Origin of the sequence: Prevotella sp. P6B1 (assembly GCF_000702825.1) — a bacterium.
Taxonomy (GTDB): Bacteria; Bacteroidota; Bacteroidia; order Bacteroidales; family Bacteroidaceae; genus Prevotella.
This window is the reverse complement of sequence record NZ_JNKF01000016.1, coordinates 1-57,671: the sequence shown is the minus strand read 5'-3', so window position 1 is coordinate 57,671 and position 57,671 is coordinate 1. Positions and strand designations below refer to the sequence as shown.

Below are 57,671 nucleotides of genomic sequence, written 5' to 3'. Positions count from 1 at the left end.
GCACGGAGAGTGTTGTCTCATATTCGGTCACGGCGCCGTCGCTGTCGGGTGCACTCTTCACGGTCATGGCGTCGCTCAGTTCTTGGCGGCCCAGCATGGCTTTGATGGCATCCGTCATCAACTTGAAGTCCTCGCGGTCGAACTTCTGCGAGAACTCGTAGGGGGTAAGGACGGTCTCCGTGAGGTCTTTCTTCGAAATGACTTTGAATTTGTTTTTCTTGGCGTTGTAGGTCCAGGCTTGTGTTTTGTTGGCGTCCATGATGAGGAGCAGCTGCGAGTTCAGCCGTCGCATTTGCCTGATTGTTTTTCTTTCGCGATAGTAGATGATACGGTTATACACTATCATAGCGGTGACGGTCATCAGGAATGCCGCAGTCAGATAGATATAAGTATGTTCAAATTCTAAATACATTAAATTGTCTCTAAGTATGGTAGTAAACACCCGCAAAGATAGCGGTTTTTGTGTAAATAACAAAATTTTTAAACGAAAAAAACGCTTTTGTTTGGAAGTTTCGCGGAAAAACCTTACTTTTGTCATCAGAAAATGACTAAAAGTACATAAATATGGTTGACGTAAAAGAAATTTTAAGTAAGAGCGAAGAGCGCATGGAGATGGCGGCTATGTACCTTGAGGACGAGCTGAACCGTATTCGTGCCGGCCGTGCCAATGTGGCCATTCTCGACGGTGTTCGTGTAGAAGTTTATGGCAGCAAGGTGCCCCTGAATCAGGTGGCCAATGTGAGTGTGCCCGATCCTCGTACCATCGCTATCAAGCCTTGGGATCGCAAGGAGATACGTAACATTGAGAAGGCTATCATGGATAGCGATGTAGGTATCACCCCCGAGAACAACGGTGAGATTATCCGTTTGAACATTCCAGTTCCTACAGAGGAGCGCCGTCGCGACCTGACCAAGCAGTGCAACAAGATTGCTGAGAAGGCCAAGGTAGAGGTGCGTAACGTGCGTGGCGATGTCAAGGATAAGCTGAAGAAGGCCATCAAGGATGGTTTGTCGGAGGACTTGGAGAAGGATGCAGAGAACGAGCTCCAGAAGTTGCACGACAAGTTTATCAAGAAGATCGACGAGCTGATTACGGCTAAGAACAAGGAAATCATGACCGTTTAATTGATAACTGACAATTGGTATTGACAATTGAAAGGACTTGTTATAAAGAATACAGGCAGCTGGTACACCGTCTTAACCGACGATGGCCAGCTGATTGATTGTAAGATCAAGGGTAACTTCCGGTTGAAGGGTATCCGCAGCACTAATCCGGTGGCTGTGGGCGACCGTGTGCAGATAGTGCCCAACCAGGAGGGAACGGCTTTCATCACCGAGATTGAAGACCGTCGTAACTATATTATCCGTAAGAGCATCAACCTCTCGAAGCAGAGTCATATCCTGGCGGCGAATGTAGATCAGGCCATGCTGGTGGTAACAGTGGTCAACCCGCAGACCTCCACCACGTTCATCGACCGTTTCCTTGCTTCGGCCGAGGCTTACCGTGTGCCGGTGGTACTGGTGTTCAACAAGACCGACCTGCTCGATGAGGACATGCGCCGCTATCAGGAGGCGATGGTGAATCTGTATCAGACCATCGGTTACGAGTGCCGCCAGATATCGGCTGGCACAGGCGATGGGGTAGAGGAGTTGTTGCCCATGCTGAAGGATAGGATTACGTTGCTGAGCGGTAACAGCGGTGTTGGAAAATCAACGCTCATCAACCGCCTGGTGCCGGGGGCCAGTCAGCGTACGGCCGAGATCAGCGATGCCCACAACACGGGGCAGCACACCACCACCTTCTCGGAGATGATACCGCTGCCGCTCGATGGCGGTGGGGCGGCTGATGGGTGCGAACTGGCGGCTGTCAAGTCGTGGCTTATCGATACTCCGGGTATCAAGGGCTTCGGTACGTTCGACATGGAGCCCGAGGAGCTGACCAGCTATTTCAAGGAGATATTCCATTTCTCGCAGGACTGCCGGTTCTCCAACTGTACCCATACCCACGAGCCCGGTTGTGCGGTGCTCAAGGCGCTCGATGAGCATTACATTGCCGAGAGCCGTTACCAGTCGTACCTCTCTATGCTGAACGATAAGGACGAGAGTAAGTATCGCGAGGCGTATTGAACTTTGAACTTTAAACTTTAATTATGAAGAAAGTATTATTCGTACTGTTCGCGGCTAATTGTGCGCTGTCGTCGATGGCGCAGGTTAAGACCGCTGTCTCTGAATTTAATGTGGCTGGTCCCTACGCCATTGCCACGCCGTTTGCCATCGATACGGTTGATGTGCAGGGTAAGAAATTCGACCCCAACTCGCAGCTGGGTGCCATTGCGCTCACCTCGCAGCCTACGGGTAAGTTTGCGGGTGGCGTGCTGCCCTCGCTGCCCGACAGCAAGAGCGTGGGTGTGCTCTCGTTCTATGTGAACAATGCCGACTTTATCAAGGGTAAGGTCGAAGTGAAGGGCCCCAAGCATGCCAAGTTGTATATCGATGGCGTGGAGGCTGGTGGCGACCTGAAACTGGCGCCCGAGCACCATACCTTTACTGTGCAGTATCTGGCCGAGCCCAAGGATACCGACTCTATCCAGGTGGTGATTGATGCCAACAAGGCTGTGGCCTATACGCTGGAGAAGCAGCACCCCTACATGGTGCACGACCTGACCGACGGTAAGCGTGTGCGCGGCATCAACGTGTCGGCCGATGGTCAGCTGGTATGTGTGTCGTATCAGACTACCGACCGCGGCGGCAATAGCCGTTGGAACTACGAACTGCGCGATGCCAAGACGGGCAAGCTGATTTCGCAGCCCTCGCGCAATCCCCGCTGGATGCCCAAGAGCTGTGCGTGGCTGGAGGAGGAGAAGGAGGGCGACAAGCGTGTGCTGTATCGTGTGGAGCCCCGCACCGGTGTGCGTAGCCGTTATGCCTACGATGTGCCCGAGGGTAGCTACAGTGTAGCGCCCACCGAGGACTATCTGATTATCACCAAGGAGGCCGAGGGGCCGAAGGAGGATGAGGATGTGTTCGAAGTGCTCGAGATGGACGACCGTCAGCCTGGCTGGCGCAAGCGTAGCTATCTGGTGAAGTACGACGTGAAGACCGGCATCAGCCAGCGCATCACCTTCGGCAACAAGGGCGAATACCTCTCTGATATCTCGCAGGACGGCAGCAAGCTGCTGGTTATCAGCAACCGCTCGCGCCTGACCAAGCGCCCCACCACGGTTTCCGACGTGTATGTGATGGACGCCCGCACGCTGCAGGTGGACACCCTGCTGAGCGGTGCCGAGTTCCTGGGCAGCGGCTCGTTCTCGCCCGATGGCAAGCAGATACTGTTCACTGGCAATCCCGAGGCGTTCAACCGCATCGGCTGCGTGCTGCCCGCCAGCCTGACGCCCAGCATGACCGAGAACGAACTCTTCCTCTTCGATATCGCCTCGAAGCAGGTGACACCCCTCACCAAGGACTTCAACCCCAGTGTGGAGAGCGTCGACTGGTCGTGGGCCGACGGACAGGTCTACTTCTCGGCCGAGGATAAGGATTATGTCAATATCTTTACGCTGAATCCCAAAACCGGAAAGATTACCCAGCTGCCCATCCAGGGCGACTATGCCTACCGTTTCGATATGGCTTCGCAGGCACCCGTGCTCGCCTACCTGTCGTACAAGACCATGGAGCCCGCTTCGGCCTATGTAGCAACCGTTAACTCAAAGAAATCAACGTTCAATGGTCAGCGCACAATGTTCGATGGCAAAGAGGCTCTGGGCGATGCCGAGATAGGTACCTGTCAGGACTGGAACTTCATCAATTCAAGGGGCGATAAGGTGTACGGACGTCTGTATCTGCCGAAGGATTTCGATGCCAGCAAGAAGTACCCGATGATAGTGTACTACTATGGCGGCTGCTCGCCAGTGTCACGCTATTTCGAGTCGCCTTACGCACCTCAGTACTGGAACTCGTTGGGCTATGTGGCCTATATCCTGCAGCCCAGCGGCGCTACCGGATTCGGTCAGGAGTGGGCATCGCGCCACGTGAACACCGCTGGTCGCGGTCCTGCCGAGGATATCATCGAGGGTACGAAGAAGATTTGTGAGGCGCATCCCTTTATTAATAAGGAGAAGATTGGTTGCATGGGTGCCTCGTACGGCGGTTTCATGACCCAGTACCTGCAGACCCAGACCAATATCTTTGCCGCTGCCGTGAGCCATGCCGGTATTGCCAACCACACCAGTTACTGGGGTGAGGGCTACTGGGGCTACAACTACAGCGAGGTGTCGATGGCCAACAGCTATCCCTGGAGCCACCGCCAGTTGTATGTCGATCAGAGTCCGCTGTTCAATGCCGACAAGATCCACACGCCGCTGCTGCTGCTCCATGGCAATGCCGACACCAATGTGCCGCTGATTGAGAGTCTGCAGATGTTCACTGCGCTGAAGCTGCTGGGCCGCGAGGTGGCGCTGGTAGAGGTGACGGGTGAGAACCACCACATCCTGGACTACGCGAAGAAGGAGAAGTGGCTGGCCACGCAGATGGCCTGGTTCCAGAAGTGGCTGAAGGACGACCCCACCTGGTGGGATGCCCTGTATCCTAAGAAGCATCTGTAAGCATTTTGACGCACTGGTGCACTGATGCACTGTACAATACGAAAAAAATAATCCCCCGCTCCACCAGAGCGAGGGATTTATTGTTTTCAGATGGTGATTTCGCCGGAACCTAAGCAGCGGTGATGGTTCTTGTCGTAGACCACGCAGAACTGCCCTGGCGCCACGCCGTGGATCTTGTGCTGTGAGTGGACGATGAATTCGCCCGCAGCGGTCCATTCGAGTGTGGCAGGATGGTATTCGGGTGTGTGGCGGATCTTGAATGTCACCTCGGTGGGCTGCAGCTCGCGGGTGAGGAAGTGGAATCCGTGTACGGGGAAATCCTGCTTGTAGGCCGTCTCGGGGTCGTAGCCGTGCGATACATATAATATATTATTAGCCACGTCCTTCTTCACTACGAACCACGGACCACCGCCGAAGCCCATGCCTTTGCGCTGGCCGATGGTATGGAACCACAGTCCCTTGTGCTCGCCGATGCGGCGGCCTGTCTCCAGTTCAATCACGTCGCCCGGCTGCTCGCCTAAGTAGCGGCGTATGTAGTCGTTGTAGTTGATCTTGCCGAGGAAACAGATGCCCTGCGAGTCCTTGCGCTTGGCGTTCACCAAGTGCTCGCGCTCGGCGATGACGCGCACCTCGTCCTTCACGTAGTGACCGATGGGGAAGAGAGCTTTCTTCAGTTGCCAGTCGGCTATCTGAGCCAGGAAGTCGGTCTGGTCCTTCACCGGGTCGGGACTGGTGCAGAGCCATTTGTAGCCATTCTCGTCGGTCTCGGTCATGGCGTAGTGGCCGGTGGCAATGAGGTCGTAGTCGTGGCCGCGCTTCTCATCGAATGCGCCGAACTTGATCAGTCGGTTGCACATCACGTCGGGGTTGGGTGTCAGTCCGGCGCGCACCTTGTCCATGGTGTACTTCGTCACCTGATCCCAGTACTCCTTGTGGCAGTCGATCACCTCCAGCTTGCAGCCGTACTTGTGCGATACGGCGGTGGCCATCTCCAGGTCCTCCTCTGATGAGCAGTCCCACTCCTCCTGTTCCTCGGGCCCGATCTTGATGTAAAAACAGTCGGGATGCAGGCCCAGCTGGGCAAACTCGTGCACCACTACGCTACTGTCCACGCCGCCAGAAAGCAGCACGGCAATGCGCTTGTTCTCTATTTCCTTGATATTCATGGGTGCAAAGATAATCATTTTTTTTTTCACTACAATGTTAAATCTTGCTAATTATTTCAACGAATCCATTGTTGGTTCGGTTAAAGTTCATATCTTTGCGATATCAAAATGATATCAATTTGCATTGAACATTGATTATAAAACATTAAACATTAAGATTATGGAGACAAAAGAGTTTGAGTTCAGAGGATCGGTCATGAATGGATTCCTGATGTTATTTGTAAACTTTGCTGTATTGGTTCTAACGGTTGTAGGTATCGTTGAGAGCATCATTATGCTCGACGCTACCGGTGGCAATGAGGGCGGATGGCTGCTGGGCCTCTGCGGTGTGATGATCATCGTGAATATCATCATGTGGTGCGGCCACATGCAGTTGGAGCCCAACGAGGCGCGCGTTGCCACCTGGTTCGGTAAGTATGCCGGTACCTTCGCACAGACTGGTTTCTTCTGGATCAACCCCTTTTATGGTACCAAGAAGGTTAGTCTGCGTGCGCGTAACCTGGACGCTGAGCCCATCAAGGTGAACGATAAGACTGGTAATCCAGTGATGATTGGTCTGGTGCTGGTTTGGAAACTGAAGGATACCTACAAGGCACTGTTTGAGGTGGACACCCAGACCATGGCTTCGAACCCCAACGCCGTTGGTAGCGACACCAAGGGACTGATGAACGCCCTGGAGAACTTTGTGCGCGTGCAGAGCGATGCAGCCCTGCGACAGGTGGCTGGTCAGTATGCTTACGACGATGAGGACAGCAAGAGCGGCGAGCCCACCCTGCGCTCGAGTGCCGACGAGATAAACGAGCAGCTGGAACAGAAGCTGGACGAGCGTCTGGCACTGGCTGGCATCGAGGTGGTTGAGGCGCGTATCAACTATCTGGCCTATGCGCCCGAGATTGCAGCTGTCATGCTGCGTCGCCAGCAGGCCAGTGCCATCATCACCGCCCGCGAGAAGATAGTAGAGGGTGCAGTGTCAATGGTAAAAATGGCGCTCGATAAACTCTCAAGCGAGGAGATTGTAGAGCTCGACGACGACAAGAAGGCTGCCATGGTGAGCAATCTGCTGGTGGTGCTCTGTGGCGACGATAATGCTCAGCCCGTTGTAAATACCGGCACTTTAAATCATTGATCATTGAACATTTATGGCTGATAAGAAATCCACTAAGAGTTTTATCCTGCGTGTTGATGCCGAAACGATGGACGCGATAGAGGCCTGGGCTGCGGACGAGTTCCGCAGCACCAATGGCCAGCTGCAGTGGATCATCACAGAGGCCCTGCGCAAAGCCAAGCGTCTACCAAAGAAAAAGAAAGAAAACAATGAAACCAGAGAAGATTAAAGTAAATCGTACACTCGAGGGGACCATCTTTGAGCTGGTGTTCCTGGTACTGCTGATAGCTGTGTGGGTGTTTGTCATCATTGCCTTGCAGAAAGCGCCCGATGTGGTGCCGACCCACTTCGACGACCTGGGCCGTGCCGCCAGCTACGACTCGAAGTACAGCATTCTGTTTGCCGCTATCTTCACGTCGGTTGCTGGTGTCATCCTGTTGGGTTCCGCCTACTTTCCCCACACCATCAACATCCCCGTCAAGATTCAGACACCGCGCCAATACGCACTGGCCATCCGTATGATACGTGTGCTCAGTCTGGTCATGCTGGCCCTCACTGCCGTCATTGCCTACACCTCGCTGGTGGCTGTCAGTCCCTCGGCTGTGCCCATCCTCGCCGTGGTGGGGCTGATGTTCGCCGTAATCATCGTGTTCTGTGTACTTATTTTTAAAGCGAGGTAATTTATGAGAAAATATTTACCTTATTCAAAGAGCAAGATGATACTTAGAAAGTTTGTTGCATATCTGTATTACGTAGGCTGTGTAATATTAGGCATAGGCATTGTTGGCAAGATGCTAATACACTTTCCATTTTTAGATTTCTTGCACAAAAATGTGTTTATCTATATGTCGGCCATTGGCATATTTATGATGGTACCATCGTGGGTATATAAGTTATACCATTTCAATATGTTTAAAAATGAAAACAAGAAAAGACTGCTTACCTTCGCTTTGGTTACTGTTGGCATTTTGATAATGATTTATATTGTGAGAGGCGTATGAAGAAGTTGTTATTCACTATTGCTTTAGCTTGCATGAGCCTAACCGTCCAAGCTCAAAACATCAATGGCACTTGGAGTGGCGAGCTGAATGCTGGTTTTCAGAAGATTAAGGTAGTGCTGAATTTGAGCGACGATGGCAAATGCACACTCGATAGTCCAGACCAAGGTGCTTATGGCATAGCAGCCACAACCCACTTTGTTTCTGCTGATTCTGTCAACGTAAGCATTGCTTCGCTTAATGCATCTTATGCTGCCAAATTGCAGAATGGTGAGTTGAAAGGAACCTTCACTCAGAGGGGCTTTATGCTGCCATTGAGCCTTAAGCCAAGCGAGAAAGTCGAATTGAAGCGCCCACAAACCCCACAACCACCATATCCCTACGAGACAGAGGAAGTGACGTTCCAGAACGCCAAGGCTGGTGCCACACTCGCTGGTACGCTAACCATACCCGCTGGTGGTTCAAAGTATGTGCTGCTGATGGTGACAGGCAGCGGCCCTGAGAATCGCGATGAAGAGATATTTGCCCACAAACCCTTTGCAGTGATAGCCGACCGCTTGGCGCGCGCTGGCATTGCCACGCTGCGCTACGATGATCGTGGTGTAGGCCAGTCGGTAGGTGGCGATATGAAGAACGCTACATCGGCCGATCTGGCTGAGGATGCCGCTGCAGGTATCGCGTGGCTGCGTGCTCAGAAGCGATTCAAGAAAGTGGGACTGCTGGGCCACAGCGAGGGCGGACTGATAGCTTTTATGTTGGCTGCGCAGAAGAAGTTGGACTTCATCGTGTCGCTGGCAGGTCCTGCCGTCAAGGGCGATAGCATCATGCTGTATCAGACCCAGAACAGCGGCAGTCCCTTAGCCAAGGGCATCACCATGGAGCAGCTGCGCAGCATGGTGAAGACAAACGCGTGGCTGACTTACTTTATGGACTACGACCCCACAGAGAATATCACCAACACCAAGTGCCCTGTGCTGGCGATGAATGGCACAAAGGACTGTCAGGTGCCTGCCGAAATGAACCTGCCCGTGCTGCGCCGCCTGTTGCCCAGGAACAAGCGTACGCAGATTGTGGCGCTCGAAGGGCATAACCACCTGTTCCAGCGCTGCACCACCGGTCGCCCCGACGAGTACTACCAGATAGAGGAGACCATCTCCGAGGAGGCCCTCGCCACCATCATAGTCTGGCTCCAGAAACTATAATCCCACCACGCTTCTCGTCGCAAGACCAGCGGACCAGGGTGGGACGTTTCTTTTTAAAAATGCCGCTGGATTAAACCGCTTCATCTTGTCTGTGAAGCAGTGTTGACCGACAGTGCGGATGTCAAGCAGTATCAAATAAACAGATTAAAAAACCTCAAAAACACCGAATGAAATACCTCAAAAAACAAGATTTCCTTGCGTATGCTTTGATAGAGTGCAAACTGGCTGCGCAACCGCAATACCATTGAGTTCCTTGGAATATGGGAGCGGTTGATGAATCCGAATTTTAATTGTGCCGAATTCGACATAATTAAATCTCAGGCAGGGTTGAACCGTTTCCGTTTCAGTGCTCTTTCTCTATAGGCTGTCAATGATATACGGATAAACACAGGAATTTACTGGTGAGCGTTTTTTTCTTGTCACGATATATAAAAAGGTGACCCGCCAGCAGATCTACGGGATGCCGACGGGTTCTGTTATCGTTTAATTTCGGACGACTTATCCGAGAATCTTCTTCATTTCGGGTGCAAATATAATGCTTTTTTCTGAATATGCAAGATTTCGATAAGTTTTTTAGGGAAATTTGTTTTGTTACACGTTATTTGTTGCCGTGGAGTTACACGTCTTTTTGTGGCGTGTGATTACACGTCTTTTGTTGCTGTGCGATTACACGTTATTTTGTGCAAAGTTACATAATTCCAATGAAAAAAAAGCAGAAATAATAAATTAAAGAATTAGCCCTCTAATATACAGATAGTTACATTAAAACAGTATCTTTTTGAAGTCTTGTTTTATAAAATCTTGCCCAATTCAAATTTTGTTGCTTTAATCCATCCTTCACATTCTGGCTAACTGCGCAAGCGGGAAAAGCTTGCGAGTGTGCACCAGTGCGGCAGTGCACCGTTGAGTGTGTTGGATGATGATGGTGAATCATAATATGCTATTTTAATTTTATATATATTATAATATATATAAAAAATATATATAGGTTAGGCAGCAGTGTGATTGTTCATGTTGCACTGGTGCACTGGTGCACTTCGTACTGACGGGGCGGTGTGCCCCGACGGGGATTACGGCTACGGGCTCCATGTATTACGGACACCACGGTGGTGTATTACGGCAACGAAAAAAAGGCCATAATAATTGCAAAAACACTTGTGCGCCTCGGCGATTTTTCGTATCTTTGCATTGTCAATAACACACACAGTTAATCAAGTTTATCAATACTACGAGAACAGAGTAAAGAAAGTATGGCAAAGATTTTGTACGAAGTAAAGCAGAACAAGGCCGAGACCTCGGCTGCTTTCGGTAAGTGGTTCGGCTATGTGAAGAGCCTGGAGACCCTGAACACCCGTAAGCTGGCTAAGCACATCAGCGAGCATGGCAGTGTGTACACTCAGGATGTGGTGTTTGGCGTGCTGGAGAAGTTCCGCTCATGTCTCATCGAGATGCTACTCGACTCGAAAAAGGTGAAGATCGATGGTCTGGGCACCTTCTACTGCACCATCGAGAATCAGAAGGGTGGCGCAGTGAGCAAGGACAAGTTCAACGTATCTACCCACCTGAAGGCGCTGCACATCCGCTTCATGCCCGAGCAGGAGCAGGAGATGAACATCTCAAGTCGCGAATTCCTGAAGCAGGCCGAGTTTATCAACGTGGAGACGCTGACCAAGAGCGACGACGAGCCTACCCAGAGCGGCGGCAATTCGGGCGGCAACACTGGTGGTGACAGTGGCAGCACCGGCGGCAATTCGGGCGGTAGTACCGGCGGTAACGGCGGAGGCAGTGAGCCCAACCCCGACGGCAGCACCGAAGATTAGCGCTTGGGGCAAAAGCCCCAACTACTTTGAACTTTGAACTTTGAACATTGAACTTTAAATCACTAAAACTATGAACAAGAAAGAAAGCATTAAGTTTATCGTGCAGCTGATTGCATCAATCGCAACTGCCATCCTGACTGCACTGGGAGCCACCTCCTGCATGGGGTTTTAAGGCGGTTAGTAGCAAAATTGGTGTAAAAATATGTGAAATATGCACCAGAGGATTTAAAAGTTGTTAAGAAATGAGGGGGTGTCCTGACTTATGGGACAGCCCCTCTTTTATTTTGCAGGCGTAGCAATACAAATTCACTCACTATTAAGTAAAAATTAAAATGGAAAAGAACAAGAAGAACTTCGGAGAAATGGAGATCGCTCCCGACATGGTGAACCTGATTCACCGAGTATTTAATCTTTGGGCTCGCAAGCGCGAGGAGGAATGCCTGGCGATATTGCGGCAATTGCTGGAAGAGCAGCAACACTATTCGCCATTGCAGCAACTGATGCAGGCAGCAACTGATGCATCGCCGCTGTTCTGGGCGTCGACGTCGTGGGCGGTAGTCTATGCGGTAGCGCGCGACATGGCAGACTATCAGGGTAGCGTAAGCGATTTTGAACGCATGATAGCCCCTATGGCCAAGCCACCCGTGTTCAACTATCCTTGTCCGCAAGGCACCATCCACCGTGCTTTCAACCATCATCCCTACATGCATAAGCCTATCCACCGCTGGGAGGAAAACGGTGCCTCGCGCCGTGAACTGGCACTACTGCATTATCTTTGCGCGCGCATGGATTAACCTTAAGCCGCCAAAACACTCTAAAGCCTCCATCCGGGGGCTTTTTTGTTTAGTATTCTGGAGTCTGACTGAAATGTTTGATGTTAATTATGGGAGAAAATGAACGATTCTGGGAGAAGATTTGGGAGAACGTTCTTTCAAAGATTGGCGGGTGGGGAAAAGGTGCGTACTTTTGCAGCGTCGATCGTTGATTGGCACGCGCTCTTTGACATGATGAAAACCGACCACACACCGCACGGGAAGGCCCGGGCGACCACCAACCAGTGAGACTACACAAGAAAAAACAGTATTAATCATTTAAACATTATTATTTATATGGAACAAACATCAATCATGATCAGTATGATCAACAATAACGGCCGCCGTTGCCAGGGCAACGAGCAGTGCCACAATCCCCAACACATGATGACTTCGCTGGAAATAGCTGAAGTAACCGGTAAGTTGCACACGCACGTGATGCGTAGCATCCGAAACATGGAGCCCGCCTGGGTGAAAGTGAACGGAACCAAATTTGGATTGGTTGAGTATCGCGACAGGAAGGGCGAGCTTCGCCCTTGCTACCAGCTCACCAAGATAGAGACACTCTATATTGCCACCAAGTTCAACGACGAGGCACGTGCCCGACTGGTGCTGCGCTGGGAACAGCTGGAGCACGAACGACTGGATGCCGCCGCACAGAACTACCCCGCCGTACAGGACACGAACCTGCCCGCATTGCCGCCGAAGAAGATCATAGCAATGGCGGATGAGATTGTAGGCCACGGACTACGATTGCTCAACGAGGAGGCCGAGGACACGCTCACTGCCACGCAGGTGGCGAAGACCTTCAACATGACCACAATCGACTTCAACGCTGTGCTCGGCGACATGGGCATCCAGTACCGTGCCCACGGGCGATGGAATCTGGCCGAGAGCCTGGAGGGCCGCGGCTACACCGCCATGCGCACCCACGTGAGCTACAGTCTGAAGGGCCAGAAGAAGATTCGCCACTATATGACGTGGACCATTGCCGGCCTGCACTTCCTCAATGCCAAGCTGGGTTATCCAAACTTCTGATCCCGCCACATGAAAGCAGTTATCAACCGCATCTGCGCCTCATGCCGCCACAGGGAGATCCTGATCGATGGCACGCGCCAGTGCCGCCTCTCGCATCAGCAGGTGGAGCAGCGTTTTGTCTGCCCTCACTACGAGATGGCCGACACCTTTAATATTTTGAAACGAGTGAAATTCAGAAACGAGAAGAAAAACTATGGAATCGAGTGAAATTTTAATCAGTCAGTTGAAAACGTTTGAGGGCTTGCGGCTGCAGGCCTACCGCGACAGCGCGGGTGTACTCACCATCGGCTACGGTCATACGGGCCCCGATATCAGCGAGGGCGACCGCATCAGTGAATATTGGGCCACCGAGCTGCTCAGTAAGGACCTCGGCGCCGTTGAGGCTCAGGTGCGCCGCCTGCGTGTGGCGCGCACTCAGGGGCAGTTCGATGCGCTTGTATCGTTTGTCTTCAACCTGGGCATCGGTCGTTTGCAGAGCTCCACGCTGCTCAAGCTGATCCGCCAGGGCAGGAGCCGCGCGCAGATCCGTCGTGAGTTCAAGCGCTGGGTGTATGCCGGCGGCAGAAAGCTGGCGGGGCTGGAGCGCCGCCGCGAATGGGAAGCCAACAGATTTTTCGAGTAGTTTAACCGTATGTTTTGTTATCAGAGTAATTTTAGTAATCCTACATTGCCCGTTGACGAAGCGCAGTTCTATGCGCTCGTCAGGGCGCAGCAGTGGCACGACATCATCGATCGCTTCCGCCAGTCGGGCGACGCCTCGCTCAAGCGTAAGTTGCCGGCGTTTATCTTCCAGGCCACCTTCAGCCCAACCACCTCGAAGGCGGGCAGGGCAGGGGCATGGCGCAAGCAGGCTGCCACCCAACTCACGGGCCTGGTGGTGATGGACGTGGATCACGTCGACCACCCGCTCACCTTGTATCAGGGCTGGATTGATAAGGGTCTCGACCTGAAGGCATTAGGCATTGTGCTTATCTACATCACGCCCAGTGGTAAGGGCGTGAAGATTGTGTTTAAGGCCCGTACCGATTGGGGCAACCTTATCGACAACCAGCACCAGATGGCACAGCTACTGGGCGTGGAGGTGGATGAGAGTTGCAAGGACGCTTCGCGCATGAGCTTCATCTGCAAGGAGAGCGACATCCTCTACATCGACAAAGAACTGTTTACTTATGAGAACCAGGCATTTGCTGAGCGATATACGGCTCTATATCGCGACGGTCATAGCCAGGCTACGAGAGATCATTCAGCAACGGAAATCAGGACTGATTCTGCTACTGAAAAAGTCCTTAAGTCCTGTAGTCCGCTGCAAGAAGAATTCAACGGCATGCCTGTGAGCGAGATTATCGACAAGTGGATGCAAGGCGTAAACCTGGCAAACAACCGTCACAACACCTTGGTCGACCTGGCCAGTCATCTCCGCTATGTGATTGGTAAGAATCCCACCAAGATCACCGAGGTGGTGATGACGCTGCCATGGGTGCAGGACCTGGCGAAAGAAGGCGAAGATGTGGCTGGTACGGTGCGCTCGGTGATGGACTTCAAGTATCATGAGTACATGCCCAAGAAACTCCGCGAGGCAGTGGCTGCTACCTCGCAACTGGAGGACGACAACATGGCCCGGCAACTCTGGGCGTGGGGCGAGGAGATTGAGGCGCTGAGCGTATACTATCCAGCCCTGAAGGATGTGTGCAAGGGACTGAAGCGCAACCAGTATCCCGCCGCCCTGTTTGTGGCCGGTGGACTGATGATGACGCTGATGACCCGCTGTACCTACCGTTTCTACCACCGACCTGAAGAGCTGCGCCGATTGAACAATTCTACATTTATCATTGGCGACCCTGCCAGCGGAAAATCCTTCGCAACCCGCCTCTACAAGCTGCTGGCAGCACCCATCATCGCTGCCGACCAGACGGGTAAGGACGCCATCAACGCCTATCGTGAACAGATGCGCACCAAGGGTGCCAACAAGGAGAAACCCAAGAAACCCAAGGTTGTTGTGCGCATCCACCCCGCACGCACCTCGAACGCCCAGTTTATCCAAGACATGGTCAACTCGGTGGAGGAGGTCGACGGCCGTCCCATGCAGCTCCATATGCTCACTTTCGACACCGAGCTCGACAACACCGTCAGTGTGCAGCGCGGCGGCTCGTGGATCGACAAGATGTCGCTCGAACTCAAGGCTTTCCACAACGAGGAAGACGGTCAGGCGTACTCTAACAACGACTCCGTACTGCAGGATTTCTTCGTCACCTGGAACTTCATCTACACTGGCACACCCATCGCCCTGAAGAAGAAGGTGAATGAACAGAACTTCGGCTCCGGTCTTGCCACCCGACTCACCTGCATCCCCCTGCCAGCCACCAATTTCCAGATGCTGACACGCGAATCGACCATCGACTACGACAGTGACGAGCGACTGAAGGAGTGGGCGAAGAAACTGGACCGCACCAAGGGCGAACTCTCTGTGCAGCGGCTGGTGGACGAGCTATACGACTGGACGGCCCGCCGCATGGCCGACGCTGCCGACAACCAGTCGCGCGCCGACGAGATGCTACTGAAGCGCTGCGCTTACCACGGCTTGAATTTCGCCGCCCCATTCATCGTGATGCGTCACTGGGGCGAGCTCCATCAAGAAGGCGAATTCTGGTGCGGCACCTTCAATACCGACGACATCGACTGGCGGTTGGCCGAGCTTATTGTCAACATCCAGTACGCTTGTCAGCGCCACTATTTCGGACGCATGGCCGAGAGCTATTTCGATAACAAACAGCGCGATGCCAGTGTCAATATCCAGCGCCGTGGGCGTACCATCGAGTCCTTCAACCGCCTGCCCGACGAGTTTACCGCCGACGATGTGATGCGTTGCTTTGAGCTACAGAATGAGAATGCCGCCCGTAGTCGCATGAGCCGCCTGCAGAGCGACCACCTTATCGAGAAGGTGAGCGACGGGCGTAGTAACAGTCAGGGTCGCGCCGTGTATCGCAAAACCGGTACGGTGATGCTCTGAAAACAATGATCCCCCGCCGTGATGGCGAGGGATCGTTGTTTCTCGTTGTGCGTCAGTGCACCAGTGCGTCATTTCGCTTGTTTGGTAAATCCGCTGAAGTAGTTCATGCACACGCGTTGCCACTCCTTGGCGTTCTCCAGTTGGTGCTGCAGACGGAGGTCAACCTCCTGCCAGCGCTGCTGGTCGATGCAGCCCTTCTGCGCCTGCCATACACGGATAAAGTCCTCTACCTCGCTCACGCCGCGCGCATAGCGGTAGTCCATCTCCTCAATCACCGTGCGACCGCTCTTCAGGCGGAAGCTCCATGGCACGCGGTGGAACCACAGCAGGTAGCGCTCGGGGCAGGTGTTCACGTCGTCGTACAGCTGGCAGTAAGGCTCGCGATACTGTGCCGTGGCGTTCGAGCCCGTATGGGTGCGGTCGAAACCTATCGAGTCGGTATTGGCCTTGTGATAGTACACGGGGCACCACTCGATGGGCGCATTGGGCTGGAATTCCGACGGACCTGGGCCGTAGTGGTGATCGAATGTGAAGATATGGTGCAAACCGATGGGCATCATATAATCCACGCACGCCTCGCGCGAGCGCAGCATCACCGACTCGAGTGCCTGGTTGTCGGCAGCATCGAAGGTCAGTCCTAACCACTCGCGGGCTATCTGCTCGCTCGTCAGGTTGGGGTTCCAAGCCAGTCGGCCGAAGGCATACCAGTTGGCCTGCGAGAAGTGGTGACCGCACCAGTTACGATCCAAACCTATGTTAGCCACACCTGCGATACCCACCAGCTTCTCGGGAGCCACGAAGCCGAAGAACTCGCGCCACATGGGGGCGAGATACACCAGATGGCGGCTCTGACCCAGGTATTCCTGTGTGATCTGCAGCTCGGCCATCTGCTTGGTATGATGGATGTTGTCGAAGATGGGGGCGTAGGGCTCGCGGGGCTGGAAGTCGAGCGGACCGTTCTTCGACTGCAGGATGACGTTGTCGGCAAACTTGCCGTCGAGGTTCTTGAATTCGCTCACTGCCTGCTTCACACGGTCCTCGCCGCTATGGGCAGCGCCATACACGAACGAGCGCCACATGATGATACCACCAAAAGGCTTTACAGCGGCAGCCAGCATATTGGCACCGTCGGCATGGGTGCGCTTGTAGTCGAACGGACCGGGCTGTCCCTCCGAATTGGCCTTCACTAAGAAGCCGCCGAAGTCGGGAATCAGCTGGTATATCTCCTTGGCCTTGGCCTTCCACCACGCCTTCACCTGTGGGTTCAGCGGGTCGGCAGTCTTCAGTACCTTGCCCTTGTTCACGCCCTTCACGGCTACGTTCATGGGCGAGGCGAAGTTCACCGACAGATAGACCTTGATGCCGTAGGGGCGCAGAATGTCGGCTATCTCCTTTACCTTATTAATATAGGTGGTTGTGAGCATCTTGGGCGAGGCATTCACATTGTTGAGCACAGTGCCGTTGATGCCGATCGAGGCATTGGCACGGGCATATTCCTTCACCAGTTCGCGGTCGATGGGCTGCGCAGGATTCTTCCAGAAGATGCTCAGTCCGGCATAGCCGCGCTCGATGCTGCCATCCAGATTGTCCCAGTGGTTCAGAATGCGCAGACGGTAGAATGGTTTCTCGGTGACGCCTTCACGAACGGCAGCGCCGCCACCCTGCTGCTGCAGCACGGCATAGGCACCGTAGAGCAGTCCTGTGGTATTCTTCGCCGTGATGGTATGCCCGCTGATGCAATAGGCATCCTCGTCCATCTTCGGGTCGAGGCACAGTTCCATGTCGTGATTGGCATACCGGGTCAGCTCCTCGGCAGCCTGGCACTTCGGACCCTTCACCACGGCCTTGCCTACCACTTTGTTTCTCAGCCACAGCTGGTGGCCATCTTCAGCCTTTGCCATCCCGGCAACGACGATTGCTAATAAAAGTAATGCGAATTTTTTCATGTGATATTGATAATTTTCCGCAAAATTATGAAATAATTGCGGAATTCACATCATTCGTGCCCGAAATTTTGTAACTTTGCGCCAAATAACAAAGTAAAAGATACAAAATGAAAAAAGTGAGACTACTAATTACAGCATTGTTACTGACGATTCCGATGTTGATGCATGCCGGCGACTTCACCGTTGGCAACAAGACATTCCTGCTGAACGGCGAGCCATTCGTGGTCAAGGCGGCTGAGGTGCACTATCCCCGCATCCCGCGTCCGTACTGGGAGCATCGCATCAAGATGTGCAAGGCGCTCGGCATGAACACCCTGTGCATCTACGTGTTCTGGAACATCCACGAGCAGCGTGAGGGACAGTTCGACTTCAGCGGCAACAACGATGTGGCAGAGTTCTGTCGTCTGGCGCAGAAGAACGGTATGTACGTCATTGTGCGTCCCGGACCCTACGTATGTGCCGAGTGGGAGATGGGTGGACTGCCCTGGTGGTTGTTGAAAAAGAAGGACATCCGCCTGCGCGAGCGCGATCCTTATTTTATGGAGCGTGTGAAGCTGTTCGAGCAGAAGGTGGGCGAGCAGCTGGCACCACTGACCATCCAGAAGGGTGGTCCTATCATCATGGTGCAGGTGGAGAACGAGTACGGCTCGTATGGCGAGGATAAGCCTTACATCAGCGAGATACGCGACTGCCTGCGTGGTATTTATGGCAAGGAACTGACCCTGTTCCAGTGCGACTGGAGCTCGAACTTCGAGAAGAACGGACTCGACGACCTGGTGTGGACGATGAACTTCGGTACCGGTGCCAATATCGACCAGCAGTTCAAACGCCTGAAGGAGCTGCGCCCCAACGCGCCGCTGATGTGCTCGGAGTTCTGGAGCGGCTGGTTCGACAAGTGGGGTGCCAACCACGAGACGCGTCCTGCCAAGGATATGGTCGACGGTATGGATGAGATGCTGTCGAAAGGTATCTCGTTCTCGCTCTACATGACCCACGGCGGCACCTCGTTCGGTCACTGGGCTGGTGCCAACTCGCCCGGTTTCGCACCCGATGTGACCTCGTACGACTACGATGCCCCCATCAACGAGTATGGCGGCACTACCGACAAATACTTCAAGCTGCGCCAGATGATGAAGAAGTACAGCACCACCAAGCTGCCCGCCATCCCCAAGATGCCGGCGCAGTTCATATCGATACCAGCATTCGAGCTTACGGAGCACGCAGATCTGCTTATGGGAGTTGACAGCGTGGTGATGGACAGTGAGCTGCGTACCATGGAGGAACTGGAACAGGGCTGGGGTAGCATCGTCTATACCACTGTTCTGCCCGAGATAACCAAGCCCAGCGTACTGACGCTCGACGAGGGGCACGACTTTGCACAGGTGTTCATTGACAATAAGTACGTGGGCAAGATAGACCGTGTGCGCAATGAGAACAGCCTGCAGTTGCCTGCTGTCAAGAAAGGACAGGTACTGGATATATACATCGAGGCCATGGGGCGCATCAACTTCGGACGCGCCATCAAGGACTACAAGGGCATCACCAACAGCGTCACCCTCTCAAGCGAGGTTGATGGCCATGAGCTCATCTGGAACCTGAAGCGCTGGACCATCATGACCATCCCCGATGATTATCAGACGGCTAAGAATGCATTTGAGACCCATTCGCCAAACATTGTTCCTCATCACACAAAGATGGGCTACTATCGCGGCTACTTCAACCTGAAGAAGGTGGGCGATACCTTCCTCGATATGGAGCAGTTCGGCAAGGGACAGGTGTATGTGAACGGCCATGCCATCGGCCGCTTCTGGAGCATCGGTCCGCAGCAGACGCTCTACGTGCCTGGCTGCTGGTTGAAGAAGGGAAAGAACGAGGTGATTGTGCTCGACGTGGTCGGACCTACGAATCCGATTATCGCCGGACTGACCAAACCCGAGCTCGACAAACTGAATATGGAGAAATCGCGCACGCATAACAATCCCGGCGACAAGCCCGACCTGAACTCGGCAACACCTGTGGCAAAGGGCAGCTTCTTTGCTGGCAACGGCTGGCAGAAGGTACGTTTCGATGCGCCTGCCAAGGGACGTTACATCGCTCTGCAAGCCCTCTCGACACAGGCTGGCAAGGCCGACGTGGCAGTGGCTGAAATCTACGCCATCAACACCACCGGTGGTCGTATCAGTCGTGAACAGTGGACTGTGAAATATGCCGACAGCGAGGATATCATTCGCGGTAACTTCACTGCCGACAAGGCTTTCGACCTGCAGGAATCTACCTACTGGCGTACGGGCAAGGGTGCTGAGTTGCCTCACCTGATGGTGATCGACCTGGGCAGCCAGCAGACCGTGACTGGTATCGACTATCTGCCACGCGCCGAGCAGGGTGCTCCGGGCAGTATCAAGGACTATCAGATTTTTGTTTACTAAAATAAGAATCCCCGTAGAAAACAAGAATCCCCGCCAACTTGGCGGGGATTTCTTATTGCTTAGTAGATAACCAATCCACCATTGGATTGGATGGTTACCTTCACTTTTCCTTTCTTGTCTTTCTTGAGCACCGTCTGGGTGGGCTGCAGCTGCTTGTCGTCGATGAGCAGCTTCGAGAGTCCGTTGCCATACGCATTGAGGTCGAGGGTCAGCGTGAGCGGTGTCTTCTGCGCATTCAGTCCGGCAATGTACCATTGACCGTTGGTAGCCTGGCGTGCCATCACCACATATTTGCCTGGATAGCCGGCTATGTAGCGGGTCTGCTGCCAGGTAGTGGGCAACTGGCGCAGGTAGTCCATCTCAAACTGCGGCAGTTCCTGCAGGTTGTTGGGCTGCATGGCCACACACTGCACCGAGGTCTGCATGGTGATACCGGTGGCAAGCTCGAAGATATCGGTGGTCTTACGGGTGTGACGGCTCTTGTTGTCGGTCGACATCCATTTGTTCATGATGATGCCGCCCCAGTCCATCGAGGCCGTTGCGTTGCGGCAGAAGGGGTGCAGGGTCAGGTCGAAACCCTCGCTGATGGTGGCACCCTCGCCGAAGAAGAGATTCTCCGAAGCCAGCACAGCCTCCGAAGCCACGAAGTTAGGATACATGCGCTCCCAGCCGCGGGGCATGGTGCAGCCGTGGAACACTACCTGCAGACCGTGACGGTTGGCATCGCTCAGGATATCCTCGTAGAGCTGCATGGTCTGCTGCTTGTCGCCGCCGAAGAAATCCACCTTGATTCCCTTCACGCCGATGCTCTCGAGCCAGCTCATCTCGCGTTCGCGGGCAATGGCGGTGTTCATGCAGTTGCGTGGGGTCTGGGGGGCGTCGTTCCAGAAGCCGTTGCTGTTATACCACATCAGCAGGTGGACGCCCTTGGACTGCGCGTATTTCGACAGCTCGGCGATACGCTCGCGACCGATGTTCTGGTCCCACCAGTTGTCTACTAAGCAGTACTCGAAGCCCATGGTCGAGGCCAGGTCGATAAAGCGCACCTGGTCGTCGTAGTTGATTGAGTTGTCCTGACCGATGAGCCAGCTCCAGGTGTAGCGACCGGGCTGATAAGTGGTCGACGCCTTGTACTGGGGCTCCACCACATCATAGCTGATGGTGGTTTCCATGATGGGCTTCAGGTCGGCACCCATGGTGATGGTGCGCCAAGGTGTTTCGCCAGGCAGGGGAATGGCGGCAAAATCATTGCCGAACCCATTGTTTTCGCCTTGGTCGGGATAGGCCACCGTGTAGCCCTTACCTACCTGATAGTCAGACAGATGACTGCCGCAGTAACCACCGCTCACCCCCGTCTCGGCTACCAGCACCCAGCCTGTAGGCAGATGGAACAGCGCAGGGAAGATGTAGCCATGACCGTATTGCGAAGCCTTATCCATGGGCGCATCGTTGGAGTAGCCCTCCTCGTACGAGGGTTTGGTCTGCTCCCAACCGCTTTCAGGACCAATCTGTGGCGAGATAAACGTGGTGGTGCCTTCGGGGAAATTAAAGCTGCTCGCCTCCGACAGGATGCGCACGCGCTTGTACTCGCGACGGTTGATGGTCTGTCGGGGCAGGGTGTAGCGGAACGCCACATCGTTGTTGCTCACCTGGAAACGGATGCCGAACTTCACACCGTCCTTGTTCACTACGTCCAGGGTCAGCGTGTTGGCTTCGTACTTGTTGCCCGCAGCCTTGGTGCCGCGCATCTGGTATTCCTCGGCGGTGAAACCCTGTTTCGTGTCCTGGATCTTCAGGTCGCGTGTCAGGTCGCCGATACTGGTCTTCAAGCCCAAAGCCGAAGATGTTAACATGTTCACTCCATCGAGGCTGGCACTGTAACTCAATCGGCCGCCAGCATCACTGACCGTCACCACCAAACTCCCGTTAGGCGATGAAACACAAACGTCATCAGCCCAGCAAAGAACTGATGACGCCATGCATATTGAAATAAATACTTTTCTCACAAAGTTCAATGTTCAATGTTCAAAGTTCAATGTTACAAAAGCTGATAGCTTTCGATATCCTTGAAGTACTTGTAGGTAGAAACCTTGAGCTCGTCGGCTGCCTCCTCATCGCTCACGATGATGCCGTGCTCGTGCATCTGCAGCGCAGAGATAGTCCACATGTGGTTAACAGCTCCTTCGATGGCTGCCTGCATGGCGCGGGCTTTACCATGACCGTTCACCAAAATCATTACCTCACGGGCAGCCATCACGGTACCAACACCTACGGTCAGCGCATGGGCGGGTACGTTCTCGGGCTTACCACCGAAGAAACGGCTGTTGGCAATACGGGTGTCGGTAGTCAGGGTTTTCATGCGGGTGCGACTGCTCAGTGAAGAACCAGGCTCGTTGAAAGCAATATGACCATCAGGACCGATGCCACCGATAAACAGGTCGATGCCACCTGCCTCCTTGATCATCTCCTCGTAGTGCTTGCACTCGGCCTGCAGGTCGGCAGCATTACCATTCAGAATGTGGATATTCTCCTTGGGGCAATCAATGTGGTCGAACAGGTTGCGTGCCATGAAAGCGTGATAACTCTCAGGGTGAGTCTCAGGCAGACCTACATACTCGTCCATGTTGAAGGTGATCACATTCTGGAAAGAAACCTTACCTGCACGGTTGGCTTCAACCAGCTCGTTGTACATGCCTACAGGCGATGAACCGGTGGGAAGACCCAGCACAAATTTGTGGTCGGGGGTTGGATTGAACTCGTTGATACGCTCGATGACGTGGTTTGCTGCCCACTGTGACATTTTCTGATAGTCACTCTGAATAATTACTCTCATAATACTATTTGTTTTAAGTTTGGTTCCTAATTTGCCTGCAAAAATACAACGAATAATTCTTTTTAAGGGCGTATTAACACGGATTAACATCATTTTTTTCCGCTCACGGAGATATTTGTTTAATTTTGTACCCAATATGAAGGAATTTGTAATATCAGAAGCCAAGGCCGAGACTGCCGTGCTCGTAGGTCTGATTACCAAGGAGCAGGACGAGGCCAAAACCAAAGAATATCTCGACGAACTCGAGTTCCTGGCCGATACGGCTGGAGCAGTGACCGTGAAGCGATTCACCCAGAAGGTGGGTGGACCCAGTCAGACTACCTATGTGGGTAGCGGTAAACTGTTGGAAATCAAGGACTATATTAAACAATGTCAGGATGCGTACGACGATTGGCTCGACGCGCAGGATGCCTCGCTCTTTGCCGAGGGATTGCTTGATGAGTCGAACGCCCCGCAGCCCGTGGGTATGGTGATCTTCGACGATGAACTCTCTGCCAAGCAGATGCGTAACATCGAGAAGGAACTGCAGGTGAAGATCCTGGACCGTACCTCGCTCATTCTCGATATCTTTGCTATGCGCGCGCAGACTGCCGAGGCCAAGGCTCAGGTGGAGCTGGCGCAGCACCGATACATGCTACCTCGATTGCAGCGACTCTGGACGCACCTGGAGCGCCAGGGTGGTGGCTCGGGTTCGGGCGGAGGTAAGGGTTCGGTAGGACTGCGTGGTCCTGGTGAAACCCAGTTGGAGATGGACCGCCGAATCATCCTGCAACGTATCACCCTGCTGAAACAGCGCCTGGCAGAAATCGACAAGCAGAAAACAACCCAGCGCAAGAACCGTGGCCGACTGATCCGCGTTGCCCTCGTGGGCTATACTAATGTGGGAAAATCGACCATGATGAACCTGCTGGCCAAGAGCGAGGTGTTTGCCGAGAACAAACTCTTCGCCACCCTCGACACCACCGTGCGCAAGATGACCATCGACAATCTGCCATTCCTCTTGGCTGATACCGTTGGTTTTATCCGTAAGTTACCATCCGACCTGGTAGAATCGTTCAAGAGCACCCTCGACGAGGTGCGCGAGGCTGATCTGCTGGTTCACGTGGTGGATATCTCACACCCCGACTTTGAGGAACAGATACGTGTGGTGGAGGAAACACTGAAGGAACTGGGATGTGCCGACAAACCCGCCATGCTGGTTTTCAATAAAATCGACGCCTATACCTGGGTGGAGAAGGAGGAAGACGACCTGACACCTGCCACCAAGGAGAATCTGACCCTCGACGACCTCGAGCAGACATGGATGGCACGTACCGGCGAGAACCAGCACTACTTGGAGTGCCTATTCATCTCGGCCAAGAAGAAAGAAAACATCGACGAGTTGCGCGATACGTTATACAAACGTGTACGCGAACTCCATGTACAGAAATATCCGTATAACGATTTTTTATATCAAGATTATGAGTAATTACAGAAAACTAACCCAAAACGAGATCGATGTTTTGGAGAACAATGTCTGCTGGGCTGAGGACTGGCAGCGCGTATTAGTCGACGAGAACTTTAAACCGTACAACTTCCATCGTGTGATGTTCTACGGCGATATCCGCCTGGGCTCGTTCGACAAGATGGTTGAGGTCAGCAAGGGGTTCATGAAGCATTCGGGTATCAACGATGCCACCCTGCGTAACGTGACTGTTGGTAACGACTGCCTGATCGAGAAGATCGGTAACTACATTAACAACTACACCATCGGTAACGACTGCTACATCTCGAACATCTGCACCCTTGAGACCACCGACGATGCGACCTACGGTGAGGGTTCGGTCATTTCAGTGCTTAATGAGATGGGCGATGGCAATGTGACTATCTTCCGTGAGTTGAATTCCCAGCTCGCATCGTTCATGGTGAAGCACAATGCTGACAAGAACCTGAAGCAGACCCTCCAGCAGATGATTGAGGACGAACTCCGTGTGTCGCGTCCAGATCGTGGCTACATCGGTAACAACGTGAAAATTATCAATGCCAAGGATATCACCAACACCATCATCAAGGGCGACTGTGAAATCAGCGGTGCCGCCCGCTTGTCTGAGTGTACCGTGATGTCGTCGATGGATGCTCCTGTATTCATCGGTACTGGCGTAATTTGCGAGAATTCGATTATCTGCGATGGTTGCTCAATCAACAACTCGGTGAAGATGCAGGATTGTTTCGTGGGCGAGGCCTGCCAGATTACCAACGGATTTACGGCCGAGGCCAGTCTGTTCTTTGCCAACTCGTTCATGGCCAACGGTGAGGCCTGCGCCGCCTTCTGTGGCCCGTTCTCGGCCTCTCACCATAAGAGCTCGCTGCTCATCGGCGGTGAGTTCTCTTTCTATAATGCTGGTTCGAACACCAACTTCTCAAACCATGCTTACAAGATGGGACCCATGCACTACGGTACGCTGGAACGAGGCTCTAAGACTGCTTCGGGCGCCTATGTGCTGATGCCTGCTACCATCGGTGCATTCTCTGTCTGCTTCGGTAAACTGATGCACCATCCTGATACCCGTAATCTGCCGTTCTCCTATCTGTTGGCATACGGCGATGACTGCTACCTGGTGCCTGGACGTAACATCACTACCGTAGGTCTCTACCGTGATATCAAGAAGTGGCCCAAGCGCGACAAGCGTTCCAAGCAGTCCAGAAAGTCGATCATTAACTTCGACTGGCTGTCGCCATTCACCGTGGGTGAGATCATGGAGGGTATCCAGATTCTGAAGGACCTGCGCCATGCTTCGGGCGACAATGTGACCAGATATAACTTTCATGAGTACGTGATCAATGCCACCTCGCTACGCAAGGGCTTGAAATACTATGATATCGCGCTGCGTATCTACATGGGTGCCGTGCTGAAGCGCCAGCAGAAAATATCCCCTTCATCGCTGCTCACACCTCCGGAATCAACCGTTGGTACAGGCAAATGGATCGATATGAGCGGACTGCTGCTGCCTGAATCGGAGGAACAGCGACTGGTAGATGATATCAAGAATGGTGTCATCGACAACATCCAGCAGGTGCTCGACCGTTTCTCGGAAATCAATAACAATTATACCGACTATCGTTGGGCATGGAGCTACCAGATGATTCTGGACTACTATCAGATCGACCAACTTGACGAGGCCGCCTGCGAACGTATTCGCGAGGACTACGTCAGAGCACGTCGTGCTTGGATTGCTGAGATTCGCAAGGATGCCGAGAAGGAATTCCAGATGGGCGACGTAGAGCAGGATGTCTATGAGGATTTCCTTTCGAAACTCGACCACGAGACTGATTACGAGAATTAACCTCATAAACGACTAAAAGCCTATGAAGATTTCGTTGATTTGGAGAAACCTGATACCAGCAATTATCATACTGGGGGTTCTGATCTTTTCAGTGGTCCGCACACGTCGTGCGATACCTGAAAATCCACTAGTCGCCACGGTCATCAAGAATGCCGACCTGACGCTTTATTGGAATCGGCATTATAAAGCTGGTGACGCCACGATTCTGAAATTGAAGACTGGCGATAGTCTGCAGGTATTGGGCATTGGCAAACCAACGAATCATGAGGCTTATTATTGGGTGGAGACAGCCGACGGTCAGCGTGGGTTTGTCTCGCCTTTGGCTATTGATGAGCGCGCTGTCATCGTCAAAGGTTCAAAAGATGATATCAAGGAATATATCGGCGACACAGTCCGTGTTATTGGTTTGAAAAAAGATTCCAAGGTAACGTATGATGTGAAAACATCCGACGGTACGGATCTGCAAACGACAAGATCTGAAATCAAATTCCTCACTGAGATGGAGTTGGATAACTATCAGCTCACTTCGCCTATAGGACCGCGATATATCTCGAAAGAGAAGTTTGAGGCTCTCTGCCAAACGATGACTCCAGCCGAGATAGAGGATTATTTTGATAAAAGTATGACCGTGCAGCGTGTCGACTCTGGCGTGAGAATGTTTCTCAATGTGTCAGTGCTCGATCCCCAAACGGGTGTGCAGATGCGACCTGATATCTCGTTCCCAAAGGCTGATGTGGCAGGTGTGGGGCATATCCTGTATAAAGACAGTACAGATAGGAATGCCTTCTTCCTGGAAACCATTCCCCTCACGGGTGCCATCGTGGATGTCTGTCATTCATTCATCGACGAGAGTTACTATTGGTATAATCTGAACCTGAAGGAGTTGGATGGCTGGAAATATTACCTTGCCATGGCGCTTGTCTTCGTCTTCGGATTCTGCTGGTTGTATGCCACCTGTTTCCTGTTGGCGCATATCATCATGGCGCTGATACCTCTGCGCCATCCTTTTATATGGTTGAGCAATTATGCTGTCAGGTGGGTTATCACCGCTCTGATCATCATATCCATCTACATCTGGACTGTACTCATGTTGACATGGGGGGTATGGTGGTGGTTCTTCTTGCCTGTCATCGCCTATATGGCTATCAGTTTTGAGGACCGTTTCATGAGGAAAATCATGGAACAGCGTTGTCCTCAGTGTAAGTCGATGGACTCATACACCCGTGTTAATACAGCATTTGTGGATGAGGCGCTTCAATGGTGTACTGAGAGTGAGTACGACAAGCTTGTGTCGAGCAATACTGCAAGATGGAAGACATGGACAGAAACCGTATGGAAAATGGGTGATGGTAGTACGAGGACAGATAAGTCCAATGTCCAAAACCATTCGCGTACAACGAGGGTGCATCAGTACAAGGATTTCAAGGTTCTTTATCTGGTTAAGCACTATCTGGATACCTATGAGTGTGTTACTTGTGGCGCTCAGTATGATAGAGACCGGTACGAGCCGATAGAGCAGAGTCGTGAATTCGTTGGTACCCATCAGGAAACCAATGTTACAGAGAATTGAAAAGCGGATTTATTTATAAATCCACTTATTTCCGGTTAAAACGTTCCAAATTGGATAAAAACCCGATAATTATTTTGCAAATGTCGCTAAAAGTGTCTACCTTTGCGGCTGATTATATAACATTTATTTTTTTATTACTAATGAAAACTAGATTTTTATTGGCTGTTGGAGCCATGCTGGCATTCGGAATGAATGCTCAAGCCAAAGACTACAAGTATGTCACCGTTCCCGGCGACATGATGCAGACCCGTATGTACACATTGGATAATGGACTGAAGGTATTCTTGAGCGTGAATACCGAGAAACCACGTATTCAGACTTACATCGCCGTGCGTACAGGTTCGAAGAATGACCCTGCAGAAACAACTGGACTGGCTCACTACTTGGAGCACCTGATGTTTAAAGGCACCAAGAAGTTCGGAACGAACAATCCCGAAGCAGAGGCCCCTCTTCTGGTGGAGATCGAGCAGCGCTACGAGGCTTATCGTAAGCTCACCGACCCCGAGGCCCGCAAAAAGGCTTATCATGAGATCGACTCGGTAAGTCAGGTGGCTGCACAGTATTTTATCCCCAATGAGTACGACAAGCTGATGGCTGCCATCGGTGCCGAGGGTACCAACGCCTACACCTCGAATGATGTGACTTGTTATACAGAGAACATTCCATCAAACGAGATTGACAACTGGGCCAAGATTCAGGCCGACCGTTTCCAGAACATGGTGATTCGTGGTTTCCACACGGAGCTGGAGGCTGTGTATGAGGAGTATAACATCGGACTGACATCCGATAGTCGTAAGCTTTTTGCTACCATGTGCAAGATGCTGTGGCCTAACCATCCTTATGGCACACAGACCACCATCGGTACCCAGGAGCACCTTAAGAACCCATCTATCACGAATATCAAGAACTACTTCAATAAGTGGTATCGCCCCAACAATGTGGCTATCTGTATGGCAGGTGACTTTGACCCTGACAAGACCATTGCCATCATCGATAAGTACTTCAGCAGTTGGAAACCAGGTGCAGATGTAAAACAGCCAACGTTTGCTCCACTGCCTGCATTGACACAGCCTAAGGATACTACAATTATCGGACAGGAGGCAGAGCAGGTATGGGTGGCTTGGCGTGCTAAGCAGGCCAACAGTCTGCAGGCAGATACCTTGAACTTGCTGTCGAGTGTACTGAGCAACGGACGTGCCGGACTCTTCGACCTCGATCTGAATCAGACCATGAAGGTACAGCGTTCTGGCGCTGGTGCAGAGATGTTGCGCGATCATGGTGGTTTCTTGTTATTGGGCTATCCCAAGCAGGGCCAGAGTTTGGAGGAGGTTCGCAGTCTGATGCTCTCAGAAATCGAAAAGCTGAAGAAGGGCGACTTCCCTAACAACCTGTTGCCGAGTATCATCAACAACTACAAGCGCAATCGCTATCAGGTGCTGGAGAGCAACGAGGGACGTGCAGATATGTTCGTTGATGCCTTTATTAATGAGGTGGACTGGAAACAGGAGGTTGAGAGCATCGACCGTATTTCGAAGATTACCAAGCAGGAACTGGTGGCTTTTGCTAACAAGTTCTTTACCGAGGGTTATGTAACCGTATTCAAGAAGCAGGGCGTGGACGAGACTCAGAAGAAAATCGATAAGCCTGCCATCACAGCTATCCCTACCAATCGCGACATGATGAGCCAGTTTGTGAAGGATGTGCAGAATACCAAGGTAGAACCAATTCTGCCCAAGTTTGTTGACTTCAAGAAGGATCTCACCATGGCAAAGACCAAGAAGGGACTTCCTATGAAGTATGTCAAGAATACAGAGAACGGACTGTTCCAGCTGAACCTGCGCTATGAGTTCGGTCGCAAAGCCGACAATCGCTATGATGTAGCAACCGACTATATCGACTATCTGGGTACTGACAAGTACACTGCTGCAGAATTGAAGCAGAAGTTCTATGAGTTGGGATGCGACTTCTATGTGGGCGAGGGTAGCGATGCTATCAACGTGCGTCTGATGGGACTGAGCGAGAATATGCAGGCAGCCCTGGCTCTGGGCGAGGAACTGCTGCAGAACGCAAAGGTGGACAAAGCAGCTTACGACGAGATGGTGGGCCAGATTCTGAAGAGCCGTAATGACGCTAAGAAGGACCAGCGTGCCTACTTCAACTGGCTGTATAACTATGGTGTGTTTGGCAAGCGCAACTACAGCCGCGATATCATGAGCGAGGAGCAGCTGAAGAATACCAACCCACAGGTGTTTGTTGACCTGCTGAAGAATCTGAGTAGCTATGAGCACAGCGTGGAGTACTATGGACCTATGAGCGTCAAGGAGGTTTCTGACATCGTGACCAAGACTCATAAGATGCCAAAGAAGCTGATGCCTGTACCACAGAACAAGGAGTACGAGCGCCAACAGACACCTACCAACGAGGTTTGGATTGCTCCATTCGACGCTAAGAATATCTACATGCGTATGTATCACGACGAGCATCGCGACTGGAATATCGATGAGGCTGCTGTACAGTCTGTATTCAATGAGTACTTCGGTGGCGGCATGAACGGTATCGTGTTCCAGGAGATGCGTGAGGCTCGTGGACTGGCTTATAATGCATCAGCTTATTATGGACGTCCTTACAAGAAGGGTGGAAAGGAGAGCTATATGACCCACATCATCACTCAGAACGACAAGATGATGGACTGCATCAACCACTTCCACAAGATTCTGAACGAGATGCCTGCCAGCGAGAATGCCTTCAAGATTGCTAAGGACGCACTGACCAAGCAGTTGGCCAGCCTGCGTACCACCAAGATGAGCATCATCAACAAGTGGAACGATATGCAGGATATGGGCCTGGATTTCGACTTGAACCAGAAGATTTATGAGAATCTGGACAAAGTGACATTGCAGGACATGGTGAACTTCGAGAAGAAGACTATGGCCAACAAGACTTATCGCTACATCATCCTTGGCGATGAGAAGGAGCTCGACATGAAAGCACTTGAGAAGATCGGTCCTGTGAAGAGACTGACAACCGAAGAAGTATTTGGATATTAAAATATTGTACATATAAATAAATGTGATTATGGCTAAGACAGTTGAATTTAAGTATGCGCCCATGTTCCAGGTGGGCGAGGACAAGACGGAGTACCGCTTGTTGACAAAGGAAGGCGTAAGCACCGCCGAGTTTGAAGGAAAGCAGATCGTTAAGGTTACCAAGGAAGCACTCACACTGTTGGCCCAGCAGGCATTCCACGATGTGGAGTTTATGCTGCGTCGCGAACATAACGAACAGGTGGCTAAGATCCTGACCGATCCCGAGGCCTCTGAGAATGATAAGTATGTAGCCCTGCAGTTCCTGCGTAATGCAGAGGTGGCTTGCAAGGGTATCCTGCCTTTCTGTCAGGACACTGGTACCGCCATCATCCATGGCGAGAAGGGTCAGCAGATTTGGACTGGTTTCGAGGATGAAGAGGCTCTGAGCCTGGGTGTGTTCAATACCTTTACTCAGGACAACCTGCGCTACTCGCAGAACGCTCCTCTGAATATGTACGACGAGGTGAACACCCGTTGCAACCTGCCTGCACAGATCGACATCGAGGCAACTGAGGGTGCTGAGTATAAGTTTGTGATGGTGGCTAAGGGTGGTGGCTCTGCCAACAAGACCTACTTCTACCCAATGACCAAGGCTACTATCCAGAATGAGGGAACACTCATCCCATTCCTGGTAGAGAAGATGAAGAGTCTGGGTACAGCAGCATGTCCTCCATACCACATTGCATTTGTTATCGGTGGTACATCAGCCGAGAAGAACCTGCTGACAGTGAAGCTGGCTTCAATCAAGTTCTACGATGGTCTGCCAACAACAGGTGATGAGACTGGTCGTGCATTCCGTGATATCGACCTGGAGCAGAAGCTGATTAAGGAGGCTCAGAAGATCGGTCTGGGTGCACAGTTCGGTGGTAAGTATCTGGCACACGATATCCGCGTGATCCGTCTGCCTCGTCATGGTGCCAGCTGTCCTATCGGTATGGGCGTTAGCTGCTCTGCCGACCGTAACATCAAGGCAAAGATCAATGCTGATGGTATCTGGTTGGAGAAGATGGACAGCAACCCAACAGAGCTGATTCCTGAGGAGCTGCGCAAGCCAGGTGAGGGTGGCAAGGGTATCGAGATCGACCTGAACGAGGGTATCGATGCTGTACGTGCTGAGCTCTCTAAGTATCCTGTAAGCACACGTGTGAACCTGAAGGGTACCATCATCGTGGCCCGTGATATCGCTCACGCTAAACTGAAGGCTCGTCTGGATGCTGGTGAGGGTATGCCTGACTATTTCAAGAAGTACCCAGTGCTGTATGCTGGACCTGCTAAGACGCCAGAGGGATATCCTTGTGGATCTATGGGCCCAACCACAGCTAACCGTATGGACCCATACGTTGATGAGTTCCAGGCTAACGGTGCATCGCTCGTGATGATTGCCAAGGGTAACCGTTCAGATGTTGTTACCGAGGCATGTAAGAAGCATGGCGGTTTCTATCTGGGAACTATCGGTGGTGTAGCTGCTGTTCTCTCTAAGAGCTCTATCAAGAGCATTGAGTGCGTTGAGTATCCAGAGCTGGGTATGGAGGCTGTATGGAAGATTGAGGTTGAGGACTTCCCCGCATTCATCCTGGTTGATGACAAGGGTAATGACTTCTTCAAGACCCTGAAGCCATGGACTCCTTGCGCAAAATAACATCATTCACTTTTGTGCTGCTGGTGGCAATTGCTACCAGCGCACAAGAGTTGATGATACAGCGCTATCCTTGCATACAAGATGCGCAAGTATCATCAGGCACGAAGACACGTGCCTTACCACCACTGAAACAAAACTGGGACCCCAATCGTGTTTATCGTCAGGCTGTCATACTTCTTCAGTATGCTGATGCCGCTTTTAGTATGGACGATCCCAAAACATATTACCATGAGTTGTTGAATGTCACAGGCAGTAATACGTGTGGTACGATGCCTTGTGCTGCTGATTATTTCCGCGATCAGTCGCTTGGTATGTTCAACGTGCAGTTCGATGTTTTTGGTCCTGTCTTTGTCAGTAAGAATGCCAAAGGTCAGTCCTCCCCTAATTATGCTAAACCAGCGATGAAGGAAGCTGTTGAGAAGGCAGTCGACTCCTTGCATATCGATTTTTCGCCTTACGATTGGGATCAGGATGGTGAGGTGGATCAGATTATCTTCATTCACTCGAGCTATGGTGGAAATGGTGGTAATAGTCAGTACTCGAAGTATTTCTGGCCGAATACCGGTAAACTGTCCGTGAGTGTTCAGGTGGGCGAGAATCTGTCTGCCAGGGATTATAGTGCCAGTGCTGAGAAATTTTATACAGGTAATCTATGCGGCATCGGTACCATCTGTCATGAGTATAGTCATTGTTTGGGGCTGCCTGATCTTTATCCTACTTATGATGTAAGTGTCGCACCGGTTTCGGTAGTCGATGAGTGGGACTTGATGGATGGTGGTAATTATACGGCTTGGGGTTGGAGTCCGCCCAATTTCTCGGCCTTTGAGCGCTATCTGTTAGGTTGGCTTCCACTCGAAGAAATCACCGTTCCCTGTACCATTACAGATCTGAAACCTGTAGCCGATGGCGGCAAAGCGTATAAGATGGTGATTGGGGATAATAAGTTCTATATATTGGAAAATCGCCAGCAGACGGGGTGGGACAAGGGCGCACCAGGAAAAGGACTTCTGATAGCCTATGTAGACTACGATGCTAATGAATGGTATCTTAATAGGGTAAATGGTTCGTCGAATCGCTATGAGCTGTTGCATGCCGATGGTATGGACTTTGATCAATGGTTTGATTATCTCAATGATAAAGGTCTTTCGCAGTACGTTGATAAATCCAATCACATGAATAGTCGTTTCCTCAGTTCTTCACCTTATCCCATGTTGACTGATACTTTAGAGGTTCACGACTGTTCGGAACTGCCTATGCCACTTTCCAATATCCAGATGGCTGCTGATGGTACCATCTCGTTCGATGCTATGACAACAGGAGTTGCACCCATCGTTGAGACTGTTAAGGACAGCAATGATTCTTGGTATGATTTACAAGGTCGGCGATTGGCAGGCAGACCACATCGAAGGGGATTGTATATTCACAAACGAAAAAAGGTTGCTCTTTAGTTTGAGCAACCTTTTCTTTTAATTTCTGAACACGAGTCCGTCGCCAAAATCATCGATGATGATAGGCTTGGTGCGATCCACTTCATCAGCCAAGAGCTTCTTGGAGAGATCGTTGAGAACGAACTGCTGGATGGCGCGTTTCACAGGACGTGCACCATAGTCGGGATCGTAGCCCTGTTCTGCCAGATAGTTGATGGCCTGAGGTGTACACTCCAGACTGATGCCCTGAGGTGCCAGCATATCCGTTACCTTCTTGAGCTGCAACTTCACTACATCTGCAATCTGTTCCTTGGTAAGTGGTGTAAAGGTGATAATCTCATCAATACGGTTCAGGAACTCTGGGCGCATAGTGGCGCGAAGTTGTTCGTGCGTAGCGTTCGAGGTCATGATGATGATGGTGTTCTTGAAGTTGGCAGTACGTCCCTTGTTATCTGTCAAACGTCCATCATCCAGTACCTGCAACAGAATGTTGAATACATCTGGATGTGCCTTCTCAATCTCATCGAACAGCACTACAGAGTATGGCTTGCGGCGCACAGCCTCAGTCAGCTGTCCACCCTCGTCGTAACCTACGTATCCTGGAGGTGCACCAATCAGTCGACTCACGCTGTATTTCTCCTGATACTCGCTCATATCTATACGCGTCATCATCGTCTCGTCGTTAAACAGATAGTCGGCCAGGGTCTTGGCGAGCTCTGTTTTACCTACACCAGTAGTGCCTAAGAAGATGAAGCTGGCGATAGGGCGCTTAGGATCCTGCAGGCCTGCACGACTGCGACGAACAGCATCAGATACAGCGATGATGGCCTCGTCCTGACCAATCACACGTTTGTGCAACTCGTCCTCTAAGTGCAACAGTTTTTCGCGCTCGCTCTGCATCATGCGGGTTACAGGGATGCCTGTCCAGCGAGATACTACCTCTGCGATATCATCGGCAGTAACCTCTTCGCGCACCAGAGAGTTGTCGCCCTGTGCATTGGCCAGCTGACTCTGGATGTGTGCGATGTCGTCCTCAAGAGCCTTTAATTTTGAGTAGCGTATCTCGGCCACCTTACCATAGTCGCCTTCGCGCTCAGCACGCTCTGCCTCCAGCTTCAGGTTCTCAATCTCCTGCTTGTCCTGTTGGATTTTATTAATGAGCTGGCGTTCGCCTTCCCACTTGGCACGGAACTGGGTTTCCTGTTCCTTCAGTTCGGCAATATCCTTATCCAGTTGCGCAATCTTCTGCGTATCGCCCTCGCGCTTAATCGCCTCGCGCTCGATTTCGAGCTGAGCCAAACGACGGGTGATCTCATCGAGTTCCTCTGGCACAGAGTCGCGCTCCATACGCAGTTTGGCTGCGGCCTCGTCCATCAGATCGATGGCCTTGTCAGGCAGGAATCGCTCGCTGATATATCGCTCCGAGAGTTGTACGGCGGCGATACAGGCATCGTCCTGGATACGTACTTTATGGTGGTTCTCATAGCGCTCTTTCAGTCCTCGTAGGATAGAGATAGCGCTGAGCTCATCAGGCTCATCTACCATCACAGTCTGGAATCGGCGCTCCAGGGCCTTATCCTTCTCGAAGTATTTCTGATACTCGTTCAGTGTGGTGGCACCTATCGCTCTCAGTTCGCCACGAGCCAAAGCTGGCTTCAGAATGTTAGCAGCATCCATGGCGCCCTCGCCACCACCGGCACCTACTAGAGTGTGGATCTCGTCGATAAACAGGATGATGCGGCCCTCGGCCTTGGTCACCTCGTTGATTACGCTCTTCAGACGCTCCTCAAACTCACCTTTGTATTTCGCACCAGCTACCAGTGCACCCATATCAAGGGAGTAGAGCTGCTTGTCCTTCAGGTTCTCAGGCACATCGCCACGCACAATACGTCCAGCCAGGCCCTCAACGATGGCTGTCTTACCAGTACCAGGTTCACCTATTAATATAGGGTTGTTCTTGGTGCGGCGACTCAGAATCTGCAGTACACGACGAATCTCATCGTCGCGACCAATCACGGGGTCCAGCTTACCTTGGCGCGCCATCTCAACCAGGTTCTTGGCATATTTCTCCAGACTCTGGTAGTTATCATCGGCACTTTGCGATTGTACCTTCTGTCCTTGACGAAGCTCCTGAATAGCAGCCTGCATCTCCTTCTCTGTACAGCCAGCATCCTTCATGATGCGTGAGGCGGTAGAGTTAACCTTGAGCAGGGCGAGTAGGACAGGCTCTACTGATACGAATTCGTCGCCCCCCTTCTGAGCCACCTCTTGCGCGCGCATGAGTACATTATTACTATCACTGGAGAGATAAGGCTGACCAGCGCCCTGCACTTTGGGCAGATGCTGTATCTCCTGATCTACCAGTAATTCTATCTGCTGGGCGTTTACACCCAACTTCTGGAAGATGAAGGTGGTAACGTCCTTCGCCTTCTCTATCACACCTTTCAGTATGTGTACAGGTTCTATTACCTGCTGACCATTCATCTGGGCCGTGTTCACCGCCTGCTGAATGGCCTCTTGCGCTTTAATTGTAAACTTGTCGAATGTCATATCTAACTCCTTTCTTATTTAATGTTTCATGTTTCACGTTTAATGTTCAATGTTCAATGTTCGTGCCGAGTGAATAAATGCTGACAAAATGGCATTGATGTATGTCTGTTTGTCGTAGTGTTTCTAAAAATCCATATAAATGTGGATTGCATATGTTGCAAAAATTGCGTACCTTTGCAGCGCAATTAAGATTATAAGTTGTAGAATTAATGAATAAGAAGATTGTTTTCGTGCTTTTGGCACTGGGTGGTCAGCTTACTGCATTGGCCACCCCTTCGTGTCGTGTTGACACAGAGGAGTTGAGCGATTCGAGTAAGGTCATTGATCTTGATGAGGTTGTGGTGGTTTCGCAACCCAAGGAGCAGGTGCGCCTGCGCCTTCAGCCAGTAAGTAGTAACGTGTTTGGTAGTGAGCAGTTGCAGCAGTTGCATGTTCACGATTTGAGTCAGCTTTCGCAGTATGTACCTTCGTTTGTAATGCCATCGTATGGTTCGCGCCTCACATCGTCGATGTATGTACGTGGTATTGGTTCGCGTATCAACAACCCTGCAGTAGGTGTGTATTACGATAACATCCCCCTGATGTCGAAGTCGGCTTTCAACAACCATTTTTATATGTTGGACCGTGTCGATGTGCTGCGTGGTCCCCAGGGTTCGCTCTATGGCATGAATACCGAGGGCGGCTTGGTACGTATCTACTCTAAGAATCCCATGAACTATCAGGGTACAGATATCCGTTTGGGTATTGGCACTGGCTTATATAGTCATGTAGAGGTGGCTCACTACCATCGTCCATCAGAGAAGTTGGCATTCAGCGTGGCTGGTTTCTATAGCGGACTGAAGGGCTTTATCAATAATCAGAACTTCGACCAGAAGAACGATCTGACCAACGAGGCTGGTGGTAAGCTCCGCCTGATTTGGCAGCCTAACAAGCAACTGAAGTTCGACTGGACTGCTGATTACCAGTATGTAAACCAGAATGGTTTTGGTTATGGCGAGTTCCATCCGTTCGCTTATCTGCCAACACTATATAGCTCAACATTTATGCCTGCAGATGAAACAGTTCAGGATCCTGCAACCACCATCATGAATGGTTACAAGCGTAACATGTTTACCACAGGTTTGAACATTGGTTACGAGATAGATGCCTTGCTCTTTACCTCAACCACCAGCTATCAGTATCTGAACGACCTGATGCTGATGGACCAGGACTATATGACTGGCGATTATCTGCAGCTTAATCAGGCTCAGAAGATGAATGCCGTCACTCAGGAGTTTGTGCTGCGTAACCACGGAACTTCTCGTTGGCAGCATGCTACTGGTTTGTTCGCTTCGTACCAGTGGCTTAACACCAATGCGCCTGTACTCTTTGGCGATGGTATCACAGGTCCTATCGGCAATGCGATTGCCAACGCCATGAAGAACGCGATGCTTCAGGGGATGGTAGGGCGCTTTATTGCGCAGGGTATGAGCGCTCAGGCTGCCCAGGCTGCTGCACAGGCTGCTGTAGAAAAGATGGGAGTAAACATGAGTGCTGAGATGGCTGTACCTGGTGTGTACAAGACTCCAAGCTGGAACTTCGCTGCCTTCCACGAGAGTAACATCCTGATGGGCGACAACTGGAAGCTGACACTGGGCTTGCGCTTTAATATAGATAAGGTGAAGATTGACTACGATGCCCTGGCCTATATGAACATGACGGGTGGTACGGCTAATGCGACTGCTACCTATCACCTCACATCGCACGTGCAGGATTCTCGCTCAAAGAGCTACACCCAGCTGTTGCCAAAGGTGGCGCTGACCTATAGCTTCGACGAGAATATTGGTAATATCTACGCATTGGTATCAAAGGGCTATCGCGCTGGTGGATACAATTTCCAGATGTTCAGCGATATTTTGCAGTCTGATTTGAACGCCAACCAGCAGTATGCGATGGATAAAAACAAGCATAATATCGAAGATGGCTATGCAGTACCTCACACTGCAGCCGATTATGATGCTATTGAAGAGACGACCCAGTATAAGCCCGAAGAGAGTTGGAACTATGAGATTGGTACCCACCTCAACCTGTTTGGTGGTAGCACTCACTTCGACTTGGCTCTCTACTACATGCAGATTCGCAATCAACAGCTGTCGATCATGGAGCCTAACAGCAACTATGGTCGCATAATGGTCAATGCAGGTAAGAGTCACTCTTGTGGCATTGAGGCTACTCTGCGTGGAAAGGCTATCGACAATGCTCTCGACTGGGCTGTAACCTATGCATTCACAAATGCTAAGTTTGATGAGTACCAGCATACCGTAGGTGGTTCAACATCTCCAAATACGGATATATTCGCTGGTGATTACAATGGCAACTATGTGCCCTTCGTTCCTCAGCACACAGTAAGCGCTATGATTGACTGGCACATCGGCAAGTTTACCATTGGTGCCAATATGAATGGCCAGGGTAAGATTTGGTGGGACGAGGCTAACACCTATGCACAGAAGTTCTATGCTGTGGCTGGCGCACACGCTGATTATGACTTTGGACCAGTGCTGGTATCACTCTGGGGACGTAACCTCACCAATACGCACTACAACACGTTTGCTGTTGCATCGAGTGCGGTAGGTGGAACTCACTACTTTGCTCAGCGAGCAACACCTATCCAACTGGGATTAGATGTAAACATCCACTTCTAAGCATAAAAAAAACCTCGCCAATTGGCGAGGCTTTTTTTGCTATATAAACCTTATACTTTATTAGCCTTGACCTACGGTCGAGCCTGCTTGCGTTCGGTAATCGATGCAAGCATCATTACGCTCACTGTTTCGCAGCCTTTTTACGCTGGTCGTGATCCAGAATCGTTTTGCGCATACGCATCGACTTTGGTGTTACCTCAACCAGCTCGTCGCTTTTGATGTACTCCAGGCACTCCTCAAGACTCATCACGGTCTTTGGAATGATGCGAGCCTTATCATCGGTACCCGATGCACGCACGTTGGTAAGCTGCTTAGCCTTACATACGTTTACTACCAGATCGTTATCGTGAACATGCTCACCAACTACCTGACCCATGTAAACATCCTCACCTGGATCGATGAAGAACTTACCACGGTCCTGCAGCTTGTCGATGGCATAAGCAAAGGCGTTACCAGTATCCATCGAGATCATCGAACCATTTACACGGCGCTCAATCTCGCCCTTGTATGGCTGATACTCCTTAAAGCGGTGGGCCATGATGGCCTCGCCCTGACTGGCTGTGAGCACATTGGTACGCAGTCCGATGATACCACGCGATGGGATATCGAACTCGATGTTTACGCGCTCGCCCTGACTCTCCATCGATGTCATCTCGCCCTTACGACGGGTTACCATATCAATCATCTTTGATGAGAACTCCTCGGGCACGTTGATAGTGAGCTCCTCAACAGGCTCGTGCTTCACACCGTCGATCTCCTTGTAGATTACCTGAGGCTGACCAACCTGCAACTCGTAGCCCTCACGGCGCATGGTCTCAACCAGCACTGAGAGGTGCAGCACGCCACGTCCTGATACAATCCACTTATCGGTGCTATCCTCGAAAGGTGTCACGCGCAGGGCCAGGTTCTTCTCCAGCTCCTTCTCCAAGCGGTCGTTAATATGGCGCGAGGTCACAAACTTACCCTCCTTACCAAAGAAAGGCGAGTCGTTAATCATAAACAGCATCGACATGGTAGGCTCGTCGATAGCAATAGGAGCCAGTGGCTCTGGGTTCTCCAGGTCGCAGATGCTATCGCCAATCTCAAACTTATCCAGTCCGATGACAGCGCAGATGTCGCCACACTCCACCTGTTCGGTATGTACATGTCCCATACCCTCAAAGGTGTGCAGTTCCTTGATCTTAGTCTTCTCCATGGTGCCATCGCGGTGTGCAATGGTTACCTGCATGCCATCCTTCAGGGTGCCACGGTGTACACGACCTACGGCGATACGACCCTGATAGCTCGAATAGTCGAGCGATGTGATGAGCATCTGAGGTGTTCCCTCCTCCTTCTTTGGGGCGGGAATCATCTCTACGATTTTATCAAGCAGATAAGTGATATTGTCGGTAGGTTTCTGCCAGTCCTCACTCATCCAGCCATTCTTAGCCGAACCGTAAACCACGGGGAAATCCAACTGCTCCTCGGTGGCATTGAGTGAGAACATCAGATCGAATACCATCTCGTAAACCTCCTCAGGGCGGCAGTTTGGCTTATCTACCTTGTTAACTACAACGATAGGCTTCAGTCCGATTTCGAGTGCCTTCTGCAGCACGAATCGTGTCTGTGGCATAGGACCTTCGAAAGCATCAACCAACAGCAGACAGCCATCGGCCATGTTGAGCACACGCTCTACCTCGCCACCGAAATCCGAGTGTCCTGGAGTGTCGATGATATTGATTTTAACGCCTTTCCAATTAATACTGACGTTTTTTGAAAGAATGGTGATACCACGCTCGCGCTCCAAGTCGTTGGCATCCAGTACCTGATTGCTGAGATTCTGTCCGTCACGGAACAGGTGTCCAGCCAGCATCATCTTGTCCACGAGTGTTGTTTTTCCGTGGTCAACATGTGCGATAATTGCAATGTTTCTGATATCCTGCATACGAAAATACTTAAATTCGGGTGCAAAGTTACACATTTTTTCGGAAAAAATTTGTGGAAACGAAAAAAAGTTGTACCTTTGCAGCCGCATTTCGGAAAATCCGAAGCATTTGACGACGTAACCCACTGGTGATTAGGCGGGAATCGCGTTTGAAAAATGTTATTGCAACAATTTTTTTAATCACATTAAAGTTATGTATTTAGACAAGGCAAAGAAGGAGGAGATCTTCGGTCAGTATGGTAAGAGCACCACTGATACAGGTTCTGCAGAGGCTCAGATTGCTCTCTTCACCTATCGTATCTCTCACCTGACAGAGCACCTGAAGAAGAATCACAAGGATCACAACACTGCACGTTCACTGACCATGATGGTAGGTAAGCGTCGTAAGTTGCTGAAGTACCTGTACAATAACGATATCAATCGTTATCGTGCTATCATCAAGGCTCTTGGTCTCCGTAAGTAATTATTTATTTACATCCGGAAAAAGAATAATCCCCATCTCAATCGAGGTGGGGATTTCTTTTTGATGTTTGTTGTCGATTCAGGCGTCGGCGAAAACCTTGCCGTCTTCGAGTGTAATCTGCAGTTTGGTGTACTCCGAGTGGAAATCGTTTTTCAGGCGATCCAGATAGCGTGCACACTCCCATTTGCACATGGGCAGGTCGTGCAGCAGGTAGTTGCCGCATGCCTCTGGACGTGTAGCAGGCACCTCGTCCTGTGTGAGAATCCACTCCAGACACTCAATGGTGAGCTGGCGCATATCCTCAACGGTGTAGTTGCCCAGCATAATGATGTACATGCCTGTCAGGCAGCCCATGGGCCCTACATATACCACATCTTCTTTGGCGCGGCTGTTGCGGAACCAGGTAGCCATCAGATGCTCAATGCTGTGTATGGCAGCAGGGGCAACAGCAGGCTCCTTGTTGGGTTCGGTAATGCGCAGGTCGAATGTGGTGAAACCTTTATCCACACGCGATACGTAGATGCCTGGCTTCAGGTGCGTGTGGTCAATCGTAAAACTCTGTATTACTTCCATTGTTTACCTTTTTACTTTTTTACCTTTACAGGCTTTCGATGAAAGTCTTGGTGGTAATGAATGACTTCTCGGCAACGGTATCCCAGAAGTTGTGATACTGCGAGGCATCAGTGTCGCGCAGAGGGATATCACTGATCAGTCGGAACGAGATGAAAGGCACCTTATAGATGTGGCATACCTGTGCGATGGCGCAGCTCTCCATGTCGACAGCCTTTGCCTCTGGGAAGTGGCTTACTATCTCGCGCATCTTCTCTTTCGAATCCACAAACCAGTCGCCAGTTACAATCAGTCCTGGTTTGGCACCAGTCTGTTTGGCTTTCTCGAGCAGGTAAGGGTCAGCCTGATAACGGGCTGGCAAACCCTGCACCTGTCCATAGACGGTGGTGTCGTCGATGGCAGAGCCACAGTACACGTCGTGGTAGGTAAGCTCAGAACTTACTACTACATCCTGCAGGTTGATATCATCGCCATTGCCACCAGCGCAACCACTCGAGATAATCACATCGGGCTTGTACTGGCGAATCATTTCTACTGTCTGGATAGCGGCATTCACAGTGGCAATACCGCTCTTCTGCAGAATCACTTTATCTTCGGGGAATAATGGACGGAGCTGCTTCAGTTCCTTATCCATTGCTACTATCATTCCTATCTTCATACTTTGAACTTTAAACTTTAACTTTTTACTTTTTTACTTTTTTACTTTTTTACTTTTTTACCATTCTCTGGCGTACTGCTTCGTACATCAGGATGGCGGCTGAGACACTGACGTTCAGCGAGTCTAAACGGCCCAGCATGGGTATGCGGATGTGGGCATCGGCAGCTTCGCGCCACTGGTTGGTCAGTCCTGTGCTCTCAGTACCCATCACAATGGCTGTGCCCTGCGTCATATCGTAATCGTAGTATTCGTACGAATCCTGCAGCTGAGCGGTGAGGATGGTGATGCCATGCTCCTTGAGGAAGGCGATGCACTCCTGCGACGAACAGACGGCTGTGGGCACGCAGAACACGCCACCGATGCTGGCACGGATCACGTTGGGATTATACATATCCGTGAGTGGGTCGCACACGATAAGGGCATCGATGCCAGCAGCCTCGGCTGAGCGCAGGATAGCGCCTAAGTTGCCAGGCTTCTCCACGCTCTCGAGTACAACGATGAGCGGATGCTCTTTCAGTTGTAGCTGGGCGAGGGTGTGAGGCTTGCATCGTACCACAGCGATATGCCCCTCGGTACTGCCGCGATAGGCCATTTTCTCATATACCTGTGGCGTAACATTCTTGTCGCGGATGTACTCCTCTACCACTTCGTAGCCACAGGCTTTGCAGTGCTCTATCTCGCGCTGACCCTCAACCACGAACAGCCCCTCCTCACGGCGGAGCGACGACTTTTGTTGCAGGGCTACTACGTGTTTAATCTTGGCGTTTTGTACGCTTGTAATGATTGTTTCTTCCATATTTTGCTGCAAAGATACAAAATAATTGATAATTGACAATTGAAAATTGAAAATTATGTGTAATTTTGCAGGCAAATTAAATAATTTGCAAGTTATGACATTACTGAAAAAATGGCTGCCCGATTTGTTGGCAGTGTTGTTGTTTGCCGTTCTGGCTTTCGCCTATTTCTTCCCAGCTGATATCGAGGGACGTATCCTTTATCGTCACGATGCATCGGCAGGTCGAGGTGCAGGACAAGAGGTGGCTGAGTATATGCAGAAGACGGGCGAGCGCAGTCGCTGGACCAATGCCCTCTTTGGCGGTATGCCTACCTACCAGATGGCTCCCTCGTACAATTCTACCGACAAGTTGAGTACCATGACCAAGATATACCATCTGTTCCTGCCTGAGAACGTGTGGTATGTGTTTGCCTATCTGTTAGGATTCTATATCCTGTTGCGTGCTTTCGACTTCCGTCAGCACCTCGCAGCCTTAGGTTCCATCGTGTGGGCGTTCAGCACCTATTTCCTCATTATCATTGCTGCGGGCCATATCTGGAAGGTGTGGGCGTTGGCTTACCTGCCACCTATGATAGCGGGTATTGTGCTGGCCTATCGGGGCAAATACCTGTGGGGATTCCTGCTCACAGCCATCTTCACGGCTTTCGAGATCAATGCCAACCACGTGCAGATGACCTATTACTATCTGTTCATCATCCTGGCGATGGTGATTGCCTGGCTGGTCGATGCTATCCGTCATAAGACGTATGTCGCCTTTGCCAAGGCCACAGGTGTGTGCGTGGCAGGAGCAGCCATTGGTGTGTGCATCAACCTCTCGAATCTCTACCACACCTGGCAGTATGGTCAGGAGTCGATGCGTGGCAAGAGCGAGCTGGTGAAGCAGAATTCTGCCAACCAGACCAACAGTGGTCTGGAGCGCGACTATATCACTCAGTGGAGCTATGGTATCGACGAGACCTGGACGCTGCTTGTACCTAACACCAAGGGTGGTGCCTCGGTACCCATGAGTGAGAGTAAGATTGCCATGGAGAAGGCCGATCCTACCTACGAGAGTATCTACCAGCAGATAGGTCAGTACTGGGGCGAGCAGCCTGGTACCAGCGGACCAGTGTATGTGGGTGCTTTTGTGATGATGCTTTTCATCTTAGGCCTGCTCATTGTGAAGGGCCCTATGAAGTGGGCGCTGCTGGCTGCTACCATCCTGTCGATACTGCTTTCGTGGGGTAAGAACTTCATGGGCTTTACCGATTTCTTCCTCGACTATGTACCCATGTACGCCAAGTTCCGTACGGTGGCCTCAATACTGGTGATTGCAGAGTTTACTATTCCCTTGCTGGCCATGATGGCACTGAAGCGACTCTACGATGAGCCTGACGCCTTCGCTAAGTATCGCAAGCACATCTGCATCAGTTTCGCCCTTACTGCTGGCTTCTGTCTGTTGTTTGCCCTCATGCCATCGCTGTTCTTCGATAGCTTTATCTCGTCGAGCGAGATGCGCGCGCTCAGCACGCTGCCTCAGGAGCATATCGCCCCACTCACCAGCAACCTTACCGAGATGCGTAAGGCTGTGTTTACGGCTGATTGCTGGCGCTCGTTCTGGATTATCGTGGTGGGCACAGGTGCGCTCTTTGCTATGATGTACGGCAAGCTCAAGAAGGCGTATGCCGTAGGCATCATCTTAGTGCTCTGTCTGGTCGACCTTTGGCAGGTGAACAAGCGCTATCTGAATGATGAGATGTTTGTGCCCAAGAGCGAGCGCGAGGCACCTCAGCAGATGTCGCAGACTGACGAGCTGATCCTGCGCGACAAGACGCTCGACTACCGTGTGCTGAATCTTGCCTCAAACACCTTTAACGAGAACGAGACATCCTACTATCATAAGAGCATTGGTGGCTACCACGCTGCCAAGCTGCGCCGCTATCAGGAACTGATCGAACAGTATATCAATCCTGAGATGCAGAAGCTGATGGGCGCTGTATCCGAGGCTGGTGGCGATATGACCCAGGTGAAGGGCGACAGCATATGCCCTGTGATCAACATGCTCAACACCCGCTACTTCATCTTCCCCTTGCAGGGTGGCCAGACCGTGCCCATCCAGAACCCTTACGCTCTGGGTAATGCCTGGTTTGTGGATCAGGTGAACTATGTGAAGAATGCCAACGAGGAGATAGCTCAGGTGGGTAAGATTGACCTGCGCCACGAGGCTGTGGCCGATGAGCAGTTCAAGACCCAGTTGGGCGAGAGCGCTACTCAGGATACTGCCAGCGTGGTAACCATCAAGAGCTACGAGCCCAACCAGTTGACTTACGAGGTTAACTCGGGCAAGGGTGGTGTGGTAGTCTTCTCCGAGGTGTACTACCCTGGATGGACAGCTACCGTCGATGGCGAGCCAGCCGAGTTGGGTAGAGTCGACTACGTGCTGCGTGCCCTCGCCGTGAAGCCTGGTCGCCACGAAGTGGTGCTCAGTTTCTTCCCCAAGTCGGTCGAAACAACTGAGACCATCGCCTATATGGCTTACGCAGTTCTGTTGTTGGTACTGGCAGGTGCCGTCTTTATGGCCTACCGCCGCAAGCAGAAATAAAGTTCAAAGTTCAAAGCTAAATGTTCAATGAAAAAGCTGCTCTCATTACCACCTAACTTGGTGGACAGTTTCCACGATGTGACTGGATTGAGTCGCGAGGAGTATTTCTGTACCAACGACCCCGTAGGGCATAAGCTGGGCAGTGGTGGTGGCACCACCTGGCTCTTGCAAGCCTGTATGACCACCGAGGATGGCGCCTCGCTTGCCGAGTGGCTGCCTCGTGAGAAACGTATCCTGCTGCACGCAGGTGGACAGAGTCGTCGCTTGCCTTCGTATGCACCTTCTGGTAAAATCCTCACCCCCGTGCCCGTATTCCGTTGGGAGCGTGGACAGCGCCTCTCGCAGGATTTGCTCAGCCTGCAGCTGCCCCTTTATGAGCAGCTGATGGAGATGGCCCCCGAAAGCATCCACACCATGGTGGTGAGCGGCGATGTGCTGGTGCGCACCTCGCAGCCCCTTCAGCCCATTCCTGAGGCCGATGTGGTGTGCTATGGCTTGTGGCTCGATGCCTCGGTAGCCAAGAACCACGGTGTGTTCGTGAGTTCGCGCAAGACGCCCCAGGTGCTCAAGCAGATGTTGCAGAAACCCTCAGTCGAGATGCTGAGCGACCTGCAGAAGGATCACTATTATCTGACAGATATCGGTATCTGGATGCTGAGCGACAAGGCTGTAGAGCTCCTCGCTAAGAAATCAATGGTCAATGGTCAAATAAAAGAGTACGATTTGTACTCCGAATTCGGATGCGCCTTGGGCACCAATCCTACGTTGCCCGACGACGATCTGAAGGGTCTGAAGGTGGCTATTGTGCCTCTGCAGGGTGGCGAGTTCTATCATTTCGGAACTTCGCGCGAGATGATTACATCAACCCTCCGCATCCAGAATCTGGTTAACGATCAGCGTGAGATTATGCACCACGATCGTAAGCCGCACCCCAGCATCTTTGTGCAGAATTCTGTCTGTCAGTATCGTTTTACTGGCGAGAATACCCATATATGGATTGAGAACAGCAACGTGAGCGAGGGCTGGACCCTGAGCCACGACCATATTATAACAGGCGTGCCCGAGAACCATTGGAAGGTGAACCTGGCCCCCGGCGAGTGTATCGACGTGGTGCCTATTGGCGATACCGAATACGCAGTGCGCCTGTATCATATCGACGATAAGTTTGCCGGTGCCGAACAGCAGAAACAGCAGTTCCCCGTGGTCGAGAACCTTGAAGTCCTGAAGAAACTGGATAATCTGGATGGCTTGGGATTCCTGGCCGTTCGTCATATCTCTGCCGAGGAGATCAGTACCGAGGCCAATCTGCATCGCCTGTTTGCCCAGCGCAAGGCTTTCCGCAAGCTCAACTGGAGCGCCTTGGCTCAGAACTGGAACCACAGCGTGTTCTACCAGCTCGACCTGGCCGATGCCAAGCGCGAATTTGAGGAGCAGCATATCGCGATGCCACCCGTGCTCGACGATGATGCGCCCCTGATGACCCGCATCCACGATGCCATGTTCCGTGGCGAGAGCGATAAAGCCTTTAAGCTTTTGCGCGAGGGCTTGCTCGATACCGATGAGCGCCAGCCTGTGCCACAGCTCAGCGTGGCCGACGACCAGATAGTTTGGGGCCGTTCGCCTGTACGTATCGATATCGCAGGTGGTTGGACGGATACACCGCCTTACTGTCTGATGGAGGGTGGAAACGTCATCAATCTGGCGATAGAGCTGAATGGTCAGCCCCCGTTGCAGACCTATATACGCCCTTGTCAGGAGCCCCGTATCGTGCTGCGCAGTATCGATCTGGGCGCCATGGAGGTGGTTGAGTCCTCCGAGCAGTTGCGTGATTTTATGCACGTAGGCTCACCCTTCTCTATTCCTAAGGCCGCTCTGGTGCTGGCTGGCTTTGGTCAGCGTGCGCTCAGCGATGAGTTGGCAGCCTTTGGCGCAGGTATCGAGCTCACCCTGCTCAGTGCCATCCCCGCAGGCAGCGGCTTGGGCACCAGCAGCATCCTGGCTGCTACGGTGCTGGGTGCGCTCAACGACTTCTGCGGACTGGGATGGGATAAGAACGAGATAGGTCATCGCACGCTGATGCTCGAACAGATGCTCACCACAGGTGGTGGTTGGCAGGATCAGTTCGGAGGCGTGCTGGGTGGTGTGAAACTGCTACAGACGGGTAGGGGATTCACCCAGAACCCACAGGTGCGCTGGTTGCCCACCGATCTGTGGACGCAACCCGAATATCGCCCCTGTCACCTATTATATTATACGGGCATCACGCGCACGGCCAAGAGCATTCTGGCAGAGATAGTGCGCCGTATGTTCCTCAACCACGGCGAGGAGCTCCGCTTGCTCCGCCAGATGAAGCAGCACACCCTTGATATGTACGAGGCCATCCAGCAGAACGATTTCGAACGTATGGGCCAGTTAGTACGTAAGACGTGGGCGCAGAACCAGCGCCTCGATGCAGGTACTAATCCTGCCGATGTGGCCCGACTCACCAGTCTGATCGACGACCTCTGCTTGGGCTATAAACTGCCTGGTGCAGGTGGAGGCGGCTATCTGTATATGGTGGCCAAGGATCCTGAGGCCGCTGCGCGCATCAAGCAGATACTGAATGAGAACACTGTGCGTAAGAACGCACGCTTTGTGGATATGAGTCTCTCTACCACAGGCTTACAAATCAGCAGAAGTTAATGGAATTTAGAACGATTGTTGATATAGAGGCCCCTGGGTTCAGGCTGGCGCCATGCGAGGAGATGCTCTTCGTAGGGTCGTGCTTTGCCGATAAGATGGGCGCACGTTTCACTGAGGAGCGTTTCCGTACCATCGTCAATCCCTTTGGCGTGATGTATAATCCTGCCTCCGTCCTCCATACCATCCAGCGCCTCGCTGCTCAGCAACGCCAGGAATTGTCAATTGTAAAAACGGCAGTCCTCACCCTTGGTACCAACCACGTGTACCGGCTCAAGGAAACAGGCGAGATTGTGGATAACTGTCAGAAGCGCCCCCAGTCGCTCTTCGACGAGGAGGAGCTGAGTGTCGATGCCTGTGCCGATTATCTGCAGCAGGCTGTTGCTATCCTGCATGCTGCCAATCCGCAGATGCATATCGTCTTCACCGTGAGCCCCATCCGCTATCGCAAATACGGCTACCACGGCTCCCAGCTCTCCAAGGCCACCCTGCTCTTAGCCGTCGATAAGGTGATCGAAAAGTTCCAAGTTCCAAGTTCAAAGCTCAATGTAACCTACTTCCCCGCCTACGAGATCATCAACGACGAGTTGCGCGACTACCGTTTCTATGCCGAGGATATGCTCCACCCCTCGTCGCAGGCCGTGGAATACATCTGGCAGCGGTTCTCCGAGGTCTATCTGAGCGATGCCGCCAAGGCTTTCCTCAAGGAGTGGCAGCCCCTGAAGGCAGCGTTGAGTCATAAGCCCTTCCATCCCGATTCGGATGATTATCGGATGTTTATGGATAAAACTATGTTAAAAATAGCCGAGTTGCAAAAAAAATACCCTAACTTTGCACTCCCAATCGATAAATAGTGAAATAGTCAAATATCAAAATGGAATACAGTATAGAAAAAGTTACCACACTGATTGGTGCGCGACGATATGGAAACACCGAGGGACAGGTAAGTTGGTTGCTTACTGATAGTCGTAGCCTCTGTTTCCCAGAAGAGACCTTGTTTTTTGCCCTGAAAACTCAACGTAACGATGGTCATCGCTATATTCAGGACCTGTATAACCGTGGTGTGCGCCAGTTCGTAGTCGAGCAGGTGCCTGATCACTACGATACCCTTTATCCTGAAGCCAACTTTTTGCGCGTACCCCACACATTGGCTGCCCTGCAGCGACTGGCCGAGCGCCATCGCGATGAGTTCTCGCTGCCCATCGTGGGCATCACGGGCTCTAATGGCAAGACCATGGTCAAGGAGTGGCTTTATCAGTTGCTGTTGCCCTCACAGCGCATAGTGCGCTCGCCTCGCAGCTACAACTCGCAGATAGGAGTGCCCCTCTCAGTATGGTTGCTCAACGAGCAGACCGAGGTCGGCATCTTCGAGGCAGGTATCTCTCAGCCAGGCGAGATGATGGCGCTGCGCGATATCATCCAGCCCACCATCGGCGTGCTCACCTCGTTAGGTGCTGCCCATCAGGAGAACTTCCGTTCGATGGAGGAGAAATGCATGGAGAAACTCGAGCTGATGCACGACACCGAGGCCATGGTATATTGCTCGGATAATGATATCGTGAGCCGTTGCATCCGTCGTATGAACTATAAGGGCGAGAAGATCTCGTGGAGCACCTGCGACCAGCAGGCAGCCTTCTTCGTGAAGAGTGTCGAGAACTCGCGCATCACCTATATCTGGCAGGACGAGGAGAACTGCTTCGATATCCCCTTCATCGATGAGGCTTCGATCGAGGACTGTATCACCTGTGCCGCCGTAGCCCTCCGATTGGGACTGACACCCTCGGAACTTGCCGAGCGTATGCCCCAGCTTGAGCCCGTGGCCATGCGTCTGGAGGTGAAGGAGGGACAGCGTGGCTGTATCCTCATCAACGACTCGTACAACTCGGATATCAACTCGCTCGATATCGCCCTCGACTTCATGAACCGTCGCGAGGAGCAGAACAAGCGTACGCTGATTCTCAGCGATATCTTCCAGACAGGCACATCGCCCGATAAGCTCTATGCCCAGGTGAGCGAGCTCGCCATCAAGCGTGGCATCAGCAAGTTTATCGGTATCGGTCCTGAGCTCACAGCGCAGGCTGATAAGATTCAGATTGCCGACAAGCAGTTCTTTGCCGATGTCAACCACTTCCTGAGTAGCGAGGCGTTTACAGGCCTGCGTGGCGAGATGATCCTGCTCAAGGGCGCCCGTCCGTTCGGCTTCGACCAGATTACCGAGCAGCTCGAGCAGAAGGTACACGAGACCATCCTCGAGGTGAACCTCAATGCTGTGGTCGAGAACCTCAACTACTATCGCTCGTTTATGAAGCCCGACACCAAGATGGTATGTATGATCAAGGCCGATGCCTATGGCGCTGGCGCTGTAGAGATAGCCAAGACCCTGCAGGATCACCGCGTGGATTATCTGGCAGTGGCAGTGGCCGACGAGGGTGTCACCCTGCGTAAGGCAGGCATCACCGCCAATATCATGATTATGAATCCTGAGATGACCGCCTTCAAGACCATGTTCGACTACGATCTGGAACCCGAGGTGTATAGCTTCCGCCTGCTCGACGCCCTCATCAAGGCTGCCCGCAAGGAGGGTATCACCGGCTGGCCTGTCCACATCAAGCTCGATACAGGCATGCATCGCTTGGGCTTCGATCCCGAGGAGGATATGGACGAGCTCATCGACCGTTTGAAGCATCAGCAGGCAGTCATCCCACGTTCCGTGTTCAGCCACTTCGTAGGCTCTGATAGCGACGATTTCGATAATTTCTCTACCCTTCAGTTCAAGCGTTTCGAGGCAGGCAGTGCCAAGCTGCAGGCCGCTTTCTCGCATAAGATTCTGCGCCACATGGACAACTCTGCCGGCATCGAGCACTTCCCCGAGCGCCAGATGGATATGTGTCGCCTGGGCCTTGGCCTCTATGGCATCGATCCGCGCGACAACCGCATCCTGCACACCGTCTCTACACTGAAGACCACCATCCTGCAGATGCGCCAAGTGCCTAAGACCGATACCGTGGGCTATAGCCGCAAGGGCAAGCTCACACGCGACTCTGTCATCGCCGCCATTCCTATCGGCTATGCCGATGGTCTGAACCGTCACCTGGGCAATCGTCACTGCTATTGTCTGGTCAATGGTCAGAAGGCCGAGTATGTGGGTAATATCTGCATGGACGTGGCTTTGATTGATGTCACCGACATCCCATGTGTTGAGGGCGACCAGGTAGAGATCTTCGGCGAGAACCTGCCAGTCACCGTGCTCAGCGATGTCCTCGACACCATCCCCTACGAGGTCCTCACCGGCATCAGCAACCGCGTAAAACGCGTTTATTTCCAGGATTAGTTTAATCCTATATACAACTACAAGTCAGGGAGTGCAGTTATGTACTCCCTGATTTCATATAAAAAAAATCAGGCTTCGATTTGAAACCTGAGGGTATTTTATTAATAAGAAGTTTTTCTAAAAAATCTTGCAAAGTTCAAATAATCTTTTTATCTTTGCGCCATAAAACAAAGCGCAATGAAAGAAAAAAGATATCCACAAATCGAAGAGGAAAGCAATACCAACATGGCATGCGAACCTACAGCTGCAGCAGCAAGCGTTGCTTCGAACTCGGTAGATGGCATTACTGCCGTCCACGACTGGATTGACGATCTGAACTGGGAAAAGTATCCCATCATTGGCCCTTCATCAGAAAAAGAGGCTATTGAAAGTATAGATAAGTTTGAAGAGAATTTAAGAAACGGACAGGTACATTGGACTTCTTCCGAGGAGTTTGATAGACAGCTTTTTGAGGAATTTCCATGGTTAAGATAGAATGGAGTGACGAGGCAAAACAGGCCTTCAGAACACACTTAAGAAACGCAAAATTAGAAGTAACTTTGCCAGCGATTTTTCGGTAAAGACAAATAACAGACTATTTATGAAACGAAACACGATTCTTGCCGTCGTTGCCGGCATTATGTTAGCCATTGGCTTTGGACCGTACTTACTGTTGCTGCTGGTTATCGCCCCCTTCGCTTACTTCATCATCAAGCGCAAGGAGCGGACGGCTGTTCCAAGGGTGACCTACGCCACGGTGGAAGAGGCAAAACAGAGATACGGAGAACCCGACGGCGTGGTGGTGCTGGATGCCTCGCGAGCCAACGAGCTCCCTGCCCTTATCCTATTCTATCCCAACCATGACATTGCGATTATCGCCGGCGAAGAGCTGAAACTCAGCAGTCTGGAGTGCGTGATGTCAAAGAACATGGCCACGCCCTACACCATAGACGAGTATGCTGTGATCATCGGTACCAACGACCCGCTTCGTCCCACTATCGAGCTCCGTGTGGGCTACGGTGCCATACTGGCTGGCGACATTGCCGCACAGATAGACGCTTACATACAATAAAGGGAGTACATAACTGCACTCCCTGACTTGTAGTTGTATATAGGATTAACTTCATCCTATATATAGCAACTAATCAGGGAGCGTTTGTCAACGCTCCCTGATTCTCTTTTAGTACCCCATACACGAGGTAGCTCCCAGTGCCGTTACGATCGCTGTTGCAATCGATGCAATCAGCTGCACGATAAACTTAATGCTTTCTTTCTTACTCATAACTTAAATCTTTTAATGGTTAATGTTCAAAGCGCTGGGGCTTTCGCCCCAACCACTAATCTTCGGTGCTGCCGTCGGGGTTAGGCTCACCGCCACCACCGCCGTTTCCGCCTGTGTCGCCACCCTGGCCACCGCCAGTGTTTCCACCGGTATTTCCGCCCTGGCTGCTACCACCGCCGCTGGTGGTCTTCTCACCATCGCCGCCCAGCAGACTCTCGGCATTCACAAACTCGGCCTTCTTCAGGAACTCACGGCTTGAGATGTTCATCTCCTGCTCCTGCTCAGGCATGAATCGGATGTGGAGCGCCTTCAGGTTCTTACCCACGTTGAAGTCGTCCTTCTTCAGGGTGCCGCCGGGCTCGTTCTCCAGGGTGGTGAAGAAGGTCCCCAGACCGTCGATCTTCACACGCTTGGTCTCCAGCAGCATCTCTACCAGACAGCTGCGGAACTTCTCCAGCACGCCGAATACCACGTCCTGCGTGTACACGCTACCGTGCTCGCTGATGTGCTTGGCCATCTTGCGGGTGTTCAGGGTTTCAATACTCTTGCTGTGGGCAAACCACCTGCCAAATACTTGCGACTTGTTGTTCTTGTTCTGTCGCAGCTCATAAAAAATCTTCGCCATACTCTAATAAAATTTTAATGATTAATGGTTTGTTACTCGCGGCCATCTACATCGGGTGACCACCTCCCGCTTTCGTTCCTCCCATGGTTAAGGCGCCTTTCTCATTGATTGACACTGCAAAGGTACATAAAAAATCAACGCAAAAAAAGCCTTTTTTCGACTTTTCTCGATTTTTTTCTTAAAATGTTAAAATGTAAAGAAATAGTCTTTATAGAGATGCCCCCTATATATACTATGTGATAATTGCTGCCTGACTATCTAAGAGAAAGTTCGGAAGATTCCACCAGAATCTCGTGAACTATCCACCAGATTCTGCCGTACCGCTCAAAACGCCCTAAAAATAGAGCACGATGGTGCAATGGTGCAATAGTGCAAAATGTAAAATCAAGTGATGGCGGATTCTCTAAGTCTTTATTTTATATATTATATATATTATAATATATATAATATATAAATATTATATTATTTAATTATCTACTCTCTTTCTCACTTCTCTTCTACGAACGATGGTGCAGGTTACTACAAATATAAGAAATAGTAAATGCACTATTGCACCATTGCACCATCGTGTACATTTGACTTTTGAATGATAATTGCAGATTTTTGACAAAAATGTTGTTATATTGAAAATATAGTTGTATTTTTGCAGAAAAAATAGAATGAACGATGACATATTTGAATCAGTTTCACAAAGAGGCAGTGGAGAGGAAACTGCGGAAAATCGCAGAATCAATGAAATCGCCGATGAACTCCGTCGACGCTGCCAATTATATGAAGCACAACTTCGAGATAGCCAAGGCGATGTAAACCATCTGGATATTGAGCAACGCGTGGCGGAGCAATATGCTAAAGAAAACAGCATATGGATACCTATGTGTGATGTTTTCGATTTAGGCGTTCCTGGTCCAAGCGGAAATGAAAATGATACTTATGTTTCGAACGATATAATCTATAAAGTAAACAATCTGCTTAATACTGGCAGTATTCTACGTTTGCTTGATAGAATAATGTGGCACAACAATCTGTTTTACGATACTGCTTACACATTGCACGGCTTTACTGGCTTTGATGGCCGTACAGTTATGCCTGTGCTGCAGCAGAGATTGGTGAAAGATGCTGTTCCTGCAACAACTATTGAGATTGAAACCTATATGGCAGCCATAGGATTTACCAAACAGGATGACGAAGGTAGATATGCTAATGCAGAATATGAAGTATGGGATTTGGTACCAAGGAATGTGCTGAGAGATAAGGATGGTGATGTTTTTATAATTGATGCGGAAATAGCTAAGAAATAGAAACCGAAATAACTAGAACCTATGGACGATTATATAATCATAGTAGAACAGGAAAACCTGACGGTGATGGCTCACTACGATGTGGAAAGATCTTGTCGTTGCTGAGTCGCATCATCCTTGCCTCCACAAAGAAAGGTGACAGGGTACTTTCACATTCGCTGCAAAAGATTTGGGCGAATGAGAAAATTATTTTATCTTTGCACTCGCATCCGCCCCACGACGTAGCCGTCGATCTTGTGAGAATACACGGAGCGGTGATGAATACTAAAAATTTAAGGATATGAATATCATGTTTTTAGATACATAACAGAATTTAGTGATTAGTAAGCATGTCAAACCATAAAGAGAAAGGAAGGTACAGGATATGAGCCCATAATTTTTCGCTAAAGTATGGGCGTGTGCAATAATTATATTTCACAGCTGGCCCGGCATGGATGTATGAGAACTAAAAACCCCTAAAAACTTAGGGCCAATGAACTAACAAACAAATTATCAACGAAAAACAATGTACTACGACATTTGTCCGTACCAACTCGTCAGTGGCGAGATATGGTACACCAATCCTGATGGATTAGCGCCAGAGGAAGTTCTTTTTGACGTGATCAGAGAGGATTTCCTGACCAACAACCATTCTATAGTGTTTTGCGAGAAACAGTTGAAGCATAGTTATTCGCACAAGCACCTGCAACCTCCTACCAATGGTATAGCCCTGCTGAAAATAGCCAATAGGCGACTGGGCGAGGATGAACAGCAGATGTGGAACAAATTTCCCTGGGAAGACAGGTGCTTTGCCACTGTGTTTGTGGTGAGCCGAAAGGGGGCCACCTGCATTTATATGGAAGAAAACAAAAAGGCCTTTGCTAACGCGGAGGAACTGTTTGACGTGGTGTGTCGTGGTTTTAACGACATCCTGAACAGAAAAAATCTGGCTATAGTGTCGGCTGGGCGCATCGTGACTCAAAGTGATAACTATGGCATCATGTGCCTCTCGGCAGTCATCAACAATAGAATGGAAATGATGGCGAAGCAGGAGAAAAACACGCCACGCGATTTTGACGAGAAGAGACTGCTGGCATCGCAGCTTTTTGCCAGTTCGCAAGTGGATGCATATAAGGCCAGCATCGTGATTCAGACTCTGTACCGACTGACACAAAGCCAAACGGAGATTAACAGAAAACTATGCGTGCTGAATGCGGCGCTGGATGCCGGCGTGATGGTGCGTCCGCCATACAAGGCGTATGTGACGGTGTTTGATTGTGAACAGGTGCTGACGAAAAGTAAGTATAGCCGACGCACCAACCCCAGATTGCATCAGTATCAAAACGACCCGCTTTACAAGAATGCCTATAAAGAATTTGCAAAGATAAAAACTCTTGATTTCTAACTGAATATTGCAACTTTTGGCAACTTTCGGCAACTTTTCGCACCAAATTCGCCTGCAGCGGAAATGGTGCGATTTTTTTGTTGTGTATTTAGATGTGATGATATATCTTTGCACCCGCTGTAGCATAAAAAACTTAATGTTTAACCCCGAGGGAGGGATTAGGCCTAAAACCGAACTCTTATTCTGAAAACGAATATGAGAAAAGAAGAACAGGAGACAATCCTAATCAATCTTGACGGTGCAACCGTGAGTGAACAACTGCTGGAGGCGATGGCAATCAACTCCGAACGCTTTGACGTGGCCGAACACTACCTGCTGGCGTATTACCGACAGATAGTGATAGAGAACGGCTTAGTACACCATGTGGCGTTAGAGAATCGCGTGCGTACGCATTACCATAAGAATGCGGTGCATGTGCCTGAGCTATGTGAGGTAGCGAGCTGTAAACCTAAATCAAACAAGGCACAAGAACAGAACAAGCTTTCGAGAAAGAAGTATCAGGCTATGACTAAAAACGAAAGACAAACAATATTAAAGGAGAGTCTGATAACTCTTATCCGGGAGCATCGACAGCTGTTTACATCAAAGAACCACTGGATAGGTGTGTACCTGGTGGTAAAGGATAGGGTGGATGGCGAATTAACTAAACTGGAATTTACCAACGATGTGCTGGGCCTAAAGATAGATAGTTGGCCTGATGATTTGAAGATTGGTGAACGCACCATGAGTAACTTTGCCCGTTGCGTGGATTACGAGGACCGCTTTGAGGCTTATTACGATATGGAAGAGAACCCTTGGAAGGAGTTGTGCGATGTGTACTGGGACATACTAAAAGGCCAGATTTTGATGAAATAATGACGTGCGTAATGAC

General features: G+C 51.2%; 44 protein-coding genes and 1 pseudogene (1 of these 45 running past the window's edge). 33 read left to right on the top strand and 12 right to left on the bottom strand.

The window, feature by feature from the left end; all coding sequences use genetic code 11:
- Positions 1-412, bottom strand: partial view of a PAS domain-containing sensor histidine kinase gene (locus T495_RS0113440; RefSeq protein WP_028902553.1) — the start only. Its footprint begins 1,616 nt before the window's first position; the window shows 412 of its 2,028 coding nt (coding positions 1-412); its start codon is at positions 410-412; the stop codon falls past the left edge of the window.
- 152 nt (positions 413-564) lie between these two features.
- Here T495_RS0113440 and frr point away from each other — a divergent pair, with 152 nt between their 5' ends.
- Genes frr through T495_RS0113425 form a run of 3 tightly spaced genes read left to right on the top strand, consistent with a single transcriptional unit; the run spans position 565 to position 4,601 of the window.
- Complete coding sequence (gene frr, locus T495_RS0113435; protein ID WP_028902554.1) at positions 565-1,125, top strand: ribosome recycling factor; 561 nt, start codon at positions 565-567, stop codon at positions 1,123-1,125.
- Positions 1,126-1,152: 27 nt separating this feature from the next.
- On the top strand, positions 1,153-2,127 hold the full coding sequence (gene rsgA, locus T495_RS0113430; protein WP_028902555.1) for a ribosome small subunit-dependent GTPase A: 975 nt from the start codon (positions 1,153-1,155) through the stop codon (positions 2,125-2,127).
- Between the two features lie 23 nt (positions 2,128-2,150).
- Positions 2,151-4,601 (top strand): prolyl oligopeptidase family serine peptidase, encoded by a 2,451-nt coding sequence (locus T495_RS0113425; protein WP_033149065.1) that lies wholly within the window; start codon positions 2,151-2,153, stop codon positions 4,599-4,601.
- A gap of 86 nt (positions 4,602-4,687) precedes the next feature.
- Here T495_RS0113425 and mnmA read toward each other — a convergent pair whose 3' ends face one another.
- The gene (gene mnmA / locus T495_RS0113420; protein ID WP_033149064.1) at positions 4,688-5,767 is read right to left on the bottom strand and encodes a tRNA 2-thiouridine(34) synthase MnmA; all 1,080 of its coding nucleotides are present in this window, start codon (positions 5,765-5,767) and stop codon (positions 4,688-4,690) included.
- A 160-nt stretch (positions 5,768-5,927) separates the two neighbouring features.
- Between mnmA and T495_RS0113415 the strand changes: the two genes are divergently transcribed.
- The 12 genes and pseudogenes from T495_RS0113415 (at position 5,928) to T495_RS0113365 (ending at position 15,749) form a co-directional block, all read left to right on the top strand.
- Positions 5,928-6,893 (top strand): SPFH domain-containing protein, encoded by a 966-nt coding sequence (locus tag T495_RS0113415; protein ID WP_033149123.1) that lies wholly within the window; start codon positions 5,928-5,930, stop codon positions 6,891-6,893.
- 13 nt (positions 6,894-6,906) lie between these two features.
- Positions 6,907-7,101 (top strand): hypothetical protein, encoded by a 195-nt coding sequence (locus tag T495_RS0113410; RefSeq protein WP_033149063.1) that lies wholly within the window; start codon positions 6,907-6,909, stop codon positions 7,099-7,101.
- Positions 7,082-7,552, top strand: coding sequence for a DUF1648 domain-containing protein (locus T495_RS0113405; RefSeq protein WP_033149062.1), 471 nt, complete (start codon positions 7,082-7,084; stop codon positions 7,550-7,552). The genes T495_RS0113410 and T495_RS0113405 overlap by 20 nt, the downstream gene beginning before the upstream one ends.
- Before the next feature lie 317 nt (positions 7,553-7,869).
- Entirely contained in the window at positions 7,870-9,072 is a 1,203-nt protein-coding gene (locus T495_RS0113395; protein WP_028902562.1) for a S9 family peptidase, read from the top strand.
- Between the two features lie 222 nt (positions 9,073-9,294).
- Positions 9,295-9,420 (top strand): annotated as a pseudogene (locus tag T495_RS16250) (KilA-N domain-containing protein); the annotation flags it as partial.
- Between the two features lie 902 nt (positions 9,421-10,322).
- Positions 10,323-10,892 carry a hypothetical protein gene (locus tag T495_RS0113390; RefSeq protein WP_028902563.1) on the top strand — a complete coding sequence of 190 codons (570 nt, stop codon included), beginning with the start codon at positions 10,323-10,325 and terminating at the stop codon, positions 10,890-10,892.
- Between the two features lie 70 nt (positions 10,893-10,962).
- A complete protein-coding gene (locus T495_RS15975) occupies positions 10,963-11,064 on the top strand; it encodes a smalltalk protein (protein ID WP_155950003.1) in 102 nt (33 codons plus the stop codon).
- A 160-nt stretch (positions 11,065-11,224) separates the two neighbouring features.
- Entirely contained in the window at positions 11,225-11,686 is a 462-nt protein-coding gene (locus tag T495_RS0113385; RefSeq protein WP_033149061.1) for a hypothetical protein, read from the top strand.
- Between the two features lie 315 nt (positions 11,687-12,001).
- On the top strand, positions 12,002-12,742 hold the full coding sequence (locus T495_RS15400) for a Rha family transcriptional regulator (protein WP_231495116.1): 741 nt from the start codon (positions 12,002-12,004) through the stop codon (positions 12,740-12,742).
- A 9-nt stretch (positions 12,743-12,751) separates the two neighbouring features.
- Positions 12,752-12,949, top strand: coding sequence for a hypothetical protein (locus tag T495_RS0113375; protein WP_028902566.1), 198 nt, complete (start codon positions 12,752-12,754; stop codon positions 12,947-12,949).
- The gene (locus T495_RS0113370) at positions 12,936-13,364 is read left to right on the top strand and encodes a lysozyme (RefSeq protein WP_028902567.1); all 429 of its coding nucleotides are present in this window, start codon (positions 12,936-12,938) and stop codon (positions 13,362-13,364) included. The genes T495_RS0113375 and T495_RS0113370 overlap by 14 nt, the downstream gene beginning before the upstream one ends.
- A gap of 9 nt (positions 13,365-13,373) precedes the next feature.
- Entirely contained in the window at positions 13,374-15,749 is a 2,376-nt protein-coding gene (locus T495_RS0113365) for a BT4734/BF3469 family protein (protein ID WP_033149060.1), read from the top strand.
- A gap of 68 nt (positions 15,750-15,817) precedes the next feature.
- On the opposite strand, the gene T495_RS0113360 is transcribed toward T495_RS0113365, so the two are convergent.
- Positions 15,818-17,695 carry an alpha-glucuronidase gene (locus tag T495_RS0113360; protein WP_033149059.1) on the bottom strand — a complete coding sequence of 626 codons (1,878 nt, stop codon included), beginning with the start codon at positions 17,693-17,695 and terminating at the stop codon, positions 15,818-15,820.
- 107 nt (positions 17,696-17,802) lie between these two features.
- Here T495_RS0113360 and T495_RS0113355 point away from each other — a divergent pair, with 107 nt between their 5' ends.
- Complete coding sequence (locus T495_RS0113355; RefSeq protein WP_033149058.1) at positions 17,803-20,121, top strand: beta-galactosidase; 2,319 nt, start codon at positions 17,803-17,805, stop codon at positions 20,119-20,121.
- Between the two features lie 59 nt (positions 20,122-20,180).
- On the opposite strand, the gene T495_RS0113350 is transcribed toward T495_RS0113355, so the two are convergent.
- Together T495_RS0113350 and nagB are read right to left on the bottom strand one after the other, a co-directional pair.
- Positions 20,181-22,127 carry a glycoside hydrolase family 97 catalytic domain-containing protein gene (locus tag T495_RS0113350; protein WP_369793260.1) on the bottom strand — a complete coding sequence of 649 codons (1,947 nt, stop codon included), beginning with the start codon at positions 22,125-22,127 and terminating at the stop codon, positions 20,181-20,183.
- Between the two features lie 32 nt (positions 22,128-22,159).
- A complete protein-coding gene (nagB, locus tag T495_RS0113345; protein ID WP_033149056.1) occupies positions 22,160-22,954 on the bottom strand; it encodes a glucosamine-6-phosphate deaminase in 795 nt (264 codons plus the stop codon).
- A gap of 136 nt (positions 22,955-23,090) precedes the next feature.
- Here nagB and hflX point away from each other — a divergent pair, with 136 nt between their 5' ends.
- From hflX to T495_RS0113315, 6 genes are all read left to right on the top strand, one after another.
- Positions 23,091-24,422, top strand: coding sequence for a GTPase HflX (gene hflX, locus T495_RS0113340; protein WP_028902573.1), 1,332 nt, complete (start codon positions 23,091-23,093; stop codon positions 24,420-24,422).
- Positions 24,415-26,277: a DUF4954 family protein gene (locus tag T495_RS0113335; protein WP_033149055.1), complete on the top strand. Its 1,863-nt coding sequence runs from the start codon at positions 24,415-24,417 to the stop codon at positions 26,275-26,277. Before hflX ends, T495_RS0113335 begins: the two co-directional genes overlap by 8 nt.
- Before the next feature lie 22 nt (positions 26,278-26,299).
- A complete protein-coding gene (locus T495_RS0113330) occupies positions 26,300-27,847 on the top strand; it encodes a hypothetical protein (protein WP_155993699.1) in 1,548 nt (515 codons plus the stop codon).
- Between the two features lie 140 nt (positions 27,848-27,987).
- The gene (locus T495_RS0113325; protein ID WP_033149053.1) at positions 27,988-30,894 is read left to right on the top strand and encodes a pitrilysin family protein; all 2,907 of its coding nucleotides are present in this window, start codon (positions 27,988-27,990) and stop codon (positions 30,892-30,894) included.
- A 28-nt stretch (positions 30,895-30,922) separates the two neighbouring features.
- The gene (locus T495_RS0113320) at positions 30,923-32,572 is read left to right on the top strand and encodes a fumarate hydratase (RefSeq protein ID WP_028902577.1); all 1,650 of its coding nucleotides are present in this window, start codon (positions 30,923-30,925) and stop codon (positions 32,570-32,572) included.
- Entirely contained in the window at positions 32,551-34,020 is a 1,470-nt protein-coding gene (locus T495_RS0113315) for a M6 family metalloprotease domain-containing protein (protein WP_081832137.1), read from the top strand. The genes T495_RS0113320 and T495_RS0113315 overlap by 22 nt, the downstream gene beginning before the upstream one ends.
- Positions 34,021-34,038: 18 nt before the next feature.
- Here the strand turns inward: T495_RS0113315 and T495_RS0113310 are convergent, their stop codons facing one another.
- Positions 34,039-36,549, bottom strand: a complete 2,511-nt coding sequence (locus T495_RS0113310; protein ID WP_033149051.1) for an ATP-dependent Clp protease ATP-binding subunit — start codon at positions 36,547-36,549, stop codon at positions 34,039-34,041.
- 209 nt (positions 36,550-36,758) lie between these two features.
- Here T495_RS0113310 and T495_RS0113305 point away from each other — a divergent pair, with 209 nt between their 5' ends.
- On the top strand, positions 36,759-39,230 hold the full coding sequence (locus tag T495_RS0113305) for a TonB-dependent receptor (RefSeq protein WP_231495115.1): 2,472 nt from the start codon (positions 36,759-36,761) through the stop codon (positions 39,228-39,230).
- 121 nt (positions 39,231-39,351) lie between these two features.
- Here the strand turns inward: T495_RS0113305 and typA are convergent, their stop codons facing one another.
- The gene (gene typA / locus T495_RS0113300) at positions 39,352-41,154 is read right to left on the bottom strand and encodes a translational GTPase TypA (protein ID WP_028902581.1); all 1,803 of its coding nucleotides are present in this window, start codon (positions 41,152-41,154) and stop codon (positions 39,352-39,354) included.
- Between the two features lie 193 nt (positions 41,155-41,347).
- Between typA and rpsO the strand changes: the two genes are divergently transcribed.
- Positions 41,348-41,617 carry a 30S ribosomal protein S15 gene (gene rpsO, locus T495_RS0113295; RefSeq protein ID WP_028902582.1) on the top strand — a complete coding sequence of 90 codons (270 nt, stop codon included), beginning with the start codon at positions 41,348-41,350 and terminating at the stop codon, positions 41,615-41,617.
- A 78-nt stretch (positions 41,618-41,695) separates the two neighbouring features.
- Here the strand turns inward: rpsO and T495_RS0113290 are convergent, their stop codons facing one another.
- Genes T495_RS0113290 through T495_RS0113280 form a run of 3 tightly spaced genes read right to left on the bottom strand, consistent with a single transcriptional unit; the run spans position 41,696 to position 43,641 of the window.
- Complete coding sequence (locus T495_RS0113290) at positions 41,696-42,190, bottom strand: S-ribosylhomocysteine lyase (RefSeq protein ID WP_028902583.1); 495 nt, start codon at positions 42,188-42,190, stop codon at positions 41,696-41,698.
- A 25-nt stretch (positions 42,191-42,215) separates the two neighbouring features.
- Positions 42,216-42,845, bottom strand: coding sequence for a 5'-methylthioadenosine/S-adenosylhomocysteine nucleosidase (gene mtnN / locus T495_RS0113285; protein ID WP_028902584.1), 630 nt, complete (start codon positions 42,843-42,845; stop codon positions 42,216-42,218).
- Positions 42,846-42,894: 49 nt separating this feature from the next.
- Positions 42,895-43,641: an RNA methyltransferase gene (locus tag T495_RS0113280; protein WP_028902585.1), complete on the bottom strand. Its 747-nt coding sequence runs from the start codon at positions 43,639-43,641 to the stop codon at positions 42,895-42,897.
- Between the two features lie 94 nt (positions 43,642-43,735).
- Here T495_RS0113280 and T495_RS0113275 point away from each other — a divergent pair, with 94 nt between their 5' ends.
- The 6 genes from T495_RS0113275 to T495_RS0113250 all read left to right on the top strand — a co-directional run bounded on the left by T495_RS0113275 (position 43,736) and on the right by T495_RS0113250 (position 53,283).
- On the top strand, positions 43,736-46,222 hold the full coding sequence (locus T495_RS0113275) for a YfhO family protein (protein WP_033149050.1): 2,487 nt from the start codon (positions 43,736-43,738) through the stop codon (positions 46,220-46,222).
- Positions 46,223-46,249: 27 nt separating this feature from the next.
- Positions 46,250-48,904, top strand: coding sequence for a bifunctional fucokinase/fucose-1-phosphate guanylyltransferase (locus tag T495_RS0113270; protein ID WP_033149049.1), 2,655 nt, complete (start codon positions 46,250-46,252; stop codon positions 48,902-48,904).
- Positions 48,904-49,755: a GSCFA domain-containing protein gene (locus T495_RS0113265; protein WP_033149048.1), complete on the top strand. Its 852-nt coding sequence runs from the start codon at positions 48,904-48,906 to the stop codon at positions 49,753-49,755. Before T495_RS0113270 ends, T495_RS0113265 begins: the two co-directional genes overlap by 1 nt.
- Positions 49,756-49,775: 20 nt before the next feature.
- Positions 49,776-52,232, top strand: coding sequence for a bifunctional UDP-N-acetylmuramoyl-tripeptide:D-alanyl-D-alanine ligase/alanine racemase (locus T495_RS0113260; RefSeq protein ID WP_033149047.1), 2,457 nt, complete (start codon positions 49,776-49,778; stop codon positions 52,230-52,232).
- Positions 52,233-52,409: 177 nt separating this feature from the next.
- Positions 52,410-52,706, top strand: a complete 297-nt coding sequence (locus T495_RS0113255; RefSeq protein WP_033149046.1) for a hypothetical protein — start codon at positions 52,410-52,412, stop codon at positions 52,704-52,706.
- 106 nt (positions 52,707-52,812) lie between these two features.
- Positions 52,813-53,283 carry a hypothetical protein gene (locus T495_RS0113250; RefSeq protein ID WP_033149045.1) on the top strand — a complete coding sequence of 157 codons (471 nt, stop codon included), beginning with the start codon at positions 52,813-52,815 and terminating at the stop codon, positions 53,281-53,283.
- Positions 53,284-53,391: 108 nt separating this feature from the next.
- On the opposite strand, the gene T495_RS15970 is transcribed toward T495_RS0113250, so the two are convergent.
- Together T495_RS15970 and T495_RS0113245 are read right to left on the bottom strand one after the other, a co-directional pair.
- The gene (locus T495_RS15970) at positions 53,392-53,493 is read right to left on the bottom strand and encodes a smalltalk protein (RefSeq protein ID WP_155950080.1); all 102 of its coding nucleotides are present in this window, start codon (positions 53,491-53,493) and stop codon (positions 53,392-53,394) included.
- A 55-nt stretch (positions 53,494-53,548) separates the two neighbouring features.
- Positions 53,549-54,118, bottom strand: coding sequence for a hypothetical protein (locus T495_RS0113245; RefSeq protein WP_033149044.1), 570 nt, complete (start codon positions 54,116-54,118; stop codon positions 53,549-53,551).
- Between the two features lie 659 nt (positions 54,119-54,777).
- On the opposite strand from T495_RS0113245, the gene T495_RS15395 reads away from it, so the two are divergent.
- From T495_RS15395 to T495_RS0113230, 3 genes are all read left to right on the top strand, one after another.
- Positions 54,778-55,416 carry a hypothetical protein gene (locus T495_RS15395; RefSeq protein WP_051652067.1) on the top strand — a complete coding sequence of 213 codons (639 nt, stop codon included), beginning with the start codon at positions 54,778-54,780 and terminating at the stop codon, positions 55,414-55,416.
- A 505-nt stretch (positions 55,417-55,921) separates the two neighbouring features.
- The gene (locus tag T495_RS0113235; protein ID WP_155993693.1) at positions 55,922-56,800 is read left to right on the top strand and encodes a hypothetical protein; all 879 of its coding nucleotides are present in this window, start codon (positions 55,922-55,924) and stop codon (positions 56,798-56,800) included.
- Between the two features lie 195 nt (positions 56,801-56,995).
- The gene (locus T495_RS0113230) at positions 56,996-57,655 is read left to right on the top strand and encodes a hypothetical protein (protein WP_033149042.1); all 660 of its coding nucleotides are present in this window, start codon (positions 56,996-56,998) and stop codon (positions 57,653-57,655) included.
- Positions 57,656-57,671: the final 16 nt, after the last annotated feature.

Bases quoted from the DNA above. Each gene is read 5' to 3' on its own strand.
- T495_RS0113410 (WP_033149063.1), top strand. From the start codon at position 6,907: ATGGCTGATAAGAAATCCACTAAGAGTTTTATCCTGCGTGTTGATGCC.
- T495_RS0113415 (WP_033149123.1), top strand. From the start codon at position 5,928: ATGGAGACAAAAGAGTTTGAGTTCAGAGGATCGGTCATGAATGGATTC.
- T495_RS0113260 (WP_033149047.1), top strand. From the start codon at position 49,776: ATGGAATACAGTATAGAAAAAGTTACCACACTGATTGGTGCGCGACGA.
- T495_RS0113390 (WP_028902563.1), top strand. From the start codon at position 10,323: ATGGCAAAGATTTTGTACGAAGTAAAGCAGAACAAGGCCGAGACCTCG.
- T495_RS0113290 (WP_028902583.1), bottom strand. From the start codon at position 42,190: ATGGAAGTAATACAGAGTTTTACGATTGACCACACGCACCTGAAGCCA.
- T495_RS0113330 (WP_155993699.1), top strand. From the start codon at position 26,300: ATGAAGATTTCGTTGATTTGGAGAAACCTGATACCAGCAATTATCATA.
- T495_RS0113395 (WP_028902562.1), top strand. From the start codon at position 7,870: ATGAAGAAGTTGTTATTCACTATTGCTTTAGCTTGCATGAGCCTAACC.
- T495_RS0113425 (WP_033149065.1), top strand. From the start codon at position 2,151: ATGAAGAAAGTATTATTCGTACTGTTCGCGGCTAATTGTGCGCTGTCG.
- T495_RS0113230 (WP_033149042.1), top strand. From the start codon at position 56,996: ATGAGAAAAGAAGAACAGGAGACAATCCTAATCAATCTTGACGGTGCA.
- T495_RS0113385 (WP_033149061.1), top strand. From the start codon at position 11,225: ATGGAAAAGAACAAGAAGAACTTCGGAGAAATGGAGATCGCTCCCGAC.
- T495_RS0113250 (WP_033149045.1), top strand. From the start codon at position 52,813: ATGAAACGAAACACGATTCTTGCCGTCGTTGCCGGCATTATGTTAGCC.
- T495_RS0113275 (WP_033149050.1), top strand. From the start codon at position 43,736: ATGACATTACTGAAAAAATGGCTGCCCGATTTGTTGGCAGTGTTGTTG.
- T495_RS15400 (WP_231495116.1), top strand. From the start codon at position 12,002: ATGGAACAAACATCAATCATGATCAGTATGATCAACAATAACGGCCGC.
- T495_RS0113265 (WP_033149048.1), top strand. From the start codon at position 48,904: ATGGAATTTAGAACGATTGTTGATATAGAGGCCCCTGGGTTCAGGCTG.
- T495_RS0113305 (WP_231495115.1), top strand. From the start codon at position 36,759: ATGAATAAGAAGATTGTTTTCGTGCTTTTGGCACTGGGTGGTCAGCTT.
- T495_RS0113375 (WP_028902566.1), top strand. From the start codon at position 12,752: ATGAAAGCAGTTATCAACCGCATCTGCGCCTCATGCCGCCACAGGGAG.
- hflX (WP_028902573.1), top strand. From the start codon at position 23,091: ATGAAGGAATTTGTAATATCAGAAGCCAAGGCCGAGACTGCCGTGCTC.
- T495_RS0113235 (WP_155993693.1), top strand. From the start codon at position 55,922: ATGTACTACGACATTTGTCCGTACCAACTCGTCAGTGGCGAGATATGG.
- T495_RS0113255 (WP_033149046.1), top strand. From the start codon at position 52,410: ATGAAAGAAAAAAGATATCCACAAATCGAAGAGGAAAGCAATACCAAC.
- T495_RS15975 (WP_155950003.1), top strand. From the start codon at position 10,963: ATGAACAAGAAAGAAAGCATTAAGTTTATCGTGCAGCTGATTGCATCA.
- T495_RS0113320 (WP_028902577.1), top strand. From the start codon at position 30,923: ATGGCTAAGACAGTTGAATTTAAGTATGCGCCCATGTTCCAGGTGGGC.
- mnmA (WP_033149064.1), bottom strand. From the start codon at position 5,767: ATGAATATCAAGGAAATAGAGAACAAGCGCATTGCCGTGCTGCTTTCT.
- T495_RS0113405 (WP_033149062.1), top strand. From the start codon at position 7,082: ATGAAACCAGAGAAGATTAAAGTAAATCGTACACTCGAGGGGACCATC.
- T495_RS0113280 (WP_028902585.1), bottom strand. From the start codon at position 43,641: ATGGAAGAAACAATCATTACAAGCGTACAAAACGCCAAGATTAAACAC.
- rpsO (WP_028902582.1), top strand. From the start codon at position 41,348: ATGTATTTAGACAAGGCAAAGAAGGAGGAGATCTTCGGTCAGTATGGT.
- T495_RS15395 (WP_051652067.1), top strand. From the start codon at position 54,778: ATGAACGATGACATATTTGAATCAGTTTCACAAAGAGGCAGTGGAGAG.
- T495_RS0113370 (WP_028902567.1), top strand. From the start codon at position 12,936: ATGGAATCGAGTGAAATTTTAATCAGTCAGTTGAAAACGTTTGAGGGC.
- T495_RS0113360 (WP_033149059.1), bottom strand. From the start codon at position 17,695: ATGAAAAAATTCGCATTACTTTTATTAGCAATCGTCGTTGCCGGGATG.
- T495_RS0113245 (WP_033149044.1), bottom strand. From the start codon at position 54,118: ATGGCGAAGATTTTTTATGAGCTGCGACAGAACAAGAACAACAAGTCG.
- T495_RS0113365 (WP_033149060.1), top strand. From the start codon at position 13,374: ATGTTTTGTTATCAGAGTAATTTTAGTAATCCTACATTGCCCGTTGAC.
- T495_RS0113315 (WP_081832137.1), top strand. From the start codon at position 32,551: ATGGACTCCTTGCGCAAAATAACATCATTCACTTTTGTGCTGCTGGTG.
- frr (WP_028902554.1), top strand. From the start codon at position 565: ATGGTTGACGTAAAAGAAATTTTAAGTAAGAGCGAAGAGCGCATGGAG.
- T495_RS0113270 (WP_033149049.1), top strand. From the start codon at position 46,250: ATGAAAAAGCTGCTCTCATTACCACCTAACTTGGTGGACAGTTTCCAC.
- typA (WP_028902581.1), bottom strand. From the start codon at position 41,154: ATGCAGGATATCAGAAACATTGCAATTATCGCACATGTTGACCACGGA.
- T495_RS0113310 (WP_033149051.1), bottom strand. From the start codon at position 36,549: ATGACATTCGACAAGTTTACAATTAAAGCGCAAGAGGCCATTCAGCAG.
- nagB (WP_033149056.1), bottom strand. From the start codon at position 22,954: ATGAGAGTAATTATTCAGAGTGACTATCAGAAAATGTCACAGTGGGCA.
- T495_RS0113355 (WP_033149058.1), top strand. From the start codon at position 17,803: ATGAAAAAAGTGAGACTACTAATTACAGCATTGTTACTGACGATTCCG.
- mtnN (WP_028902584.1), bottom strand. From the start codon at position 42,845: ATGAAGATAGGAATGATAGTAGCAATGGATAAGGAACTGAAGCAGCTC.
- T495_RS15970 (WP_155950080.1), bottom strand. From the start codon at position 53,493: ATGAGTAAGAAAGAAAGCATTAAGTTTATCGTGCAGCTGATTGCATCG.
- T495_RS0113335 (WP_033149055.1), top strand. From the start codon at position 24,415: ATGAGTAATTACAGAAAACTAACCCAAAACGAGATCGATGTTTTGGAG.
- T495_RS0113325 (WP_033149053.1), top strand. From the start codon at position 27,988: ATGAAAACTAGATTTTTATTGGCTGTTGGAGCCATGCTGGCATTCGGA.